Consider the following 54277-nt stretch of genomic DNA (forward strand, 5'->3'; position numbering starts at 1 on the left):
AAGACCTGGCCAGCGAACCACTGAGGAATCGACACAGAGAAGCCTCCTTACAGGGCGGCGACGGCGGGCTGAGCAAGGGAGACGGCGGCGCCGGCCGCGTGTGCCTTGATCACCGTGTTCAGGGAGCGGGTGGCGGTGACGCGCTGTGGGCTGATGACCTGCCAGTCGTCATAGACCACGGCCGGCGCAACGTTGGTGTTGCCGGAGAACACGCTGGCGGCGAGCCCCACCTGGCCCGTCGCGATCGGGTCGGTCACGACGGTCTCGTCGACGTGCCAGACGTCCGGCTCGGTGGTGGCGTCCGGCCAGACGCGCATCAGGATGCGGTGCCCGACCAGGCGCACCCGGACCTGGAATGCGGCGCCCGCGGCGTAGGTGCCCCGCAGCGTCACGGTGGAGCCGATCTGGGTGGTGTTGCGGGTGACCGAGGCGAACAGCGCGCCGCTGGTGCCGAAGTGCAGCCGGGCCCGGTAGTTGACGCTCGAGCTGGTGTAGCGCAGCAGGATGGACGCCGGCAGGGAGGCCCCGGTGGAGACCTGCGAGGCGGACACCCGCACCCGCACCTCACAGTCTCCGACGCTCCCAGGCTGGGTCTGGAATCGCGTGTTCGTCGGTGTCGCCCCGGACAGGGTGACGACGCCGCCGGTGCCGTTGCAGGAGCGCTCCGAGTTGAAGCCTCCGACCAGCGTCCAGGCGTGGCCGCTGGAACTGGTGTCCCACCCGTTGGCGACGGTGCGGGTGAACTGGTCCCAGGAGAACGGCGCGATGGCCGTCGCCCGCAGCGTCTCGCCGCCGAGCCGCAAGTCCACCGGGAAGTGGTCGGCGAAGGTCGGCGCCGGGCCGGCCGAGTTCATCCACACGGCCCGGCTGTGCTTCCCGTTCTGCGGGGTGTGGACGATCAGCTCGGTGTCGTCTGCGTCGACCGCGGTCACCAGCTGGCTGCCGGAGGTGTCGAGACGGTTCGGCAGGTTGGGGCCGGCCGTGGACGCGTCACCGGGCGGCAGCTGTGCGACGGCCCATGACGATCCGGGGCTGCCGTTCAGTTCGACGGTCCACTGCTCCAGGCTGAGCGTCTCAGAGCCGCCCTCGGCGATGAGCCGGATGTCGTCCGGGGGCAGCCACGGCGGCGGGTCGGTCACCGAGATGGCGTCGCCCAGATTGAGCCCGCACAGGGTGTCGGCCAGGGCCGGGTTCTTGGCGAGGTTGATGTTCATGACCGGGTACCGGGCCTCGTCTACCGTGCCGAGGTGGACGCGCCATCCGGCCTGAGCACCGAGCTGGGAGTCGCTGGCGACGTTGAGCGTGACTTCCTCGTCGTAGGTCCCCACGCCATCGGGGTCGACGGCCGGATCGTTGACGTTGAGCGGCCCGCGGTCCTTGACGTAGTGCGCCTCGCCGCCGTCCTGGCGCTTCGCGATGATGTCGTTGCGCAGGCCCTGGTCGTCGTCGGTCGGCTCGAACGGCTCGCTGATGTGGCCGGACGGGTAGCTGACGGCGATGGCGGGTGAGCCGACGTGCACGTAGGCGGTGTGCGTCTTCCACTCGGTCCCGTCGATCCAGCCGGTGCCGGTCAGGGCGATGGTGTGCCCGTCGTCGCGCACGCGCATCGTGCCGTACTGGCGGCGGCCCTGAGACTGCCCGACGTCGTAGATCTCCCTGGTGTTCGCGCCGTAGCTGGAGTCGAGCGAGGCGAACATGAACATCGGGAATCGGCCGTAGGGGTTGTACGGGCCGGAGCAGATCGACAGCGCGTGCTCGTCGGCGGTCATGTAGATCATGCGGTTGAGCCAGCCCAGGTCACCGAACATCTGGACCATCGCGTCCCGCTCATGCGTGAACGAGGACCAGGTGTCCGAGCCGCCGATCCACCGGGAGGGGACCTGCCACACCAGTGCCTCGGCGTCCGTGGTGGCGAGCAGGTTCTCCATCCAAGCCTTCTGCGCGGTGCCGAGCATCGTCTTGGCCGGGCCCTCGGGATTGCTGTTCGGATCCCGGAAGGACCGGACGTCCGAGGCGATGTAGAGGACGCGGCCGACCTGCCAGGACTGGTAGATGCCTGATGCGCTCGGGAGCGCGTAGTGTGGCACCCACTCCCGGTAGACCTGCTGAGCGGCCAGCCTGCTCGCACTGGTGCGGTTGGAGTCGTTGGGCCCGTAGTCGTGGTCATCCCAGACGTAGGTGGACGCGACGCTGCGGAAGAACTGGCCTTGCCGCGCGCTCGGGTTGACGAAGTTGCCGTAGTTCATCGTGTCGAAGTACGCCGTCCGGAACAGCGCCGGATCGTTGACGGCGATGTTGCGGTAGTGGATGTCTCCGAGGTGGGAGAACCAGGCCCATTCCTCGGCGAGGCTCTGCGCCTTCATCGTGTCGAAGACCGGGTTATTGGACACCTGCGAGGTGATGTAGGAGGCGTCGCCCACGCCGGTCAGCCCGGCGTCACCGGCCGCCCCGAACGTGTACGACAGCGGCTCGCCGACCGGCCCTGGCTGGGTGCGGAAAGTCGATTTCCAGCTCGTGTTCAGGGCGCCGTCGTCGATCAGGCACCAGTACCGGGTGTTCGGCTCGAGGCCCGTCACGAGCCAGGACACGACCCCGTCGGCGCCCGGCGCTACGGGGCCGAGCAGGACCGGCCCGACCATCGCTTCGTTGTCCGCGACTTGCAGCGTCGCCGAGGTGGCTGGCGTTGTGCGGGCGCGGACCCATGCGGACGAGACGGTCGTCGCACCGGTCCATACGGACGAGACGGACAGGGCCACGGCTCACACTCCCTGGTTGTAGCGGGACCGGTTGGTTCGGTACGCCAGGCCGAGCTCGGTGCGGGACTCGTAGATCACTCCGCCGTCCACCTTGGCGGCGGTGTCCAGCAGCTCCAGCAGCGCGCCGGAGCGTTGTGGGCCCATCTGCGGGGTGGTGTCGAGGCTGCCGGTGACGGCCAGCGGTACGCCGTGCTCGGCGCACAGTCGCTCGATACGGCGCCCTGCCAGCTCGCGCTCGTACCCGCGCATGGCCCGGTAGGTATCCGCCGCCTCGGGTGTGGTGGCGCCCCAGTAGGCGATGTGGCCCAGGGCGATGGCCTTGGTCGGGGTGCCGCCGCCCTCCACAGTGCCCCAGCGGTACGACAGTTTCCCGACCGGGCGGTAGCTCGATGCGTGGTTTCCCGATGCCTTCAAGAGCCCGTCGACGTGCATCTCCCAGTTGGTGCCGCCGGCGCCGTCGTCGGCCACCGACAGCCGGATGTGGTGCGGGTGGTCGTCGAAGATCCCGGATCCGGTGATCGTGGCGGGGAAGCTGTTGATGACGCCGGTGTCGCCCCACTCTGTGATGTGCAGCCGCAGTCGGTCGTTGAGGGGGTCCGTGGTGACGCTCCGCTGGACCAGGCGTGCGGAGTCGAGGCGTGGCCCGTTGTCCCAGATTTCGAAGGTGTTGGCGTATCCCTCGCCGCCGCCGGCAATGCAGTGGTCGACCGACCACCGGCTGAAGGAGTGCGGTTGTACCGCTGTGGCGAGGTGACCGATCGTCTCGTCCGGGAGATCCACCACCGGGTCCAGCCACGGCGCCAGGTTCCCACGCCCCCAGTCCGGTTGCCCCTGGTAGAAGGATCCGGACTCGCCGACGGCGCGCATCGGCGTCCCGCTGGCGACGACCTCGGTGCCGTGGCGGGCGTCCTCGCCGTCGGTGAGGGGCCAGTACGCCAGCGGGCCGTGCCCTTCGATGTGGCGGCGGAGCGGGTCTTTCAGCGGCTTGGTGCCCTGGTCCAGGCGGCGCAGGATGCCCGCGCACTTGATCGTCACGTACACGTCCCGGCCGGACAGATCCCAGCGCTGCGGGAACTCGCTGACCTCCCCGTGGAAGCGGTACGAGACGGCGCCGCTCGGCGTGACGACGGAGATCCGGATCGGCGTGTTCTGCCGCAGGAGTCCGTAGTACGGGCTGTTCGGGTTGCGGTTGCTGTACCAGCCGTCACGGTTGTTGAGCTGTAGGGCGACCTTCGAGTGGGAGACCTTGGAGGCCTCGTCCTTGCGCCCCCAATTGATCTTCAGTGGCTGCCGGTTGAGGACGTGGATGCTGATGTCCACCCACTCACCGGCGATCAGCAGCTCGGTGGTGATCCGTAGGGGGGTGTGGGGCCAGGCCACGTCGGGGCCTCCTCTCGGATCAGGTGAAGGCCTTCGTTACGTCGCCGCCGCCGTCGACGCGCACGATGCGGCTGATGAGCCGCTTCATCTCGTCGTCCGCGCCGGTCACGTCGAAGACCACGCGGGCCTCCTGCCGGCCGTTGCCCGTGGTGCGGACCGCGCCCGCCACTGAGCGGAGCATGCCGTCGAGCTTGGACAGGGGCAGGACCGCCTCGTCCTCCCGGCCCTCGCCGATCATCGCCAGGGTGGGCCCTGTAGTGATGCCACCGTCGGCCAGGTACGGGATGTTCGGGGTGTGCAGGGTCACGGACGGGACGTCCATGCCGAGGACTGATCCGCCACCCAGGGTCAGGCTGAAGTTGTTCCACTTCCAGATCAGGAAGTTGATCACGTTGATGAAGTTCGTCTTGAGGGAGTCCCACATCCCCGAGGCGGCGCGCCCGATGCGCTGCGGCAGGCCGGCGACCCAGTCGACGATGTCCCCGAGCCATCCTGCGATCTTGCCGGGGAGTTTGCCCAGGTCGTCGAAGAAGCCCATGACGGCCAGGACGCCCTCGAGCGTCTTGCGCTCGATCCACGCCCACGCGTCGTCCCAGGCGGACGACAGCCAGGCCACCGCGTCGTCGACCAGGCCGGTGATCCAGTTCAGCGCATCATCGAACTTGCTGACGATCCAGTCCCAGGCGCGGCCGCAGGCGGCTGCGATCTCGTCCCAGTAGACGATGATCAAGATAATGATGGCGATCAGCGCGATGATCCCCATGATCACCCATGTGACGGGCGAGGCCCAGAGGGCCGTGTTCCAGGCCCACTGAGCGATGGCCGCGATGCCGATGGCGACCGCCAGGCCGAGGATGATCGGGACCAAAATTTTGACCAGGCCGGGGTTCTCCTTCAGGAAGGTCCCGAGGATGGTCAGCGCTGGCATCAGGAGCTCGCCCAGCGTCGTGGACAAGGTCCGCATGATGGACTCGAGTTGCTGACCGGGCGAGCTGGCCATCGCGCTGTTGGCGGCCTCGGCGGCGCCCTTGACGTCGGCCATGCCACCGGACGTGGCGGCCGTAGCGGGGTTCATCGCCCACAGTGCGTCGGCGCCTTCACCGGCCATGTCGCCGAACAGCTGCACGGCCAAGGCGCTCTGCTTGGCCGGGTCCTTGATCTCGCGCAGCGCCTCGAGGGTCTTGCCGAGCGCCTGCTTGGCGGGCTCGCCGCCCTTGTGGATGTCGCCCAGCATCTGCTTGGAGTCCAGGCCCAGGCCCGTGAACGCGGCCGCGGCCTTGTCCGACTCCTCGGAGGTGATGCGGGCGAACTCGTGCAGGACGTCGCCGGCCTGGTCGAGGTCCCTGCCGCCGGCGGCCGCGTACTGCGACATCATCCCGAACGCGTCCTGGGCGCTGAGCCCGATCTTTCCGAAGTGAATGCCGTACTCCGCGACGATGTCGGGGATGTCCCCGCGTAGCGCGGCGGGCATCTCCTGGGCAGCCACGGTCAGGACGTCGAACGCTTCCGCGCCGTCCTTCACCAGCCCTTGCTTGATCATCTGTCCGGCTGCCTTGGTGGACTCCCCGACGTCCAGGTCGAAGGTGTCGGCGAGCATGAGAGCGCTGGTCGTCATGGACTTCAGCTCTTTGTCCGAGACCTTGCCCATGCCGCCCATCGAGGAGACGACGGAGCCGATGGCCTCGTTGACGCCCGCGATGGACTCGCCGAACCCGGCCGTGAACACCTCACCTGCGACGCTGCCCGCTCGCGCGGACTCCTCCTGTGTCAGCCCCAGCTGGCGGGTCAGCTTGCTGTTCGCCGCCGATGTGTCCATGGCGCTCGCCAGGCCGACGGCGAACAGACCGCCGATGGCAGCGCCGGCAGCCGCGGCCTGGATTCCGCCCAGGCTGCCCTCCACCTCATCAGCGGCTCCTTGCGCGCCACTTGTCAGCTCCTGCGTGTCGATCCCGATCCCGACCAGCAGCTCCGCCAGAGTCGCCGTCATCGCCGCCTCCTTCCGCTGTGAGGTCGGTGCCGCCCATACGCCGGTTGATGGCCTTGACCGCGGCGAGCATTTCTTCCCAGCTCATGGACTGCTTGGCGCCCTGGTCCCACTTGGGGATGAAGTCCTTGGGCTCGGCCTTGCGGCCCTTGGCGCGCGCCGTGTTGGACACGGTCGCGGCGAGGATGGCCACCAGGACGTCCATGCGCTCCGGACCCAGTGGCCCGGTGACCTGCTCGTAGGCGATCCACCCGGTGAGCTCCTCGGAGGTGTGCGTGCGCAGGAGCTCGGCGACGGACACGCCCTTGGCGAGGGCTAGTCGGAAGTAGAAGCGCCGCTCTGGGCTGCTGCGGATTTTCCCGCCGCAGCCTCCACGTCTTCCTTGCGGAGCCCGGACAGGCGTTGCGCAACGGCGCTCAGGCGCTCGAGTACGGCGCCGTTCTTCTTGCCCAGCTCCTTGACCTCACGGTCGGTGTACAGGCGCTCGAAGTTCTCGTCGACCATCGACTTGGACAGGAGCTTGGCCAGCTGGTCGGTCAGGTTCACGCGCTGCGGGGCGCCGTTGGTGCCCATCACGACGAGGGAGGACTGGTAGGCGTTGCGCTCGGTGCCGGACATGCCGAGGATGCGCACCTCTCCGCCCCACTCCGGGACGTCGACGTCCTCCCACTTGCGGTCGTCAGCAGAGTCGATCTGGGTTTTCGTCAGCAGTGCCATGGTCGTGATCCGTTCTCAGCTGATGGTGGGCTTGCCGGAGACCTTGAGGGTCAGGGAGGCGGCGGCCTTGTCGTCGTAGGGCATCTCCGGCTCGAAGCCGGTCAGGATCGCCTTGATGCCCCAGGTCGTTGAGGCCTCGTCGGGGAAGACCACCTGGTAGTTGCGTGGTGCGTTGTCCTCGAAGTCGTCCACCAGGTCGTCGTGAAAGGCGGGCCGGTAGTTGATGTCCACCGACACCTCGCCGCCGTCCTTGAGCCCGCCGAGGAACTCCATCCACCCGTCGGGGGAGCCGTGACTGGTGACGTCGATGGTCTCCCTCGACAGGCCAGGCCCGGACAGGTTGGTGACGTCGGCAATGGCGGTGAAGACCTCGGGGCCTGCACCGTCGCCGCGCTTGAGCTGTACTCCGAAGCCGTCCATTCCGGCCATGGGGAGCCCCTTTCTGGGCATAAAGAACACCCCGGCCGCCGTGGCTCGGGGCGCGGGTTGGGCTGGGTCAGCTGGGCTGTTCGGTGACCACGCGGTAGCGCAGCACCACGTGCCGGATGTCGCCCGGCGGCTCGGGGTCGGTCAGGGTCTGGGAGAACTCGAACCGAGTGACGATGTGATCCATGGCGGGGATGGTCAGCGGCTGGTGGTCGAGGAGCCCTGTGATCTTCGCAGCGATGGCCAGGCCCTTGCTGTGGCCGCGGTGCTGCGTCCACACGTGCAAGGTCACCACGGTCTGCCGGCCGAACCCGCCGTGCCGGTTGTCCGGCGTCTCCACCGCTTCTCCGATCACAACGAACGGGTAGACGTCGGCCTCGGGTACGTAGTCGTACACGCCGGTGATCGTGTCCATCAGCGCGGCATCACCGGTGAGACGGGCATAGAGGGCCTGCTGAACCGGCAGCATCAGGGCGGGCGCGGTCACGGCAGCACCTTCCGCACCTCGGCCTTGAGCCGGTCTTCGAACTTGGCCCGCTCGGCCTCCAGCGCCGGGCCGAGGGCGGGGTTGGCAGGAATACGGCGGGTGCCGTGCTCGTGCAGGCTGACGTACCAGTCCTCACGGTCTTTCCAGCCCACCTCGGCCCGCAGCCCGTCCTCCTGGTAGTCGATGTCGACGCTCTCGCGGGTGTTCGTGGTGTCCACCCGGACGGCCCGCTTGGTGTCCTCCCGTACCGCCTCCGCGGACTCCTTCACCGTCTTCTTCGCGGCGGCGATGATGTCCGGGGCCAGCCGCTCGAGCGCCTCGCGCAGCTTGTCCATGCCGTCGATGGTCACCCGGTTACCGCGTCCAGCCATGACGCCCTCCTGATTCAGCGCTTGCCCAGGCTGCGGCGGATCGTGGCGAGCTCGGCCGCGATGGCCAGGAGCGCCCACCCGATGGCCTTGGGGGCATCTACGTCCACGTCGCCCAGGCCAAGGAAGTCCTCGGCGCGGCGGCGGCATTCGTGCGGCTCGGTCTGCGGCAGGCGCGGCCGCTCCTCGCCGCTCACTGGCCGAGCTGGAATGCGGCGACGGTCACGGCGGTGGCCGCGCTGTATGTGATCGAGGCGCGGCCCGACGCACCGCGGAAGACGGCGGCCAGTGGCAGCACGGCGGACTTCCCGGCCGCGACGACGACCGCGACGTCCGGGATGGCCAGCCCGGACACGGTGCCCGGTGTTGCCACCGTCACCGTCTTCGAGGAGGCGTCGGCGTTCTTCACGTAGAGGAACCGGCCGGGCCCCGTCGGGGCGGTGTCTCCGAGGGCAGTGGCCGCGACGGCGCTGTCCTCCAGAACGACACCGCCGTTGATGGGCGCCTGGATCAGGGCAAGGGCAGCCATGGTCAACCTCCTGTTTGGATCAGCTCGCAGAGAGCTTTCGAGTAGATGGGGCGGGATGGCTGTACGACGGACAGCACCCGGAACTTCTGCGCCTGGCCCAGCCCGTCCGTGCCGCGCAGTTCGTCGCCTCGCAGGACGTCGGCGGTGGGCAGCATGAAGGCGTCGTGCGAGTGCTTGGAGTCCGCCTGCTGGGCGACGAGGCGTTCCGTCGGGGATGGCTGGTCGACCTTGGCCCGGATGGTGCCTTGCAGGAGGAGCGTGGTGTCCTGCCCGCCGGCCCCGTCGTCGACGGTTGTTGTCCGCCAGACCTCGAGCCGCCGGTTCAGGTGCCGGCCGATGCCGCTCACCGCGACCTCAACAGGCCCAGGCCGCCGCCGAACCGTGCGGCCAGGCGGTCGCGCAGATACTGCGGCAGTTCCATCTCGGTGATCCGGCCGTCGCTGCCGTAGGTGACGGCGTAGTCGCCGATCCGCTCGGAGGTGATGTTCCCTGCAGCCAGGCCTGCGCCGCCGTCCTCGGACCGGTACGAGACCAGGGCTGCGGCCGTGATCCGGCAGACGAGGTCGACGATGTCCGCCGGCACCGTCGCCAGGCCGTGCGTGTAGGTGACCTCCACCTCCGACGGGCCGTCACCCGCTGTCCAGCCAGCGGCCCGCCACAGAGTCTGAGTGCGCAGCCGCCAGTCGGTGACCGCGGCGCCGTCGAGTTCGACGGAGGCGACGGCCGAGATGGGCAGGCCAGGCAGCCTCAGCCGCTGGTCCTCCTCGCCCTCCACCGTGATGGTCGAGGTCGTCTGGGAGATCGGCGTACCGGCCGCCTCGCGCACGGCTGTTGAGGCGACGTCGAGGTAGACGCCGACGATGGCCGTCTCTGATGGGTCCACGGTGAGGCCGCGGGCGGCCAGGTCGGCCACCGTTGCCAGTGGTGTCAGTGCCACGGTGACCTCCCTGTCAGCTGACCAGTTCGATCAGGTCGTCCTTGGTGTAGGCGCCCGCGTCCTCGGCGGACATGTGCCCCTGGGCGACGACGTGGGCGATCCACTCGGACTTGGGCGCGTCTGCCGCCGGGCGGGGGGACCGGCTGGGGCTCGGGCTGGCGTCCGGATCCTCGGCGACCGGCTGCTCGGGCAGGTCCGCAAGGTCAGCCTTGGTCATGCCCTCGGCCACATCGGGCTCCAGGCCGTGGACGGCAGCGGCCCACCCAACCCACTCGCCCTTGGGCGCGTTCTTGCCCGGCCGCGCCGGGCTGCCGCCGGCCTCGGCGCTTGCCGTGCTGGGATCCGCTTCCACGTAGGGAGAACCGTCGGCGTTGACGCGCCGCAGGTACCCCTTGGTGAGCCGGTCGGCGACGGACTCGGCAAGCGGCAGGTCCATCTTGATGACCTGCCCGCCCTCCCCGCGCACGTGCATGCTCTCCGTCTTCGCCATCACGTGTTCCTCGGGATCTTGAAGGCGGTGATGGTCCCGGCGACGAACCCGGTGGCGATGTCCACCAGCAGGCTGCCGTCGGCCTGGAGGAAACGGCCCGACTCGAACGGGCCGATCCACTGGGTGGCGGAGTTGGCGACGGCGACGACGAGGTCACCCTGGCCAGAGGCGAGGGCGGGCGGGTTGCCGCCGGCCTTGATGGTGACGTTGCCACCGGTGGCGCCCGCGACGACGCGCAGGAGCGTGAGTTCCGGTACCGCCTTTGCGTTCGGGCCGGCGGCGGGCAGGACGTGCCCGTTGCCTACGCCCGCGTTGGTGGCGACGGCGGTCAGCGCGGTCTCGGCGACGTTGCCGTTGGGGATGAGGTTGCTGTACGCGACAGCGGTGCGTGCCACGGTCGCCTCCTTAGGTGTTCTTGGGCAGGAAGAAGGCGGTGATGCCACCCTGCGGACTGGCGCCGGTGAAGTCGATTTCCATCGACCCGTCGCTCTGGATGAACCGGCCGGAGTCGAACGGCCCGAACCAGCGCGTGCCCTGCGCGGGGACGGACACGGTTAGATCGCCCTGGCCAGAGGCGCTGGCGGCGGGCTTGTCGCCCGCGCGGATGATGATGTTGAACGCGTTGGTGGCGTGGTCGTTGGTGTAGCGGATGACCATGCGCTCCGGCTCGGCGCGGCCAATCGTCATGCCGTTGACGGCGTCGATGGCCGAGCCGAAGTCCTCGGCGTGGGTCCCGTTCGGGACGAAGTTCTTGACGGTGATCGCGGTGCGTGCCATCAGGTCGCCGCCTTACGCCGGGTCGATGTACGCGGCGGCCAGGAAGTCGGGCCGGATCAGCTTCGCGCCGTACAGGGCAAGGCCCTTGACCGCGTCGCTGAACCCGCTCTCCGGGCGGTAGGCCTCGGTCTTGTTGATCTGCTCGGCGAAGCTGATCGCGGCGTTGGTGCCCGCGATGATGACCTGGATGTCGCCGGTCGGGACCGGGACGTTGTTCGACTCGAGGATGTCGAACCCGGCCGCGCGCCCGACCATGCCGTTGCGCAGGCCCTGGTCGGAACCGGACTCGTTGATCTTGATGAACCGGCCGTCGAGGAGGAGCGACGCGTGGAACTCCGGGGAGACGACGACGAACCGGCCCTCCTTGGGCACGTTCGCCTTGGACAGGCGAGTGCGCAGGGGGACGAGGACCTTGTCGTAGGCGTCGGTGGCCGCGGTGAAGGTGTTCACCGGGGCGCCGGTCGTGCCGATGACGTTCGCGGCCTGGATGCCGGTGTACAGCCCGGCGACGTACTGGTCCTGGACGTCGGCCAGCTTGTACGCGGCGCGGCTCATCGCCTCGGGCATCACGTTGCCCTTGGCCTGCCGCTTGTCCACGTCGTCGACCTTGAACGCGAAATACTTCGCCTGGTCCACGGTGAGGGTCCGCTGGGCGTCGGTCAGTTCCTCGGGCGTGATGACCGTGACGTTCGGGGTGTAGGTACCGATCGTCGGGTCGGAGACGGAGGTGATGCGGACGGTGTCCCCAGCCTCCTGGATGTCGCCCTCGTAGTCCCGGTTGACCATGTTGGGGCCGGCGTAGACGAGGGCCTTGCGGGTGGCGACGAGGAGCCTGGCCGACCAGACTTCCGGCCGGAAACGGGTGATTGCCATGGTGGTGGTGCCCTTCTGGTCAGCCCGCACCAAGCAGATCGTCGAGCTGGCCCGCGTCTTGGGCCTTGACGATCGCTTCGGGGGACATCTTCTTGAGGTCGGTTTCTGTGAGCTGCTTCGGCCGGCCCGCCTTGCGCGCTGCGCCGCCGTCGCCTGTGCCCTGGAACCTCTTCGCCGTTGCGGCTGCCAGGTAGGGCTTGGACTTGATGAGGTCCTCGATCGCTTCCGCGACTTCTTCTGCGTCGACGTTGCCGTCGTCGTCGACCTCGAACTGGTCGAGGTCGAGGAACTTGTAGGCGTCGGCCGGGTCCGCGAGCTTGCCTGCGGCGGCGGCCTTCACCTCGGCCCGCAGGATGCGGGCGTTCGCCTTGGCGAGGGCCTCGGACTCCACCTTGCGGCGGGTCGTCTCGGCCTCGTCGGCGCCGTCCTTGTCCGCCAGGCGCTGCTCGAGCTCCTTGGCCCGGTCCCGCTCGGCGCGCCACTTGCCCTTCATGGACGCCAGCGCACGCTTGCCCTTGTCGCCGAGGTCCTCTGCTCCCTCCGGGTCGGCGTCCGGGTCCGCGTCGTCCGGCTTGGCCTCGCCCTCAGGGTCGCCCTCCTCCTCGTCCTCGTCGTCCGCGTCCGGGTCGCCGTCGGGGTCCGGGTCGCCGTCCGCGTAGAAGACGGCGGAGAACGGGCCGCCGCTGTACGGGTGGGACCAGCCGGGCTCTTCCGTGCGTGCATGGCGAGGCAGGGTGCTGCGGTTCATGAAGGACTCCCATTGCGGGGTGGAGGCCGGCGCAGTGTGCGCGGGCGGGAAGGTCAGACGATGAAGGCGTGCTGCCGCAGCAGACGCATGGCGTGCTCTCGGTCATCAGCGAGACGGAAGATCTCCTCGGGCATCAGCCTCGGGGTGCGAGCTTCCGCGTACCGCTGGCCGGGCACCTTCTTGAAGTCGCCCGAGCGGCGGCCGGCGATACCGCGGCGGGTGACGCCCTCGGTGGTGGACTGCACCTTGCGGCCGAACACGGTTGCCGTGGTCATGCCGCGCCGGGCGTTGACGACCTGGCCGATATCGGCGCCGGCGTCGATGGCCTTCACCGCGGCTTCGCCGAACGCCTTCTTCTTCTCGGTGTCGGACATCGACTTGAAGACGGTTTCCACGCTGGTCGGCTTCGGCCGGTGCTCGCGGGTGACCGGCTCCATCCCGCAGTGGCAGCGAGGATGGCGGGCAAAGCCTGAGCTGACGCCGTACTCGCGGCCCGCCAGGAGCAGGCAGCGGGAGCACGCCCCGGCTTCCACGACGCGCACATAGGACGTCACGGACGGGCGGGAAATCATCCCGACCGAGTCCGCGGCGCGGCCGGTGTCGGCGATGGCCGTGCGCACGATGATGTCCAGCAGCGCCTGCCCGCGCGCCATGGACTGCACGACGGGGGCGCCCTTGGTAACCATGCGCAGCGCCGCCCACATGGGGGCCATCAGCATCTCGGACAAGGGGTTGCCGCCACCGTCCACGCCCACCAGGGCGTTGGGATCAAGGCGGTCGGATTCCGGCTGGTCGGGGTCGGCGCCCAGGAGCTCGAGGAGCCAGGGCTCCGTCGTCTGCGCGGCGGCCAGCTGCCCGCCCATCAACAGCGTCAGCACCCTGCCGAGGATGCCGAGCCACGACGTGTAGATGTTCTCCCGGTCGACCTCCAGCCACGCCGCCCGCACCGCGCGGGAGGTGGCGGCCGCCAGCCGCAACCGCTCTTCCGCATGGGCGACTGCCGCAGGGGAGGGGCTCATGCCGCGAGCTCCGGGCCAGGATCCGGCTCGCCCTCCGGCTGAGGCTGCTCCTCGGCCGGCGGCGGGCCTGCGCCCTGGGTCATCATGCGGGTGATCTCCGAGACCGGGTCGGCCTCCAGCTCTTGCGTCCGCATCGCCATCACGTCGGCCACCTCCGTTGGCGTCAGCCCGTAGCGCAGGGCCAGCCACTCGAAGGGGAAGCCCAGCGACTTCAGCTTCAGCAGGGCGTCCGCCATCTGCGCATGTGAGCGCGATTCGGAGTCGGCCCACAGCACCCGGCCGGAGCGGAGCGCGTCCGCCTTGGCGTCTTCACCGCGGGCCAGCGCGATCAGCCGCGCCACTTCCCGCAGGCCTTGGCCGAACCAGAGTTTCTTCTCGTCGACCCGTTGCACGAGACCCGTCTCGGCGGCGAGCAGGGCGTCGGCGGACAGGTTCGCCATCTTGCCGATCAGGTAATGCTGGGGTGTCCTCGTCTGCGCGGCCAGGTGGCCGACCGCAACTTCGATGATCCCGGTGTACATGGCCAGGTTCGCGGCTTGCCACTCGCCGATCCGGGCGTCCTTGCTGTTGAACATCATCACGCGGTCAACCGCGAACTTCTCGATGTCCACGGGCGTTGTGCCGACGATCTCCCCGGCACTGTTCAGCTTGGGAATCACGGGCCGGTCGGCGCCCATGATGACGCGCTGCGGGAAGCTGGCGTAGTCGGAGGCGGTGAACAGCTGCGCCCACAGCAAGTTGATGGCGTCCTGCATCGCGATCACACCAGCGACGTCGCTGATCGGCTCGTCCACCAGCATCGGCTTGTTCGGCAGCTCCACCATGGGCACCACGCCCATGGGGTTGGGCTGCGGGTTCGGCTCGTCGCCCAGCTCGCGGGGCGTCCAGCGCTTGAGCTCCTCATCGACGTCGGCCATCTGCGGAGACTTGTCCTGCTTGGCCAGCGGCCGGCAGAACTTCCACACCTCGCGCTTGAGGTAGAGCGTGGCGTAGTCCTGATTGCCGTCCTGCCACCGCTTCAGCGCCGCCCGCCGGAACCGGCGTGAGCCGGGCTCGTAGGCGACGATGCACTGCGACGCGTCCTCGAACGTGACGACCGGCATGTCCTCGTCGTCGGGGTCGCCCCACACCAGCACCATGCACCGGGCGGCGGTGACCGCACCGAGAAAGCCCAGTTGGGAATCGGCGTCCAGACCGTTGACCTGCCACACCTTCCACAGGTCCCGATCGGCGGAGATGTCTCCGTCCGCCTGGAAGCCAGTGACGGTCAGCCGCTCCACCGGGGAGTCGGCCACCACCTGGACCCAGTTGTCACTGAAGTCCCTGTACCGGTCGCCGTGGAACTTGGCGAACTCCGCCGACGCGAACTTCAGCTTGTGAACCCCGCGGTAGTAGCGGTTGTGCGTGTCGATGCTGCTGCACCGCCGGATCAGTTCGTTCTCCAGCAGCGCGACCAGCTGGAGGGCCTGCCCCTCTGTAGCCATCGGGCCCTCCCTATCCGCCGTAGTAGTAGGACACTTGCCGCTCGGCCAGGCCCGCCGCGATGACGTCACCCAACGCCTCGTGAGCGAGGATGCTCGGGATCGTGGCGTCGATCTTCTGGGGCGGGCTCGCCTTGCGCAGGACGTAGCGGTCCATTGGCCGGGCCGCCATGCGGGTGTTGGCGATGTGCGACTCGGTGATCGGGCAGCCGTCGTGCGTGAAGGCGGCCCCGTCCGAGTTGCGTTTCGTCACGTCGACCCGCAGCCGTTCCGCTGCCGAGTGCATCTGCACGATGCGGCGGGTGTGCCAGCGGATGATGCGCTCCTCCCCGTACAGGTCGACCCACTCGTCGACCTCGGTGTCCCAGTACGGCGGGTCTGCGTACAGCCGGACGACGTCGTACCGGCGCATCAGCTGGTCCATCGCCGCCCGGACTTCGGCGCGCGGGACCTGCCCGTCGTGATCGGCCGGGTTCCAGATCGTCGGCTCGTCGTTGTCCCCATACACCGGGGTGAACTGGTAGCCGTCCATCGTCTCGGCGCGGATCGCCGTCCAGTCGTCGGAGTCCGAGCCGTCGAACCCCAGGACGATGCGGGTCATCGGCCGGATACGCCGCGGCTTCGCCTTCGCCGCCCACTTCGCCAGGTCCAGCCACGACGCCGTGCCGGCCACGCACCGGTTACCGAAGAAGCGTTCGGCCTGTGCCGGGTCGAGCTCCATAATTTCGGCGGCCTCTGCCTCGATCGCGTCCAGGTCGACGTGCGATGACCCGGCGTAGACGATCGTGTGGATCTTCCTGCGCTGCCGCTTGTCGCCGTAGCTCAACGTCTTCGGCGCCTGCGGGTGGTAGCGGAAAATGTCTCCGGCCTTGGCCTCGCTGGTGGTCTGCGCCACCGATTTCTCCGAGGGGTCCCAGCCGTTCGTCGTCTCCATCGACCGGCCGCCCATGCCAGCCACGCCGCGACGCTGGGTGTCCGCGACCCGCCGCAGCTTGTTCGCCGTGGTGTACAGGCCCGTCTCGTCCTGCATCGCGAAGACGATCGGGTTGCCCAGCCGGGACAGCGCCGAGGACGTCACGACGTCGATGCGGCCCTGGTCCCCGATACGCGTGAACTCCTCGCCCACGCGCAGCTGATCAGAAAGCGGTCCGCGCTTCACCATCGACTGGAGCGGCCGGTACACGTTGGCGACCTGGTCCTCGGACGTAGCGAGCAGCTGCATCTCCGGCGTTGGCCACGGTGTACCCATCGGCTCGCCCGCCTGGTACTCGTACCACCAGCCGCAGCCACAGCCGTGATCCGAACACCGGTAGCGTTCGCCGCCCTTGGCCCATCCGGCGAACACTGCCGGGCCGCACGCCTCGTTAAGGACGATCGTCGCTGACCAAGGGCCCTTGCCCGTCTTCTGAGGGGCAACGATCTGGCTGCGCCGGTACCGGAACGCGGGGGCGAGCTGCCCGACCCTCGCGCCCGGACGCACCTGATAGTGGTTGACCGTGCACCACAGCTGCCAGGGGTAGAGCTCCATGTCCTCGCCCGCACGGAAACCGTCCGGGATCGGACAGTGAGCCTCGATCCAGTCCGGCACTACCCACAGGGTGGGGAAGTCGACGACGAACTCGGCCGCGGCGTCAGGCCCCTTCGCCATTGGGCACGACCTTCAGCCGGTCACGCGCCGACGGACGGCGCACCGCCGGGGCTGCGGGCTCGGCCGGCTCATCAGCAAGCCGCGCGATCTTCCACCGGTTCCGCAGCATGCCCTGCACCGACAGGCCGAGGCTGTCCAGGTAGGGGCGGACCATCTTCTTCACGTCCACACGGGCGTCTGCCTGCTCCGCCTCGGCGAGCGTTCGCACGAACAGGGCCGCCTCGAGCTCCTGGCCGAGCTCCTCCCACATCAACGACTGCGGCTTCACCCACAGGTCCTCCCACAGGTCCGCCTCACGATCGGACGGTGTCGTCAGCGGCCACTCGGGCAGGGGACCCGTGCGGCCCTCGGCCGGCAACGTCCGCCACCCAGCCTGATCGGTCTTGCGTTCACGCCGCAGTGCGTTCGGATCCGGGGCCGGCCCGGATGCCGCGTGCCCACCTCGGGCCATAGTCGATCACTCCTCACCGGCTGCATTGCGCAGCACAGAGGGCCACCACGTTGCGTGACAGCCGGGCGGGGTCGGGGACCCCTTTGACCTGACGGACCACCGAGCGCCCTCCCCCGCGTCGTCCGTCCCCTACGGCGCCGGGGTCACCCCCCTGGGTGGGGGCGGGTCTGATCACGGATCGTTACGACGATCCCCATGTCTCCTGGGCGGTCTTGCGGCTGTGATGCCTCTTCGACATGGCTTGCCAGTTGGTCGGGTCGAAGCCTCTTGGTCCGAGCGGTCCGAGTCCGTCGATGTGGTCGACCTCGGTCGCGAGGTCCCTCTGTAGGGGCAGCAGGGGCGAGCACTCGGGGCATTCGCAGTACGGGTGATCACGTAGGTACATGGCGCTGGCGTCGCGCCATCGTCGGCCTCGGCCTGCGTCCTTGTGCCGGGGGCGGTCGGCTGCGGCCTGGGCTTGGCATGGGGGGCATCGACCCTGGGGGGTCAGGGTCGGACAGCCTGGCGTCGGGCACACCTGCATGGCCTTGCGCGGCATGGTCATCCCTGGGTACGACAAAGGCCCCGACCGGGTGATGTGGTCGGGGCCTTCATGAGTCACGGTCGGGCGGGTATGGGCACGCCGGACATGCCCTGAGTGTTACACCCTGTGGATCAGCTGGTCAAGCAGCCTTGACCAGGGGTTCGTTCTGGAGTTCGTTGAGGTCGACGAGGGCTCGGCCGGCTTGGTCGTAGCCGTGGTGCGTCAGCTTGCCGCGGCGCAGCCACTGGCGGATCGTGCCCGGCTTGATGCCGGTGGCGGCCTGAGCGGCGTATGCGTCGACGAGGACGGGTTGCATGTCCCCATGGTGCGGTACGGCCGATCACGGCGCTTTGACGAAGTCAGCCGCACTCGATGAGCTCACGTTTTTGTCGCTTCGACACCCAGCGCCCTTCAGTCATGCGGAACCGCCCCCTACGCCATCGCACGCTGTACCAATGCCATCGCCAGTCTTCCCAATAGAGCTCCTCGCCCCTCAGGGTCAGCTTCGCCCCATAGGTGCGCTGCTCGCGTGGCGTAGTCCATGTCACTTTGATGTGTGACTCGTCAGGCTCATCGTTGGGATTCCCCGTCGTGAACTCGATCGAGTCGTGGCCTGGCATCATCCTGGGCTGTCTAAGCTTTCCTGCTGATACGTGCCCAAGTCCGCACGTGTGCACTCGAACGTCGAACACCACCCCAGTTCCCATCGGAGTGACTCGCACGGATTGCCTGCGCCAAGTCCCGTCCTGTTTGTACTGGGGTGCGGTTTGGACTCGCCACCAGTACCGCGGACGGTCCACCCAAACCCAGAACGCCACCAGAGCGCTCACGAACGCACCAACACCGGTAAGCACGCCAGGAAGCCAGTCCATGCGGCCTGACCGTAGCCGCCGACCAGTTGGCGGCAGAGGCTCGCGGGCGGTGTTGGCTGCTCATTCATTCACGCGGTCGTATGAGGGGCGCGGTGGGTGGACCGGGCAGAGTCGGTCACTGGCAGAAGTGGCCGATGGGGTAGTGGCCGCCGCAGGAGGCGCAGTAGTAGAGCGGTTGCTGTTCGTACCCGAGGGCGCGGATCAGGGCGTGGATGTGGCGTCGCATTGGGTCTCCTGGGTGGTCTACGGGCGGGTCTACAGCCGGTCTACGGGCGGTCTACAGCCCCTTCTGGGACGGGCTGACCTGCGTCTACATCCTCGGAAGGGGTGGGCGTCTCAGCAGGGGAGAGGAGCGCTTCGACTTCCTTGCGCTTGACCCCTGAGAGGCCGGTCTCTTTGCCGATGCGGATGCCCTTGTGGACGGTGAGCCCGCACCACGTGAGGACGGCCCGGAGGTGGGCGTCGTCGAGGTGGGCGGCGGCGGGCCGGGAGCGGAGCGCGGGGTAGAGCTCGCGGAGGAAGATGCCGGGGCGGTCGCCGATGAGGTGCAGGACCCCTTCGAGGATCCGGCGGCGGTGGTCCTCGGGGGTGGGCTTGCCGGAGCGCCAGGCGGTCCAGCACCAGGCGAGGGTGAGGGCCCAGAGGATGGCGGGGCTGCGGTCGATGGTCTGCCAGAGGACCCAGGCCGCGGCGGCGAGGATGGCGGCACGGGAGGCGCGGGACTTGATGTCGCTCTTCTCGGTGACCCAGCCGGTGAGCTTGGCGACGTTGAGGCGGTGGCCGATGACGAGGCGGCGGCCGGCGAGCTGCATGCGGGTCATCAGATGACTCCGATGATGGTGTCGCCTGCGTTGTTGACGAGGGGGACCAGGGCGAGGGCGACGCTGCCGACGACGCCGGAGGACATGCCGAGGGTGCAGCCGCAGACGGAGCCGAGGGCGAGCGGCTTACGCGACGTGTCCTTGATCTTCTTCCAGAGGGCGAAGAGGGCGACGAACGCGATCACGGTGAGGAGGGCGCCGCCGCCGGTGAGGGCGGGTACGCCGGCCGTGCCGAGGGCTTGTGTGCCGCTGCCGGTGGCGCCGCCGACGACCTTGTCCCCTGCGGTGTTGCTGAGGGAGCGGATCCATCCGGCGATGGTGCCGAGGATGCCTCCGGCGCAGGAGGCGGCGAGGATGCCGAGGCCGACGCCGGAGCCGAACGGGGAGAGCGCCCGCCAGTCCTTGGAGCCCTTGGACGCCTTCTGGCTGTGCCACCAGCGCAGGAGGTACCAGACGAGTACGGCGAGGCCTACGGCGAGCCCGCCGACGGTGAGGGAGACGTTCATGTGCGGACTCCGGTCATGAGGTAGAGGAGCGCTTCGAGCCAGGGGAGGGCGAGGAGCGTGCCGAGGCCGGCGGTGATGAGCAGGACGCGGGAGGTCCAGCCGGGGCGGGTGCGGTCGAGGTAGAGGGTGATTCCGAGGGCGCATCCGGCGATGACCCAGGCGCCGGCGGTGGACTGCTGGGTGCGGCAGTCGTGCAGGGCGAGGCCGACGGCGGAGGCGAGGGAGTAGCCGCCGAAGACGGGGGCCAGGGCCGTGGCGGTGGCGGTCAGGTTGTAGACCGGCCGCAGGGAGGCCAGGAGGCTCGGCTTGTCGTCCTTGGTGACCTCGGGGGTGACCACGATGACGCGCGGCTCGGGGGCGGGCTTGTACGCCCCTGCGGACGGAGGGTAGTTGGGCGGCGGCGGGATCAGTCGGGGCTCGGTCATGAGGGGCTCCCGTCGGCGTCGAGGAGTGCGCGCATCCGCTGGGCGCGCGGCTGTCCGATGCGCAGCTGCTTCTGGAGTACGCGCAGGGATGCGGGGCGGTCGTGCTGGGCCCGGTGGACCTGCTCGACGCGCTGCGCATCCGGCAGGAGCGCGAGATCTGCAGCCGCATCTGGCAGGTCCGCATCCTGTGCATCCGGGGCGCCCTCGGGTGCATCCGGGGCGGGCTCGTCGTCGATGCGGGCGTGGACCTTGAACAAGGTCTGACCTGCGGCGGATGCGCTGGCGAGTGCACGCGGATGCACGGATGCACTGGACCGGAGTGCGAAGGTGACGGCGGTCTCGGAGACGATCACGCCGTGGTCCATGAGGATGGCCCGCACTCCGGCGGCGTCCAGGTCGGGGTGCGCACTCGCGACGGCGAGTGTGGCGTCGATGGGCTGCATCTCGCGCAGCTGCTCGTAGGCGACGACCGTGGCCGGCCGGGGCGGCGTGACTGGCTCGCGGAACTCCCACGGCGAGGGCAGGTCGAGTGTGGAGAGTGCACCCGAGTGCAGCCGCGCGGAGAGCAGTTGCAGGAGTGCGCGCCGCTGCTGGGGGTGGGCGCCGACCTGTGCGCGGCCGACGGCGACGGACAGCTGGCGGCGCATCCGCCGTGTCCGCCATCCGTCGCTCCGGTCGGCGAGGCGGGCGGCCAGGTCGACGGCGCGGGCGGTCCACCGGTCGCGGGTGATCTGCTCGGCGCTGCGGTCCCGGACGGCCAGGCCGAGGCGGGACAGCAGGCGCTCGCGCAGTTCCCTGCCCACCATGGCGGCCAGGCCGTTGGAGGTGGCTTCGGGTTTGGCGTGCCGCAGGTCGACGTCCAGGGCCAGGTGCCACAGCAGTGCGGCGAGCACGGGGCCGAGGACGGCCCGCACCGTGCCGCCCCAGAATCCGGACTCCGAGTAGGCGGGGATGATCTGCACGCTGGTGATGCCCCAGACGAGCAGGCCGGGGGCGCCGGGGGCGCCTTTGTCGCCGCGCAGGTTGGCGCGGGCCATGAGTACGCAGGCGAACAGCGCCAGCTCGGCCGCAGCGAACATCGCGGCGCGTTCGGTCGTGTCGACCATCCCGAGGCGGTTGCCGGCGTACCGCCAGCTGGTGTCACCGCTGTACGCGGTGCACGCGGCGGCGGCGAGGCCAGCGACCAGGGCGGCGGCGGGCGGGCGTTCGGTGGATCGGAAGGCGCGGACCGCGGCCCACACCACCGCGCCCGCGAGGAGCGCGGCGGTGCAGGCGATGGCCGTGGCGGGCCACGGGTGGTCAACCACCCACCGGGGAGGCTGGATCACTTGCCCTCCTGCGCGAGGAGGGTCGTCAGGCGGCGTGCTGCGGCTCTGAGGATCGCGGCGTTCTCGACGAGGGCGTCCGCCATGGCGTCGAGGCCGTGCGGGCCGGTGGGGTGATGCTGGCCGTCGATCTCGACGTCGACGAACACGCCGCGGCCGGTGGGGCCCTTGGTGAAGGGCCGCTGTTCGAGGACGGTAGCCATGTGGCGGACGGGGCCGACGCTGGTGGGCAGCGTGAGCTCGGTCTCGGGCCCGGTGTGGGTGATGTCGACCCGCGCGCCGCCCTCCTGGTGGTAGAGGCCTGTGCACCAGAGCGGGCAGGGGATGGTGACGGGCCCGTGGTCGCTGGTCTGCACCGTGACGGTGCGAGGCGCGGTCATCGGCCGACCCCCTTGTCGAGGGCGGCGAGCAGGCGGCGGACGCGGATGTTGAGGGCGACGGCTGCCTGCAGCATGGCGTCGGTGGAGTGGATGTTCAGGGCGGCGGTCTCGTCGAGAACCTGCCGGGTGACGGCGAGCTCGATGTCGAGGGTCGCGGGCTCCGGGGTCTCGTCGTCGGGGCCGTGCAGCGGGTCGTAGGCGCTCATCCGGCGGTCACCCCCTGGGCGGTGAGGCGCAGGAGGGCGGCGTACTCGCCGCGGGTCTGGCCGTCGCGGACGAGTGGGGCGGCGGCGAGGAGGGCCTGCTCGGCTTCGTAGGCGGCTGCGGTGGGGCCGTGGAGCTTCTCGGCGAACACGAGGGCCTGGGCGAGCCGGGTGGCCTCGCGCATCGGGTCGTCGGGCCGGTAGCTGCTGAACTTGTCGGCGAGCTGCCCGAGGAGCGTGATCGTGTCGTCGCTGAGGACGAGGGGCGTCGTCATCGGGCGCCGCCGGTGCAGGTGCAGTCCTCGAAGGTGCGCCGGCAGACGGGGCAGCGGCTGGTGATGCTGCCGGTGACGCCGGTCTCCGTGGCGCGGACGGTGGTGGTGCGTCCGTCGCGGCGAGTGATGGTACCGACGGCGATCAGACGCCGCTCGGGCTGGTCGCTGCGCGTGGCAGCGGGCATGGCAAACTCAGCCATAGCCGTTCCTCCTGGTCTCTTCAGGTGGTTCGGTTAGGCCCTTGGCTCGGTGTTACCAGCACCGGCCTTGGGCCGTCTTCTGTTGTGGGGTGTAGCTACGCCCGCTTCTTCTTGAAGGCGTTGATGGCCCGGCTGATGCCGGCCCGGGTAACTCCGAGCTCTCTTGCTACCGCTGACTGGCTTCCGAGTTCTTCTTCGCCGTCGATCAGGGCTTGTGCCCGCTCGTCGCTGGCTTCTCGGAACGCCTGCTGTGCGGCTTCTTGCTTCCGGACGGCTGCGTCATGGCGCTCTCTCCACGTAGTCACGTCCCTCCTAGTACCGGAAGCGGCCCGTGTCCCACAACTGTAAACGGGGGTGTTGACAGTTGTCAATGGGGGTGGCGACATCATGTCGCGGTCCTGGCGGCACGGGCCTGCGCCTCGCGCACGGTGCGCCCTGCGGCGGCGTAGTGCCGTATGCAGATCAGCACTTCACCGTTCGGGTCGATGGCCTCAGCGGTGCAGCGGTCGCCGTACCGGTTCGTCATCCGGCAAGTCACGATGCGATCGGGCATGCCCCCTCCGTCTCCTCGTCAGGGGTCCGCACTGAGTGCGTACCCTTCTCGTCCTCGTCGATGAGGGTCTTCAGGTCGGCCCAGGTGGCGGGCGGGAAGGCGCACTGGCACCAGGGGCAGGTCACGCTGGTGGTGCCCGGGTAGTGGCGCAGGATGGCGCCGCAGATCACCCCGCTGGGGTCTATGGCCGGGCACTTGCCCAGGCGCTTGCCGAGCTCGGCCGGGTCGCGCGGGTCGATGATGGAGCGGATCGAGTCGGCCAGCTGCTTGATGTCCGTGGCGAACGGCCCGGCGTCCGGCCAGCTGACCGCGATCCACGGCATGTGGCCGAGCAGCTCAGCCACGCCCGCCCGCAGCCGGCCCTCGACGCCGAGCTCGGCGGCGGGCGGCGGTGCCATCCGCCGGTCGGCGCGGATGACCGACGTCCACCCCTCGACGGCGCCGACGATGCCGCCAGGCCCGCGCAGGTCCAGAATCTCCTCCACCACCGGCAGGCCCGGGGGGCCGCCCTTCCCCGCACGCCCCTCGCGGGCACCGCCCGCGGGGGTGAGGAAGGGCAGCAGCCCGTCGTACAGGGCCGGCAAGGACTCCAGGTGCGCCCGCGTGCAGCTCACGCATCCGACGCAGAGGTAACCGCCGTCCTCGACCGGCGCCTGGCACAGCCCGCACTGGTTCACGTCCGCTCCCGCACGGCGAGGGCGTCACGCCAGTCCTCGGTGGCCTTGCGCTTCGCCTGGCGGGCGAGGACGGCTTCCGCGGCGCGCAGGTCCCGGCGGGCGTCGACGTACTGGCCGAGGAAGTGGCCGATCAGCATGAGGGAGACGCCCAGGTTGGTGCCCAGCACGAGCATGAGGAGTTCGTTCTCGGTCATGACCGCCTCCTAGAAGGGGGGCTCGTCGGAGTAGCCAGCGGCGGCCGCAGCCGGGGCGGCGGGGGGAGGCGCGGCGGCGGTACTGCTTGCGGGCCGGGCGTCGCCCCAGCCGCCGCTGGCGGGCGGCGCGGCCTGGCGGCCACCGGCCGGGTTCTTCGTGACCTTGGCGGAGGCGCGGGCGAGGCTGACGCCCACCTCCTCGACGTCGATCTCGTACACGGTGCGCTTGACCTGCTCGCGGTCCTCGTAGGTCCGCTGCTTCAGCCGGCCTTGGACGATGACGCGCATGCCGCGGGTGAGGGTCTCGGCGGCGTTCTCGGCGGCCTGGCGCCACACGGAGCAGGTGAGGAACAGGCCGTCGCCGTCCTTCCACTCGTTAGTGGTCTTGTCGAAGATCCGGGGGGTGGAGGCGATGCGGAACTTGGCGACGGCGGCGCCGGCCGGGGTGAAGCGGAGCTCGGGGTCGTCGACCAGGTTCCCGACGATCGTGATGATGGTCTCGCCTGACATGGCGGTCTCCTTCTGTGATGTGCTGGGTGGGAGGCCGGGCCCGATATCCGCGGGCCCGGCCGGTTGCGTGCGGGTCAGGCGTGGTCCTCGTACATCGCGCCGGTGAGGATGTCGTTCGCCATCGACTCGATCGTGTTCCGGCGACCGGTGACTCCGTCCTTGGGCATGGCGTAGCCGGGGGGCAGGTCCCGTTCGACGGCGTCGACGACATCTGTGACCTTGAAGGTGATGCCGGTCTCCGACGCGAGGCCGGCCACTTGCTGCACCGCCGTCTCGGTGCGTGCGATCAAGTCTTTGGCGAGGGCCTGGTAGTCCATAGGTCAGTGCTCCTTCGTGGGGTCAGCCGGTGATACCGGCGGCGGGCTGAGGGATCCGTCGGGCTGGCCGACGGATCCCTCATCAGTAGTGAGGGTTTCGAGGGTCTCCACACTGTGGAGAGAGGGGGGCTGGGGTCCTTCGGGGACCTCTGTTGTCGGGCTGGCGATGGGGTCGGTGTCTGCGTCCGTCGGCTTGACGGACGCAAGGTTGCGGAGCTTGGCGGCGTGCCGGAGGGCGAGGCCGCGCTGGCGAGCGGCGGCTAGTGCGGCGCGGCGCCGCTTGGCCGCCTCGATGCGGGCCCGGGCAGCGGCTATCCGCTCGGCCACCACGTCGTCGACGTTCATGACGCAGGCCCGCGGGGTGGAACGAGCCGGGCGGCGGGCTCTGTGGGCTCGGCGTAGTACGGATCACCGTGCCCGCCGTGCTGGGGGAGGATCGGCAGCGCGCGCCCGTTGGCTTGGACGGCGAAGCCCATGACCTTCTCGGTTTCCCCGTCGGCCCACTGGATCGTCCATCCGTTTCCGGGGAGCACGCCGATGAAGGACGGGTCGGCCGGTTCGAGGTTGCAGAATTCGTGGTCTTCCAGGTCGTAGGCCGAGATCTGCTTGCCGTTGGCGGCGTTGACGATCAGGGGCCAGCCGAGGTCGTCCCACCCGCAGACGGGCTCAACTCGCCAGGGCTTGAAGACTGCGTTCCATCCGGTGGGGCTCACGGGCTCTCCTTGTGGGTGGACGTTCAGGTGGAGTGTGGACATGTGGACGTGGACACGTGGACGGATGTCCACACCCCCCCGTCGCGTGTGACGCGAGTGAACTAACATGTCTTATTTGTTGTTATATAGAGGGCTCTTGAGAGCCTTCGCTTTATCGCGACGGGGGTATGTGGACGCGCGTCCACGTGTCCACATGCGGGACCGTGTCCACGTCCTGTGCACGTCCCTTCAGTCCGTCTTCACGCACAGCCGGTCGCCCTCCTCGAACACCCAGCCGCGAGCCTCTGCCAGATCGATCGACTTCCGTGCGACCTTCCGGTCCCGGCTCGCCAGCCGCCGGTTGAGTTCGCCGAAGGTGATGCCGCCGACCTGCGAGGCGTGCTTCTGAACGAGCCGGGCCACGCGCTCCAGCGCCAGGTCCGCATCCGCCTTCGCTTCGTGCTCGCGCACCACTTGGTGAACCTTGGCGTCCTCCTCGCGCTGCCGCTCGGCTGCGGCTTCCCGCTGCGCCCGGACGACGAGCGCGTCCCGGACGGCGCAGGAGGAGGCCCAGACGACCTCGGCAAGCTGCCAGTCCTCGTCGGTCACTCCGGCGCGCCCGTCGAGCAGGGCCAGCATCGCGGCCACCTTGACCTTGATGAGGCCGGCGTGCCCGTCGAGCTCCGGCACTTCAAGCTCACCGCGGGCGCGGGCTACACGCTCCTGCCAGAGCGCTGTCCTGACGCGCAGGGGGAACGTGATGTCGACCGGACCATCGGGCTTGAGGTGCCCGGGGTGGCGCTCGAATTCGCCGGGCCAGGCCGGGGGCATGTCGGGGATCGACGGGTCGTCGGCCCAGGACCAGAGGAACCGCTGTGGCGTGCCGGTGCTTGCGTCTGCCAGGACTGGCACGGCAGTGCTGGGCTGGAACCCGACGAGGAGCCCGAGGTTGTACGAGCCGGCGGGGACGTAACGGGTGCGCTCCTCGGAGGCGTTGGTCTGGCCGAGCGTCTCGCCGACTGCGGCCCGGCGCAGCGTCTCGCCGAGGACGGATCCGTTGCGCTCACCCAGCTTGGCGATCGTCTGGCCTTCGTCGACGTAGAAGAACGCGTTGTGCCGCACCTGCTTGCGCACTCGGCGCATGACCGGGTCGCCGACGTTCTTGCCGCGCTGGATGACCTCGCCGGTGGGCTCCTCGACCGTGCCCATGAACGCCTCGGCGATACCTTCCCCGGACCCCACGGGCAGGCCGTCGCGGAAGTCCTCGTCGGGTGAGGGCATGAGTCCCCGAGTGAGGGAGGAACCGGTGGACTTGCCCGCGCCGGAGTTGCCGACGACCGCGGCGAAGATGTTGAGAGAGGCCCGGCCGCCGATCCCGGTCTCTGCCCGGGTGTGGTGGGAGATCATGCCGGACAGCCGGGCGAGCGAGCTGTAGAACAGCACGTCGCCCGAGCAGGCTTTCGAGTGCGCGGCCTGCCGGATCTTCTGCAGCTCCGGCCGCGCTTCGTAGAACTCGTCCGGCAGGAGACCGGGGATGGCCTCGCGGACGTCCGGCGCCCACTTGGGTGCGGTGCTCACGCAGCCACCGCCGGGTCCCCAGGGTGCGGGACCGGAGCCCACACCTGGATGAACTCTGCGTCGCTGTGCCCAGCCGCGAAGTGGTCGGCGGCGTCTTTGCCAGTCTTGGCCTGGACGACGTACACGGAGCGGGCGATACCCCGGAGTGTTTCGACGACGGCCTCGGCGTGCTCGCGGCCCTTCCCGTCCCGGTCGGCGACGATCGTGACGTCCACGCCTTCAAGGTGCTGGGCGTGCTCGGCCGTCCACTTGCCGGAACCGCCCGCGTTGCAGGTGGCGACGAGGCCGTGGTCGACGAGCGCGTGCACGTCCTTCTCGCCCTCGGCGATGAACACGACGCGGTCGGCGGCCTTGGCCTTCAGGATTTCGGGGAGCCGGTAGGGCACGGTGCGGACGAGCCGGTTGCCCTGCTTGTCGTTGAGGCTCCAGCGGCGGCCGGAGCGGGTGGTGTCGTCGGGCCGCCACTGGGCGAAGCACTTGGCGTTGCAGCGGGTGACGCCGTGGACGGTGATGCCGTTCTCGTCACGGTAGAGGTACTGGGCGACTCGCTTGTGGTCGCGCTCCTTGCAGGGGATCCACGTGTCGTCGGCCGGCCGGTCCCGCTGGTGGTCGGCGAGGGGCTCGTCGTACAGGTCGGCTTCGGTCCAGCCGATCGCGGCGAGGAAGTCGGCGTTGCCCTGGCACTTGTGGCAGAAGACGACGACGCCGCCGTTGTTTCCGCGACGGATGGCGACTGTGCCGGGGGCGTCGCCGTCGTGGCACAGGCCGGGCACGCGGAGCGCACCGCCCTGGTATCGGCCGTGCACGCCCATGCCCGCCAGGTGGTCGGCGAGCCTGTTGAAGGCGATGGTGTCGTTCACGAACGGGGCTCATCTCTCGAGCTGGGGCAGGGACGTTCGTGTGAGGCGCGGCGTCGCCCCCAGCGGCGCCGCGCCGTCTGTCACCCGGTGTCCCGCGGCTGTTGGGTGATCTCGTTTGCCATGGCGGTGATCTCGTCGCACCACCGGCGTGCAGCGGTGCGGACACACATCGGGCTGGGCTGCTCCTCGAGGTCCCCGCGGATCGCGCCGAGGGTGACGTGGAAGCGGGCCTGTACGGCGGTGAGCCCGAGGTGCTGGGCGCCCTGCACGTCGGACGGCTCGACCGCGTTGAGCTCGGTGGGCTCATCTACCGGCCACCGGCCGGGCTTGCGCTCGCTCATGCCGCCTGCTCCTTGCGGTCGCCGGGCTGGTGGAAGACCGCGCAGACAGGTGCGCTGGTCTCGGGCCGGGCGGCCGGGGGTGGTGGCGCCCCCGGCCGTCGCGGTGATGCGCTGACTAGTCACTGGCTGGCCGCCCAGCCAGTGCGGGCCTGGACGAGCTGCGCGTGGACCTGGTCGAGGTGGTCGAGCTGTCCGCGGAGCTTGGCGATGACGTCGGCGAGCCCGTCGGGGTCGAGGTCCTGGATCCAGTGGTCTTCGATGATTTCGAGGTTGACGCAGGGCAGCTGCCGCCCGGCGGTCTCGGAGTACGGGTGTACGTCGATGACGCTGCGGAGGACATCGCCGCCGGTGCTCTTGTCGTCCGCGAAGAACACCGGGAGCTCGACGCCGTCGTAGTACCGGTAGCAGGTGACGTCCACCTTGTACTCGCCGCTGGTCAGGTCGTTCTCGTGGTCGCTCTCGCAGAGGGGGAAGCGGTTGTGCGGGTCGAGGATCTCGGCGCGGGTGGCTCGCTGCGGGCCGTCGTCCTTCATGGGGTGCTCGATGGCGTAGGCGAGGGCCCTGCGCAGGAACGCCTCGGTGTAATCGCCGCTCTGGCCGCGCGGGGCCAGGTACTGCAGGCCACCGTTGTCGCGCTGGACGAGGGCGGCGCTGTCGCAGACGTCGATGTCGACGGTGGTGACGCGGATGCCGAGCTGGTCGGCCCGGGACAGCAGCGGCTGCCCGTCGGCGAGGGCGGCGGTGAGCGCCGCAGGGGTGGCCGGAGTGGGCTGGCCGAGGTTCGACTGCCGGTTGGCGCTGGCTTCTGAGATACTCATGGTGAGTGCTCGCTTTCTCTGCTGCTACGCGGTCGGAGTGACGTGCTCGCTCGAGGCCGTCGCAGTTACAGCTGCGGCGGCCTCGCTGGTTTCCGGGCTGATCTGAAGCACCCGGAGGAGATCTGCGGTGATCACGCGGTAGGTCTTGCCTGCCCTGATCAGGGCAGAAGGGAATTGGCCGTTGCGTGCAAGGTCGTAGGCCGTGGTGCGGCCGAGGCCGAACGCCCGGGCTCCGGTGACAAGGTCAACGGTCGCCGGCAGGGCGAGCAGCTCGTCTCGCGTCAGGGTCCGTGCCATGGTTCCTCCACGTGCGGACGAACCAGCATGAGCCGGTACGGTCCGGTAGCGTTCATGTCTGCCAAGTAGTACGTTTGCCGTGTGCCACGTACTACGTTGAATCAGACGCTACCAGAGAATCCGGGGAGTGAGTGATACGTGGGGAAGAATTTCGGTACCACGTTGGTGCCCGAGGGGGCGCAGCGGCTACAGGTGCCCAGGGTCGCGCAGCTCGTCGAAGTTCAGGTGGTCGATGACGAGTGGATCGCCTTCGTCAGCGAGGGCGAACTGGCTGACCTGCCTGACGAGTTCTACCTGCGCGAACTTCGGCACTACGACGGCGACAGCACGATCCAAGAGATCGCTGACCTGATCGAGGAGTACGGGCAGCTATGCCTGGACGACTTTGCCGAATGGAGCGGCGACGTCTTCGGTAACTGGGAACAACGGTCGATCGCCATCGAAAAGCGGATCGAGTACAAGAAGCAATACAACGTAGACATGCTGGTGCCCGACTCGCTTCTCCACCTATGGGAAGGGCGCCCCCACCTGGACTACCTGCGGTTTCTTCGCGATGGCTGGATTGTTGCGGCCGCCACGGGCGACCTGGCTGACTACGCTCAGCTCTTCGTCGACGTACCGAATGGGCAGCCAATCGAATCAACGGTGCGTCACTGGCTACATGCCCTGAATGCCGGCCTGCGCGTCTCACATGCTCGGATCGACCACCCACTCGTGCAGGAAGAAGGGGCGACCCTGTTCGGAGCCTCCTGCATCCAGCTCTACAACCACATCCAGGAGGGCGCCCGGTACAAGGTGTGCATGAACGAGTCCTGTGGGCGGATCTTTGTACGGCAACAGGGCAGAGCGGCAAAAGACCAGCGCAAAAGCGAGGGCGTCAAGTATTGCTCCAGTAAGTGCGCCAGGGCTCAGGCGCAGAGAGAGCTACGCCGACGCCGCAGCGTGGCGGCTCAAGCGCCAGACGACGTGATCCTTGAGGCGCAGCGCGAAGAGAGCCGCGTCATGGCGATGGTGGCGCTGGCAAAGGCGAGGCGTGAGCAAGGGGTTCCAAGCCTTGGGGCCACACTCAGGGTGAAGAGACTGGAGCTCGCCTTGGACGACCGAAGCGTCAGGCGACGAGCCGGCGTTGACGCCCCCATTCTCATTGCGATTGAAGCGGATGACTTCGAGCGCTACGAGGGGCAGCATGTGCACATGGAGCGGTGGCTCACGGCGCTTGCCGAGCTATACGGAATGGACAGCAAGGAAGTCGTGGCCCGGTACCGAGCGGACCGACTACTGGAACTGTCTCGCTAATAAAGGACCTACGCCATGCCAACTTCCCGCCGTGCAGGTGGCATCAGTAAGCGCTGCGAGTGCCGCGGCACCGATGGCAAGCTACTCGGCAAGGCGTGCCAGCAGTTGGCGAAGAAGAGCCACGGCGCGCTTATGGTCCGGCAGGAGTTGCCGCCTGACGCCGACGGGCGGCGTCGGCCGTTCCGTCGCACCGGATACGGCAACGTCAAGGACGCCCAGGCCGACCTCGACCGCATCCGCGCGATCCTCGACCTGGCCGGCGATGACGAGGATGCGCAGCGACGCGTGGGCGACCTCTTGCAGGCTGCCATGAAGGAGCGCAAGGACATCCCCGAGGCTGCCGAAGTCTCCCGGCGCCTCGGCGTGGGCGTCCCCCTGGACGGCGCTACGACGGTCGGCGAGTGGCTCGACACGTGGGTGGCCGCGAAGAAGACCCGCAAGAAGACCACCACCGGGTACGAGTCCCACATCCGCGTCCACCTCAAGCCGGGCCTGGGTCACCACCGGCTCGACCGCCTGAACGTCGGGCACTGCCAGGAGTTCTTCGACTCCATCGACGAGCAGAACGAGATCATCGCTGCGGAGAACGCGGCCCGCCGCGAGCAAGAGGCCCGCTGTACCCGCGGCCGCCCCGGTGCGCCGAAGGAGTCGGAGCGCGCCCAGTTGGAGGCGGAGCGGGCGAAGCTGGCGGAGATGAAGCCGTACCGGCGCATCACCGGGCCGGCGACCAAGCAGCGGATCCGGGCCACGCTGCGCACCGCGCTGAACGGTGCGATCCGGCGGCAGCTCCGTACTTTCAACCCGGCGTCCTGGGTGGAGCTCGACAGTGGGAAGCGCCCCAAGGCGATTCTGTGGACAGAGCAGCACGTCGAGCACTGGCGGGAGACGGGGGAGAAGCCGTCGGGCGTGATGGTGTGGACGCCCGCCCAGCTCGGCGCGTTCCTCGACGCTGCGGAGGGCGACCGGCTGTACGCCTTCTTTCACCTGATCGCGTTCCGCGGCCTGCGTCGCGGCGAGGGTGTCGGCCAGGACTGGGTGAACGTGAACCTGGACGGCCAGTCCATCACGGTGGCCAACGAGATCGTCGTCGACGGGTGGACGCCGATCGAGACGGCGCCGAAGACGGACGGCAGCGCGGCGACGATCGGCCTGGACAAGGCCACGGTGCAGGTCCTGCGCGACCACCGCGCCCGCCAGCTGCAGGAGAAGGAGAAGGCCGGCGGCAAGTGGGTGGAGACAGGGAAGGTGTTCACCACCGAGACAGGGGAGTGGCTGCACCCCGATGTCCTCAGCAAGGCGTTCCGCCGCCTGTACGAGGCGGCCGACCTGCCGCCCATCAACCTGCGGGACCTCCGCCACTGCGCGGCCACCCTGATTCACGCGGGCGGCGGCGACCTTCACGCGATCAAGGAGACGTTGCGGCACGCCACGATCAAGCTGGCGTCGGACACGTACACCTCGCTGCTGAAGGAGGTGGACCTGGAGATCGCGGAGAAGGCGTCGGCCGTGGTGCCGCGGGCGAGAAAGGTCACGGATGGAGCAGTGCCGCAGGGCGACCCGGCGGTATGATGGCAGTGGAACGAACGAGGCTCCGTCACCCCAGGTGGCGGGGCCTTTCTGCTGGCCCGCTGCTGGCCCGAACGCCCCGGAAGTCTTCGATACGGGGCGACACGAAACGGCATGACGGTACCGTGTCGATACGGCGCCAGTGGGCCCTGACCAGCCACTTACGGCAGAGCGCGACACGGGGCGATACTCGCCACTACAGGGCGGTCTGGGTACTCCACCGACTTTTAATCCGTTGGTTGTGGGTTCGAGTCCCACACGGCCTACCGCTCAGCCCCAGGTCAGAGTGCGTCTGATCTGGGGCTGATCTTGTTTTCGGAGCGTTGAAGATCCACAGCTCAGCCAATGCTCAGCCGAAGTGTTAACGATCACGACATGAAGAAGCCCCGGCCGTCCGCCTCGGGGGAAGCGGACGGCCGGGGCCGACTGGGGCGCGGGCGGTCTATCCGCGCGCGCGAACGAGGAGAGTGCCGATCTTCCGTCGTCCGGGCGGGGCAGGCAGTACGCGGGCGGTCGCTGCGGTGAAGTCGTGCTCGTGCAGGATGTCCACCCAGCGGTCTGGCTCGTAGTCCCAGCGCTTCACGACGAGCGGGTCTTCGTCCTCGGAGCGGTTGATGTACGAGGCCTGGCAGCCGTAGCAGCCCTCGATGGCGGGGCGCTGGGAGAAGGCGAGCACGCCGCCGGGACGCAGCCGCTTACGGATGGCGGGCAGCAGCTCGTCCGGGTCGGTGAACCACGCCGCCCCGAACACGGAGAACACGGCATCGAAATGCTCGCCGCTCTCGGCGAGGAACCGCCTCGCGTCCCCGCGGTGGAGGACCAGGCCGATGTCAGCCCAGCGCGCCTCGGCGGCCTTCAGCTGGGCCAGGGACACGTCGACGCCGACCGCCCGGGCCCCCTGTGTGGCGACGTGCGCGAGGTTGCCGCCCTTGCCGCAGCCGAGTTCCAGGACGGAAGCGCCGGGGCCGATCCCGAGGACCTCGACGCCGGGCCCGTGGTCGGGGTACTGAGTCCAGTTGAACCACGTGGTCTCGCCGGCCGCGTTCGTGGGGCGCCGCTCGGGCTTCTGCTTCGAGTAGGTGTCCCACGCCTTGGCGTCCGTCACTGCTGCTCCGTTCGTGGGGGCCGGCCGCCCGGCGACTTGAACCGGGCGGCCAGCGTGGGTCTGCTACTTCTTGCCGCCGTTGGGGCTATCCGTGCACCCCGCGTGGCACTGGCTGCAGTCGCCCATCTTGGCGGCGGGCGGCCACAGTTCGTGGTCGAATGCGTATCCCGCCGCGTTGATGGCGTCGAGGGTGCGCCGGCGTGCGGCCGCCGGTCCGCCAGTTACTGCCTCGCCCTCGGCGGTGGGCATGTGGTGGATGAACCGTCCCGCGATCCGCTCGCAGAACACGGCGTAGTCGACGGTGTGGAGGATCCAGGTGTGCCAGCCGATGTCGACTGCCTTGCTGGGGGACAGGTCCGCTCCGGGGTACTGGGCTCCAGCGGCCAGGAACGCGGCGGTCTGCGCGATGATCCGGCGTGCGGTGGGCGCGTCGGTTTCGGGGTGGTCCTTGGTGATGCGGGCGGCGAGCCGCTCCATCACCTCGGGATGTACGAGCGTTGCCGGGTCGGTGGTGCCCACGGGGTGCTCTAACGCGATGGTCATGCTTCCTCCTGTGTGGACGCGGCCCTCGGGTGGGGGCCTGCCTTCGGCCTTACCGGGTCATGTGGGACCGGTAGAGCCGGAAGTCGGTGGGTGTGGCCGCAGCGGGCCGACAGTCGGCGGGATCTGCGTGGGTGACGATTCGGATGTCCGGGAAGGAGGCGCGAGGTACCCAGCGGACTGTCCCGTTGTTCGTGTGCTGGTCGCAGGCGGCGCAGGTTCCGCTGCCGCGTTCGGGCTCCTCGTCCCACATGGGGCTCATGCGATGCCTGCCTTCGTGCGGCAGCGGGGACAGCGACAAGGCGGGAAGGCCAGGGTGGACACGGACTCCGGCCCCTCCAGCGGGGGAAGGGTGCACTCCTTGATCGGAGTGCGGGCGTGAGTTTCCCCGTCGACCCGGTAGATGCTGATACTCAGACCCTTGTGCGTGCTGCCGTTGCCTGCAGTCGTCACGCAATCAAAGATGGCGCGGACACTCTGTGTTGCGCGGCGTCAAGCGGGGCGACAGAGCGGCGACATGCGGGGCGTCAATTCGGTGTCATTAAAGGGAGTTGAGGTCTACCGTGAATCTCATGACCACACCGAACGCCGCACTCAGGGCGGTGCGCATGGGAATGCTTATGTCTCAGGACGACTTCGCACGCGCCGTCCGGGACGCCGGCGCCAGGGCAGGACAACCCAACGACGCAAACAAGAGGCTCGTCCAGCGGTGGGAATCCGGCACCACCGCTTCCCCGCGCCCCGTCTACGCCCGCGCCCTCGAGTCGGCGACGGGCCTGCCGATCGAGGCGCTCGGCTTCGGCATGTCCGTACCGCAGGTCCGCGTCTCCGCTGACGGGCACGGCGGCCACGACATGGAGCCTTCACCGTCCGGCGTCGCCCCGCCGGCCGCTCGCCCCCAGGCGGAGCCGCGCGCAGCCCACGGCAACTACTCGGGCGTGTGGCTGTCCCGCTACGAATACTTCTCCAGCGGACGCGACTCGGCCTTCGTCGGCTCCCACTACGTGGTGGTGCTGCAGCACGGGAACCGCTTGTCGGTGCGGAGCATGCCCGGCTCCTCCGATTCGCCGCTCACCATGGATTTGCAGATCGACAGCCACGTAGCGACGGGTACATGGACGGAGCAGACGGCGTCCGAGGGGTACTACCGGGGAGCCCGGTACCACGGTGCGATCCAGCTGCTTGTCGAGCCGACCGGGCGTCGTATGACCGGCAAGTGGGTCGGCTTCGGTAAGGAGTTCGACATCAACACCGGGCCGTGGGAATTGGTCTTCATGGACTCGTCGACGAACAAGGCAACGCTTGAGAGGTACAACCGGCGGCCGGAAGCCTGACCCCGAACGCAGGAATGCGCCCCCTCCCACCCGAAGGTGAGAGGGGGCGCGTCGTTCAGGGGTACTGGCGGCGGAACGGATCCAGCCCGGCCGACTGGGAGTTGCCCGGCGGCGGGTCCGGGTCCGCACTCGTGCAACAGCGGTAGTTACCAGAAGTGGACCGTCGCCCGGGTGAGCGGCGGCTACACCGTGAAGAACATGGCCACCGGGAGGTGCCTCGACAGCAACGCCAATCAGGCCGTCTACACAAGGGCCTGCAACGGCGGCAGCTACCAAAAGTGGGCGATATCCACCGGCTACAAGCTGAAGAACGTGGCCACCGGCTTCTACCTCGACAGCAACCACGACAAGAAGCTCTACACCGGCGCCGGAAACTCGGGCAACTACTATCCGCCACGATCCAGTCGACTCCCACACGGCCTACCACGTGGGGGTGCGCAGGCACCCTTGCTGACCTGCGCGTTAGCGCCTCATCTGACTTCTTCGGGTGGGGCGCTTCGCTGTTTTCGGGCCTGTGCTCGGGCTGATGTGAGCCCGGCGGTACGGGCAGCCTGCCGCGGGACGAGCCTTGCGGCGTCCTCGGCGGCCTTTCGTGCGACGTCCGCGTGTGCGTCCAGTAGGAGGGCAGCCGGGCTGGGGATTCCTCCCAGTGGGCGGCGAGTTCTGGAGGCCTCTCCGTCTGATCACCAGCAGCGTCGGGCGAGGTTTGCCCTGGTGGCGACCTGGCGCGGTCTAACCGGTGCTCCACTCCGCCGAAGCGTTGGTGGCTCGTCGTCGCCGCGTTTGTGATCGCTGCACGCTCGTGGGCGTAATCGAGTCAATCCAACGAGGGGCGAGGGCGGCAACGAAGGGCATCGGGCTGCTTGCATCAACAGGGAAGTGACCCTTCAACCGGCCTCTTCCGTTTGACTCGAAGTAAACTCTCTCGCCTGTAGTAGCGATCACCCATGGCCAGTCGGCTTGTCGGGCACCCCGGTCGCGACGACGGACAATCCTCGGCCGGGCGCCGGGGGTCCCTTCCCAGCCATGAAAGCAGAAGGCGCCCCTGGGAAGCATGTGAAGCATGTGAACTGCATTCAGCGGCGCCGCCACGCGTTCGGTGGCCGTGATTACGCCCCTGCCTCACATCGTCACCCAGGGCCCGGGTAGCGGTGCGTGCGGCGCGGATCGCGCGCCGCCCGGTGGTGGTCGCTTGCTTGGTAAATAAGAGCCCCGAACGAGGGGTAACGGAGGGGAAGAGAATCATGAGCATGACCAGAGCCAAGAGAGTCATAGTTGCGGCAGTCACAGGAGCTGCCATGCTGGGCGCGGCTGCGCCGGCGTTCGGCGTGACCCTGGAGAGAAGTCGAACTGGCGTGTCCTCCTGGAGCAAGGGCACCAACGGCGCGATCGCTGTGAAGGACACCGATGGCGACAGCAAAGAGGTGTACGCCAACTACGAGCGTCGGTACAACAACGGCCTCGAACTGAGGAACAGCAGCGGCAACGGCACTACCGCTTACAGCAGCTCGGACACGACGAACTATGTAAAGGCGCTGCAGGCGTGCGTGGCCGTCAACTTCCAGCCGGATGACTGCACCAGCTGGGCGCGACGCTGACCAGCGTCTGACCCGTTCTGACGGGTGACGGGGGCGGCGCCGAAGGCGCCGCCCCCGTGTCGTTGGCGAGGTGCAAGGCGGGTGAGGGGAAAGGGAGACGGTGGAGGCCGGAAGTTCGGGTGGCGTTCGCGGAACAGTGCTGCGCATCAAGGGGCTCAGTTACGACGTCGGGGGCCGCGAGCTGTTCACGACCTTGGACTTGGATGTGCGGGCCGGGGAATCGGTGGCGATCACCGGGCCGAGTGGTTCGGGGAAAAGCACGCTGCTCTCGTGCGTGCTCGGCTTGGTACGCCCGGCGGGCGGCACGGTAGAAGTGGCTGGAACGGATGTGACCCGCTTGCGAGGGGCGGCGCTTGCCCGGCACCGCAGCAGCAAGATTGGCATGGTCTTCCAGTTCGGAGAGTTGTTGCCCGAGTTGTCTCCGGTCGACAACGTGGCACTGGCCGCACTGCTGGCCGGTGTCCCCAAGGACACGGCCTACCGCAGGGCACACGAACTGCTGGAGGAACTGGGTGTCCCTCTGACCGGGGCCAGTGAGCAACTGTCGGGTGGGGAACGCCAGCGGACGGCCGTAGCAAGGGCGTTGATCAACTCACCGGCGCTTTTGCTGGCGGACGAACCAACGGGCGCCTTGGACGCTGTTGCCCGGGAACGAGTAGCCGATGTGCTGTTCGCGATGCCCGGTCGACACGATTGCGGGTTGCTCCTGGTCACGCACGACCCGGCGGTGGCAGCGCGAGCGGACAGAGTCCTGGCTCTGGGCGACGGAACGTTGTCCAAGGCCGACGATGCCGGGACAGGGGCTCGATGAAGCAGCACGGGATCGGCCGGCACTTGATGCGCATCGGCCAAGCGGCCGGGATGCGCGCCGAAGCCGGCCGCGTTCGATTCGTGGCTCTGATGGCCGCGACAGCCGTCCTGGCACTGGGGGTAGCTGCCCTGGTCGCCGCGCACGCCACGTATGACGGACAAGCCAGCCGCGGACTTGCGCGCGGTCCGGTAATGCAGGAGGAACGGCCCGATCTGACCGCCCGCGCCTTGTGGTCTACCGCCAACGACTCCGTGCGCGGCAGTGGCCCCTTCTCAGTGATTTTCATTGCTCCCCTGGCCGAGGACGCACCGCTGCCCCCTGGGCTGAAGCGATGGCCGGCGCCGGGCGAGGCGGTACTCTCGCCGCGCCTGGTGGAAATGGGCGCCGCCGAAGGCATTCGCGAACGCTATGGCCGCGCGGTCGGGGAGATCACCACCGACGGTCTGCAGACCCCCGACGAACTCCTGGCCTATATCCACCCCCGCTCCGGTCTCACGTCTGAGGATGCCAAGCCGATCGTGGGCTACGGCCCCGGCCAGGGCTACGTGTCCTACACCGTGGGGCAGCTGGATTACGCCAAGCCCGAGTGGACCTTCCAGATCATGCCGGCAATCCTCGGCCTCCTGCCTGCTGGGGTCCTGCTGGTGGTTGCCGCGCGGGCCGGGGCTCATGGTCGCGACCGGCGCACCGCACTGGTGGAGGTTCTGGGCGGCACTCCACGGTCCCGGGCATTGATCGTGCTGGGCGAGGCGTGGCTGCCCGTCCTCGCCGGTGCCATAGTGGCGTTGGCTGCCGTCGCCGGTTCATGGACGGCCGACTTCCGTCTGCCGTGGACCGGCCACGTCCTGGCTGCCACCGACATGAGGGCATCGTGGTGGGCTCTACTGCTGGGTGTCCTGGTTGCTGTGTCCGTCGTACTGATCGGCACGGTCGCCACTGATCGCCTGGTCAAGGCCCGCGGCGGCGGTAACCGGCCTACGGGTGCCCGGCGTGCACCGACCCGCTGGGCGCTGCTGTGCCCGGTGCTGCTGCTCGTGGCCGTACGCGGACCGGACTTCTTCGAGCCAGGATCCACCTCGTATGTCATGGTCAACTGGGTGGCGGCCGCAGGCACCCTGGCCACCCTGCCGGCGGCTGTCGCCGTCGTCACCGCCAATTTGGGCCGGCAGCTCAGCCGTGTCGGTCGGCGGCTGGGCAGCCCCGGCCTCCTGGTGGCAGGGCAGCGTACGGCAGCCCATCCCGGCCCGGTGGCCCGTATGACCGCCGGCGTGGTGGTGGCTCTTGGGCTGCTCATCCAGGTGGTGGCCTGGCAAGGGCAGTTCGGCCAGTCGGTCCGTGAAGCGCAGGCCACCGTCGACCGCATCGGCAACAGTGCACTCGTCCTTCAGCCGGGCGGGACTGCCACAGCCCGGCAGATGAAGGCCTTCATGCAAACGCTGCCCACCGGGGTCGAGGCCGTCACACTCGTTGATTCCCCGGAGAAGAACACCTTGACCGTGCAAGGCCTGTGCCCGCCGCTCACCACACTGGGCTTGTCCTGCACCTCGAGCCCCTACGAGCTTCCCGGCATCCCCAAGGACCCGCGCCTGCGGGAACTCGTCGGCTGGTACGCGGGCGAGAGCACGACGGTAGCCGTGCAGCAGTCAGACCCCGTCAGCAGAGCAAAGAACGCCGACGCCATCGCCCGTACGGTGCTGGTATCCCTGAATGGGGATGACCTTTCCGTCTCCGAAACGAAAAGGCTTGCCTACCGCGCGTTTCCGACAGGGGCCGACGTCGACACCGTCGGCGGGGAGTGGCTCGTCACCAGCCAGGTGAACAAGAACCAGGGACGATGGATTGCCTTCTTCGGCTTCCTGGGCATCCTCGTGCTGGCTGGCGCCTCAGCCATCACGGGCACGGCAGAGTTCTTGCGCAATGGGCGGGCGCTGGCACCCCTGACCATGCTGTCGGGGAACCGGCGCGTCTACTGGACCACGTCCGCCTGGAGCGTCCTCGCCCCGCTGGCGCTGGCAGGTCTTGCCGGCTGCGTCGTCGGAACATGGCTCGCTTTCCCAAAGACCACGGGGGGCGCCTCCTTCATCTCCGGAACGTTCCTCGCCGCCTGCGCCATGGCAGTCGCTGCAATGGGGCTTCTGGCATGGGGATGGAGCGCAACTGTCGCAGCGCGCCAAGCCACTGCCTGGCGGCCCCGCGGAGAATGACGCGGCGGCAACGGACTGCCATCGTGCCCTCCCCAATGTGATCGCATGCCGCTGGCTTGAGCGGGCGAGGCCGGAATCATGCGCCCGTACCGTTCTGCGCCTGCTGCGCGGTCTGGGCTGGGCGTCTGTCCGGGCTCGAAGGGGACGGGCACGGTGGGTCCGGCCAGCAGTCGGGCACTTTGCCAAAGTTCACCTCCCCGCACGGACGCACGTAGGACGAGACGAGAACTCGCAGATCGAGTAGGGCGTGCTGCTGCCGGGGGCGCTGGCCGATGGGAGCGCATAGAGGCCGTGCTGAGCGCCTACGACGCGGCTGGCCGGTCCGGTCCGGAGAGGTTGCGGCTGCACGGCTACGGCGCCGGCCAGCACCTGCGGCACCCGCAGATGCCGCGCCTCCCGCTACCGAGGCCCGATCACGGCATGAAGAAGCCCGGCCGTCGGGGGGAAGCGGACGGACGGGGCTGACAAGGGGGGCTAGGTACAGAGCGCGAGTTCGGCGGCGCCACGGGCTCGGTCGGGCAGCACGCCGCGGGCCTGGCTCATCAGATCCGCGTGCGGCAGCCTGGGGTCCGGAGTGGTCAGTGTGAAGCGGCCGGTGCGCAGGTGCCTGTGTCCGTACATCGTGGCTTCCAACTCGCTGCTCTCCTCCACTTCCAGCGACCAGGGGGTGTCGCGCAGTTCGATCGTCCCCGGCTTGGGCACCACGCGGGAACTCCAGCCCGTGCACAGCACCCATTCGGTGTGTGCTCGACGGGACTGGCCGGCGGCGTGACGGGCGGCCACGTCCATCAGGTGCGCGTCCGGGACGCCTTGGGCCGGGATGTAGCCGACGATCGCGGTGTCCCCGAAGTGGCCCGTGGTGGTGTATGCGACGACGCCCCAGGTGTCCGGCCACGTGTGCAGTAGCGGGAACACGGTCACGCGGCCGGCCCCGTCGATCGTCTTCGCCATCGTTGTCTCCTTCGGGAGGGGGCGGCCCCGCCCGAGTCTTCCGGAGCGGGGCCGCCGAGTTGGGCGGTTACGCGGCTGGGGCGCAGTCGTCGCCGCAGCCGGTGGGCGGGTTGGATCCGCTGCCGTCGCCGTCCTCGATGTCGGTGTTGTCCTCGTCGCCCTGGACGATCGCCCAGCGCTGCGGGTGGCGCATGGACCCGCCCCGGTCGGAGTTCCTGGCCAGGCGCATGCGGCCGGGGCGGGGGCTTGGTGGAGGTGCCGGTCGGGCGTGATGGGCGGCTCGTGCCACAGCAGGGTCACGCCGTGCTCCTCGCAGTAGGCGCCCGTCGCGTCCTCGACCGGGAAGGCGTGGTCGCCCATGACGCAGTCCGTCATCGCCGCGTCTGCCGTTGGATTTCCCGCAGTCGCGCGCCCACCCGGCAGCGCGACTCGTGGCAGTTGGGGCATGCTGCTGCGTGGTTGAGGACGGCCATATATGCCGCCAGGTCAGGCGGCGGAGCCGCGTCTTCCGTTCGGTTGGCCGGCTATGTCACTGCTCTGCCTCTCTGTCGAGCTCGGCCCACACGATGTCGCCGTTCGCGGTTCTGCTGTGTCCGAAGCGGGCTGCTATCGCGAGGGCGGTGAGGACTGCTATGCGAGTGACCGGCGCGAGATCCTCGGGGAGGTCCGTTTCGACGCGGATGCGGTCAGGCGTCTCGTCGAGCCGGGGCTCCTCGCCAGTCGCCGCGGTGAGCATCGCGGCGACAGCAGCGGCTTTGGTCTCAGCGGAACGCACGGGTACCCCTCGTGAGTACTCAATCACTCTTCGTGATGCCGAGCGCCCAGCTTCGAGACCTGATGGGTTAGCTTTGTCAATGTCGACGCACAACCTCGGAGTCGCTCAAATGCCCCGTGACACGCCGTACTTGCAGGTCGCCGACGCGCTGCGCGCCCGCATCAAGGCGGGCGAATGGGCCGTGGGCGACAAGTTGCCGTCCCGCGCCCGGTTTGCTGAGGAGTACGGGGTCGGGCAGAGCGTTGCCCAGCGCGCGATGGAGCGGCTCATCATCGAGGGCCTCCTCGAAGGCCGCTCAGGGTCCGGCACCTACGTCCGCCGGCCGCGCGAGCGCCTGCGCATGGTCCGCTCGCGCCACCGTGAACGCCGGGGCGGCTCGCCGTTCCGTGCGGACATGAAGGAGCAGGGCCGGGCCGGTACCTGGGAGTCGCGGAGCGAGGCTCGCACGCCGGCCCCGGATCACATCGCGGAGCGCCTGGCGATTGAGCCCGGTTCCCTCTGTGTCGTCACGCGCTACGAGTTCCTTGCCGACGGCCTGCCGGTCCAGCTGTCCGAATCGTGGGAGCCGATGGCCATCACTGATGGAACACCGATCGTGCTGCCCGAGATGGGACCGCACGCAGGCGCCGGTGTCGTCGAGCGGATGTGGTCCATCGGCGTCGACATCGACACCGCTGTGGAGATCCCGCGCCCTGCGCGCGCGAGCCAGGAGCAAGCGAACCTCCTGGGTATCAGTGCCGGCGACCTGATCACGGAGATCGAGCGGACGTACTACGACGTCGACGGGCGACCGGTGGAGACGGCGGACATCGTAGTCGCGGACGTCCGCTGGGAGATCGCTTATGAGATCGGCATACAGCGCGACTGAAGGGGTGCGCTCGACGTGCGCGTGGGGCCGGGGGGTGGCAAGACTGAGGTTATGACTGAAAAGGCGCTTCTTGAGGGCGGGCCGGACGATCTGCCGGAGCGGATTGTTCCGATCACGCCCCCCGGGCAGGAACTGAAGATTCCGCACCGCGGCGGGTACGAACACTTCAAGGTCACGACGCGGCACCAGGACAGTGACCAGGGGCGTGTGACCGTCTACCAGTGGTGGGAGCGGACGGAAATCGCCGAATAACGCCCTTCGCCGGGGAGGCGGTTGGCCGCGTCTGCAGCGGCGCCGTGGCTGTCCAGCTGATCGGTCGGATCGGGTTACGGGGCTGGTCGCGGCGCAGGCTGAGCTCGTACACCGCGATGTCGTGTACGACGTGCAGGTGTGAGTGGTCTGGGGCCGTCCCCTGATGGCGTACAGTTGTGTTTAACGACGCGGGGTGGAGCAGCTCGGTAGCTCGCTGGGCTCATAACCCAGAGGTCGCAGGTTCAAATCCTGTCCCCGCTACTGAAGAAGAAAACGAAGGCCCGGATCTCGGAAGAGATCCGGGCCTTCGTCGTCCGTCCGGGCGGGCCTTGGACCGTCGTCACTCGGTTGGCCGACCCCCGATGGCCGTGCGGCGCGGCTACGGCCAGCCTGGGTGGGGCGCGGTACCGTCCGCAGCCGGGTGCGCGGCGAGCAGGAGACCACAGGTGGGGAAGCAAGGCGGTGCGGGCAAGGCTTCGCGGTTCGTCCGGGCGCTGCCGGCGCTGCTGATCGTCGGCGGGTGCGCCTTCGATCTCGCTACGCCGCCGAACTTCACCGCGTCGCCGCTCTTCGCCGCCGCCCCGCTGATCGCCGCGCCGCTCTTCTCGTTCCTGGGCACCCTGGTGACCGGCGGCGTCGCGACCGCCGCCGTCGTCGGGCTGCACCTCTACAACGGCACCTCGACGCACGTCGAGTCCGTGACCGAGCTGATCACCATGATCACCGTCGCCGTCCTCGCGCTCGTCATCAACCGCGTCGTACGCCGCAGCGGCCGGCAGCTCGCCTCCGCCCGCACCGTCGCCGAGGCGGCCCAGCGCGCCGTGCTCCCCGTACCCGCCGACCGGATCGCCGGGATGCACATCGCCGCGCGGTACGAGGCCGCGCAGGCGGACGCCTTCATCGGCGGGGACCTCTTCGCCGTACAGGACACCCCGCGTGGGGTGCGGCTGGTGGTCGGCGACGTACGCGGCAAGGGGCTCGAGGCGGTGGAGGCGGTGGCGGTCGTCATCGGGGCGTTCCGGGAGGCCGCCGAGCAGGAGAGCTCGCTCGAGGGCGTCGCGCAGCGGCTGGAGCGGGCGCTCACGCGGGAGGGCGCGCGGCGCGCCGGGCTGGACGCCTTCGAGGGGTTCACGACCGCCGTACTCGCCGAGATCCCGCGCGGTGAGGCAATGGTGCGGGTGGTCAACCGCGGGCACCCTGAGCCGCTGCTGCTGTACGCCGACGGGGATGTCGCGGAGATCGTGCCGGCCGCGGCCGCGCTGCCGCTGGGGATGGGCGAGCTGGGCGCCTGGCCGGACCGGGCGCAGGAGTACGCGTTCCCGGCGGGCGCCACGCTGCTGCTCTACACGGACGGCCTGTCCGAGGCGCGCAATGCCGCGGGTGTCTTCTACGATCCCGCCGCGCGGCTGCGCGGGCGGATCTTCCCGGGGCCCGAGGAACTGCTGGACGCGCTCACCGACGACGTACGGCGGCACACGGCCGGAGCCGCCACGGACGACATGGCCCTGCTCGCGGTCGGGCGGCCCGCCGAGGGGCAGCAGGACCGCCGCAGGACCGTGAGCCTGGTCAGGCGGGCCCATGCCCACCGTCTGCCGGACGGCCGAACCAGTGCAGGCTCTGGCCGTGCGGGGCCGTGAAGGCGACCGCGCGCTCGTCGATGGCGAGGGTGAGCAGGTGCTCGTCGTCGGGGGCGGGCGCGTCGAGCCAAGGGAGCACGGTGTGGTGCTCGTTGGAGATCCAGTGGCCCGGCAGTGCGCGCACGAGCGCGGCGAACTCCTCGCGGCGGGCGAGCGGCAGGTACGTCAGTACGGCGGTGTGGAAGACGACCAGAGTCGCGTCCGCCGGGGCCTCGGCGGCCAGCGCCGGGAGTTGGTCGACGAGGTCGCCGCGGACGATGCGCGGGCGGGGCGCCGTACGTACGGCCTCGATGGCGGCGAGCTGCTGCCGGGGGCGGTCCACCTGGCCGGGCCAGATCAGTGACTGGAGCCAGCGGACGTCGTCCTCGTCGGTGGTGTCGAGCGGGTTGAGATCGATGCCTGCCCGCCATGCGATGTCGGGGAGCGCGGTGGGGAGGGGCGCGGGGCCCTCCGTACGGCAGTCGAAGGTGACGGGGGAGGTGCCCAGGGTGGCGCCGCCGTTGTAGCGGTAGGCGTAGCGGTCGGGGTGGAGGCACAGACCGGCGGAGGCTCCGACCTCGATGAGGGCGAGCGGCTGGGGGAGCGCGGCGAGGAGGGGCAGGAGGGTGGCGCAGCGGGCGGGCTCGTTGGTCTGGGTGAAGCGGGCCAGCATGACTTCGCGTACGTCGTCCCAGTGGGCCAGGGTCCAGGCGCGGAAGGGCGCCCACCGGTCGTACGGGCCACCGAGGAAACGGACGGCGGCGAGGAGGAGATTGGGCTGCTGCTTGTTGCCGGGCGGCAGGGCGGCGATGAGGGCGCAGAGGTCCTGGTCCTCGCTGATGCGGGCGGTGAGTTCGGCGTAGGCGGGAGAAACGCCGCGCGCCTGCTGCTGGGAGAACTCGCGGTAGCGATCGGCGACCGACTGCGTGCTGTTGAAAACCATGTGCCGAAGCTAGCGCCCCATCCGGCGCCGCGACCGTGCGTAATCGCGATATGCCCCTCCGCATAACAATTGACGAACCGTCATGGTGGAGATGTTTCCTGAGGGGCGGTCAACTCGTCCGGCTGTGGGCGTTTGTGTCCTGGTTGGTTCAGGCCAATGCCCTTAACGATCAACAGGAACAGCTTGGAAAGCATGCCCGGTGTCTATTAACGTTCGATAACGCAGCGCGGTCGTCCCAGTCGTCGCAAGAGACGGCACCGTGCGCACGCGCCGAATTCCGCAAGGGAACCGGGGAACCATGTTCCTTGGGGTGAATCGGGTCATTTCGTACCAACGAAGCGGCCCGTAGGAGACCTTCCTGCTCCGAACCCGTCAGCTAACCCGGTAGGCGAGAAGGAAGGAAAGGAGCACGCCTCCGTGGCGTCCAACAGTCCTGCCCCCCAGGCGACCCTGCCCCCTTACGGGGTACCCCGCGACAGTGAGAATCACGTCGGCGGGGAAGAAACTTGGGAAGAGTGGAATCCCACTGAGGAATCCGTCCGGCCCGTACGCGGCCGCCACCGCGTCGCCAAGCAGCGCGGCGGACTCGGTCGCAGCTCCACGGTTCTCGGCGTCGGCGTCATAGCCGCGGTCGGCGCGGGCGGCATCGCCACCGCGCAGGACAAGCCGGCCATCTCGATCTCCCTCCCCGACCTTCCCGACTCGTTTACGGACTCGCTGCCCGACGCCAAGTCCCTTCCCGGCGTCGGGTCTTTCATGTCCGACGACTCCGGATCGGGTTCGCGGGCGGGCACCCCGGGCGAAGCGGTCCTGGCCGCCGCCCCCCTCACCACCGCGGGCGTCACCACCGCCGACGCGCAGCAGGGCACCACCGACGCGGGCGAGGCGCTGCGCGCCCGCATCCTCCAGCAGGCCGAGCAGCAGCAGGCCGCCGCCGACGCCGAGGTGAAGCTGGCCGCCGAGAAGGAGGCCGCCGAGAAGGCCGCGGCCGAGGCGAAGCAGCAGCAGAGCGCGGCGGAGGCCAAGGCAGCCGAGGAGAAGCGCGAGGCCGAGGAGAAGAAGCGGCAGGCGGAGGAAGAGGCCGCGCGCAAGGCGGAGGAGGAGCGGCTGGCCAAGCTCGCCGCCAGCTACTCGCTGCCCACCTCGTCGTACACGCTCACCTCCACCTACGGCCAGTCCGGCTCGATGTGGTCCTCCGGCCAGCACACCGGCCTCGACTTCGCCGCCCCGACGGGCACGCCGGTCAAGGCCGTGCACGGCGGCACGATCAAGTCCGCGGGCTGGTCGGGCTCGTACGGCTACCGCATCGTCCTGGAGCTCCCGGACGGTACGGAGGTCTGGTACTGCCACCTCTCCTCGATGACCGTCACGTCCGGCGATGTCGGTACGGGCGAGGTCATCGGCCGCGTGGGCGCCACCGGCAATGTGACGGGGCCGCACCTGCACCTCGAGGTGCACACGCCCGGCGGCGCGGGCGTCGACCCGGCGGCGTGGCTGCGCGGCAAGGGTCTTTCCGTCTGACGGCAACCTCCGCAGTCCCCGGCAGTCCTGGCGCACGCCCCCCGAGCCAGGGCTGCCGGTCTGTGTGTACGGCGCAAGTCCCCAGCCCCAGTTCGGGAAGGGGCGGGTAGGGAAAAGCGCCGCAGGCACCGACCAACGGCCGCCTCCGTCTGAGACCCGCTACTGCTGCCGGTACGGGTTGTACGCGGCGTAGTTCCGGTGCGGTGCGGGGTGCTGGGAGGGCGGCGGCCCGTACCCGTACGGCTGCCACGGTGGCTGCCACGGCGGCGGTGTCCGCAACCGCCCCGTCGCCCGCGCCGCGTACTCCAGGGCCGGTCCCGCCACCTCCCTGCGCTGCCACAGGTGGTGCAGCAGCTCCTGTTCGCGCGCCGTGAAGTCCGGGCCCACCGTGCCGCGGTGTGCCCGGTGGCGCAGGAAGGCGAGGGATGTGGCGAAGGCCTCGTACTCGGCGACGGCCCGGGCGGCGGCGCGGCCTCCGGGGGCACCTGCTCCGTGCGCATGTGCTCCGTGCGTACGGGCCGCCGCGTCCCGCGCCAGCGAGCGGGCCCGCATGGAGGAGAGCGCGAGCGGCTCGCCGGGCAGCAGCCAGCCGGCGGCGGCATAGGCGGGCAGCTCGGCGGCTATCGTGCCCAGCTCGCGCTGGCGCGTCCAGACCACCAGCCAGGTCAGCAGCGCGAAGGCGGGGACCATGAAGCAGGCGTACACGAGGTAGAAGCCGTACCCCCCGAAGACCGCCGAACCGTTCCACAGGGCGTGCATGCCCATGGCGAACACCAGGCCGAGCAGCGGCAGCGCGATGCGCCGCCACCGCCCCCGGCGGCGCGGCGGCGCGAGCGCGGCGAGCCCGAAGCCGATGCCTGTCAGCACCGTGAACAGCGGGTGCGCGAACGGCGACATCACTATGCGTACGAAGAAGGTCGCCGCGGTCACCGACGCGAGGCCGGAGGCGCCTGCTTCCTGGTCCTCGCCGAAGGCGTTGCCGAGATAGAGGATGTTCTCGGTGAAGGCGAAGCCGGTCGCCGTGAACCCGGCGACGACCACTCCGTCCACGATCCCCGTGAAGTCCCGTCTGCGGAAGAGGAAGATCAGCAGCACGGCCGCCGCCTTCGCGCTCTCCTCGACGACCGGGGCTATCACCGTCGCGCCGAGGGATTCGGCCCCCGCCGGGTCGGCGGTGGCCGTGGCTATCCAGCGGGTCGCGAAACTGTTCGCGATGATCGCGACGAGGGCGGCGGCGAACGCGCCCCAGGCGAAGGCGAAGACGAGGTTCCGCCAGGGCTCGGGCTCCACCCGGTCCAGCCAGCGGAACGCCGCGAGCAGGAGCGGCACCGGCAGCACCGCGAGCCCCAGCCCGACCAGGAAGCCATGCGTGCCGGTCTGGTCGCGGACGATCGCCAGGATCACCAGGGCGCAGAGCGCGAGGACCGTGAACACCGAGCCCGCGCGCACCGCCCTGATGCGCCACCAGGCGCGGCGCGGCTTGTAGCGCCAGCGCGCAGGCGGCGGTCCGGCGGCGAACTGCGGCTGCTGCTCACAGTCCGGGACCGCCGGGTGCTGCCGGGGATGCGGAGGCGACTCGTACACCCGTCGACCCTAACGAGGGTCACTGACAACTGGCGATGGCGCCTCTACCGGCTTACCGCCTTACCGGCTCACCGGCGGCGGAAGAGAAGGTCGTGCACGACATGGCCCTTGTCGAGGCCCTGCCCCTCGAAGCGGGTGAGTGGCCGGAAGGCGGGCCTCGGCGCGTAGCCGCCGTCCGGCACGGTGTTCTCGAAATCGGGGTGCGCGGTGAGCACTTCCAGCATCTGCTCGGCGTACGGCTCCCAGTCGGTCGCACAGTGCACGATCGCGCCGGGCACGAGGCGGGGCGCGACGAGGTCGAGGAACTCGGGCTGGATCAGGCGCCGCTTGTGGTGGCGCTTCTTCGGCCACGGGTCGGGGAAGTAGACGCGCAGGCCGGCGAGGGAGGCGGGCGGGAGCATCTCGCGGAGCAGGATGATCGCGTCGCCGTTCGCGACCCGGACGTTGGTGAGGCCGGCGCGGTCGGCGAGACCGAGGAGATTGCCCTGGCCGGGCGTGTGTACGTCGACGGCGAGGATGCCGGTGGTGGGGTCCTCGGCGGCCATCTGGGCGGTGGCCTCGCCCATCCCGAACCCGATCTCCAGGACGACCGGCAGGCCGCGGCCGCCGAAGAGCTCATCGAGGTCGAGGACGCGGTGGCCGTCGATGTCGAGACCCCACTGCGGCCACAGCCGCTCCAGCGCCTCGGCCTGCCCCGTGGTCACGCGGCTGCGCCGCGGCTGGAAGCTGCGGATCCGCCGCTCGTGGTGCGACCCGGCGGGGTCGGGCGCGGGGCCGCCGGGGAAGCGGGGCTCGCCCTTGGCACGGTGGAAGGGGGAGACGTGGGGGGCGACGGCGTCGGGGTGGACGCTGGAGAACTCAGACACAGTGCTCCCGATTCTACGGCGCGGTCGGGAGGACCGGGGCGGGCTGCTCCTGCGGAGCCTTTTCCCCTCCGCGCCCCTTCCCGCGGTGACACTTTGCGGCTCCGCCGCGTGTGTGGAGGCGAGCCCCCAGCCCCCCCCGGACGCCCTCCGGGCGTGTCCTCAAGCGCCGGACGGGCTGCCCCGGGAAGGGGCGGCCAGGGGAAAGCGCGCAGCACACCTCCCGGCACGCCCCATTGCACCTAACGTTCCCGCGCACCCGGTACCCGTGCCGCACCGGAACGCGCCCACCCCCGCCCGGCAGTCCACGGTGGCAGGAGGGGATGTGCCGGGGTGCTCCCCGCACCGCACCGGAACGCGCCCACCCCGTCCGGCAACCCACGTGCCAGGAGGGGACGTGCCGGGGCGCTCCCCGCAGGGGCCGGGGTGCGACCCCCCCCCCCCCCGCCCGGCAGTCCACGGTGGCAGGAGGGGACGTGCCGGGGCGCTCCCCGCAGGGTGTTGAACGCAACCACCCAAATGAATCCGACGTACCCGAACGTTCGACGCCCGAGGAGACGCCCCGGCGCGGCACCGACCCCAACGCCCCCGAAACCGCCCCGCCCCGCCCCCGGCACTCCTAAGTCGCAGCCCCCGAGGCCCCCGCCCCGCCCTCCTAAGCCGCCGCCCCCAAAACCCCCAGCGCCCGCCGAGCCACCCGCCTCCCGATCGGGAGTGACGCCGTCGCGGCCGGGGAAGGGGCGTTCAGAACGTGGATGATCCGCGGCGTCTCGCGGATCAGGAAGTCGTCGACCAGCGTCCCGTCCCGCAGCACCGCCTGCGCCCGCACCCCCGCCGGCGCCGCCCGCAGATCCGCCGCCGTGACGTCCGGCAGCAGCCGCCGCACGGCGTCGGTGAACGCGCGCTTCGACATCGAGCGGTGCAGCTCACCCGCCCCGTAACGCCAGTGCCGGCGGGCGATCCGCCAGGACCCCGGCCAGCCGAGCGTCCCGGCCAGCTCGCGCGGCCGGATCGCCGACCACGCGTACCCCTCCCGCGCGAGCGCCGGCACCGCGTTCGGCCCGACGTGCACGCCGCCGTCGATGCCCCGGGTGAGGTGTACGCCCAGGAAGGGGAACGCCGGATCCGGCACCGGATAGACCAGCCCGCGCACCAGCTCAGGACGCGCAAGCTCGAAGTACTCCCCCCGGAAGGGGACGATCCGCATCCCGGGGTCGTCGCCCGCCAGCCGCGCCACCCGGTCACAGTGCAGGCCGGCGCAGTTCACCAGGACCCGCGCCCGCACCACCGCCCCGTCCGCCGTACGCACCGCCACACCCCACGGCCGCCGGTCCACCACGGTCACCTCCGCGCCGTACCGGATCTCCGCGCCCGACGCGCCCAGGCTCTCCGCTAGCTGCCCCGCGACCGCCCCGAAGTCGCACACGCCGGTCGTCGCGACCTGGATCGCGGCCAGCCCCCGCACATTCGGCTCGTACTCCTCGATCTGGGCCGGCCCCAGCTCCCGCACCGGAATGCCGTTCTCCCGCCCGCGCTGCACCAGCGCGTGCAGCCGCGGCAGCTCCTCCCGCTCGGTCGCGACGATCAGCTTGCCGGTGACTTCGTGCGCGATGCCGTGCTCCGCGCAGAACTTGATCATCTCGGCCGCGCCCCGCACCGCGTACCGCGCCTTGAGCGAACCCGGCCGGTAGTAGATGCCGCTGTGGATCACGCCGCTGTTGCGCCCGGTCTGGTGCAGCGCGGGGCCCCGCTCCTTCTCCAGCACCGTCACACGCGTGCCGGGCGCGGCGCGCGTGATGGCGTACGCCGCCGAGAGCCCGACGATCCCCGCACCGATCACCAGCACATCGCAGTCGTACGTCATCGATCGCTTCACCTCCCGCCGCGGCCGTCTCGTCCGGGGAGAGCGCGCCCCGGACTCCCGATGATGCACCGACCCACTGACAACGCCTTCATACCCGGGGGAGAACGACCCTCACGAAACGCCTCACGAAACGCCTCACGAAGCGCCTCACGCCGGCGCCACCAGCAGCGGCCGCGCCCGCTCCCGCAGCTCCGCGACCCGCGGCTCGTCGCCGTACGGCTCCAGCCGGTGCAGCAGATCCCGTACGTACTCCGTGGTCCGCGCCGACGAGATCCGCCCGGCGACCTCCACCGCCCGGGTGCCCGCCGCGCACGCCGCGTCCAGATTGCCCGATTCCAGCTCCGCGACCGCCGACACCACCAGCCGCAGCCCGTGCGAGCGTACGAACTCCTCCGTCGGCCGCGACAGCGCCTGCTCCGTGAACCGCCGCACCTGCCGTGGCGCCTTCAGATCGCGGTAGCACTCCGCCGCATCCGCCGCGAAACGGTCGTACGAGTAGAAACCCAGCCAAGTCGGATCCGGGTCGCCCTCCCGCGCCCGCTCCAGCCACCCCTCCGCCGCCTTCAGCGCGCCCCCCGCTGCCTGCGCGTCGCCCGCCTTCGCGTGCGCCCGCGCCTCCACCAGCCGGAAGAAACTCATGGTGCGGGCGGTGGCCAGCCCCCTGTTCCGCTCCAGCGCGGCCTGTGCGAGGTCGACCCCCTCGTCGGCGAAGCCCCGGTAGGTCGCCTGGAGCGACATCGAGGCCAGGACGTACCCGCCCAGCGGCACATCCGCCGCCGCACGCGCGAGCCGCAGCGCCTGGATGTAGTAGCGCTGAGCGGCCTCCTGCTGCCCGGTGTCAAACGCCATCCACCCCGCCAGCCGCGTCAGTTCGGACGTGGCGCCGAAGAGCGAGCGGCCGACGTCGTCGCTGTACGAGCCGAGCAGCAGCGGGGCCGCGTCAACCCGTAAGCACTCGGGGACCATCGACGAACGCCAGTCCCCGCCGCCGTACTTGGAGTCCCAGCGCCGCGCGTCCTCCGCCGCCTCCCGCAGCTTGGCCACGTCCGCGTGCCCCACCCGCAACGGCGTCGCGTCCGACGCCGACTCGTCGGAGGACGCCGTCGCCGCGGAGTCCCGCGCGACCGACGAATCGGCGGGCGTTATCAGCCACCGCGACGCGGGCGTGGCGTACGCGCTGACCGCGAACGAACCGGCCAGGGACTGCCAAATGCCGCCGCTGCCCGCCCGTCGGCCCGCCAGATCCAGCCGGTACAGCTCGGTCGCCGACCGTACGGCCGCCGATACGTCGCGCGGGAAGGCGAGGCCCACCTCCGGCGCGGGGTCGGCGTCCGCCAGGCCGATCTCGTGCAGCGGCACGGGACGGCCGAGCTTGGCGCCGATGGCGGCGGCGATCAGATGGGGCGCGGCGCCTTGCGGCACCATGCCCTTCGACACCCACCTGGCCACCGACGTCTTGTCGTAACGAAGTGTCAGGCCGCGTTGCGACCCGAGATCATTGACCCGCCTCGCCAGGCCGGCATTGCTGATTCCCGCGAGGGCGAGAACCGTGCCGAGCTTTTCGTTCGGCCCGCGTTGCTCCCTGGACATGCGCCACCCCTCGACACAGACGGCCGTCCGGCGGGGACATTCCCAGCCTTACCGCCCGCACAACCATGCGGCCAGCCCAGCCGGAATATGCGGACCGCGCAGGACATCAGTTGAACCCAGCGTAGTTCTCCGCCTCCCGACCGTTAAGGGGCGGTGGTCCGTATGGCGAGATTCGTGTAGTTACACGAACGCCCGTGCTCCGCCCCGTGCTCCGTGTGTGTGGCCGTGCGCCCGCCCTGCGCTCTCGTCGGGCCGGCCCGGGAGCCGCTTCCATGGGGCTTGCGTGGGTCGGCCCGCTGCACTGGATCCAGTGGGCTGGGGGACACCGCCGCCTTCATCCCCGCGGGCGGCGGCCCGGTCCGGGAGGCGAACAGCGCCTCCCGGACTGTGCGTTCCCCGTCGGTTCCCCGCGGTACCGCCGCGCTCGCAGAATGGCTGAATGGCGTCTGTCGCCCAAACCGGCCGAAGTCCTGCGCGCTGCGGGCGCATTGACTTGCCCGTACGCCCTCCGTAGGCCCTCCTGCGTGCCGTTGTCGTGGCAGCATGGTCCCGAAGCTACTTCGGTACGTGCGTTTGGTTGCCCACAGCCTGTGGAGGCGGCGATGCGGTGGTTGGTGGGGTGGAGCAGTGTCGCCGCGAGCTTCGGGACGGTCGGAGCGGTCGGCCCAGCCGGCACCACCATCCCTTCCTCTGCCCATTCCGATTCCGATTCCGAATCTCTCACCGTGCATCCCGTCGGCTCCCAGCTGCTGTGGGGCGACCCCGACCCCCTGTGGGCCGTCGGCGACTGGCGCCCCGACGAGGTACGTACCCTCAGCGTCGACCCCTTTACCCGGATCGCCGTCCTCGGATGCTGCGGCGCGTCCGACGAAGAACTGCGCGTCGGCCTCTTCGCGGCGCGCGGCGGCGCACTGCGGCACCTGACCGCATGGTCCGGCAGTTATACGGCCGTCGTCCAGGTCGGCCGCCGCGTCACCGTGGTCGGTGACCTGGCAGGTGCGCGCCCCGTGTTCTATACGCCCTGGGCCAATGGCACCGCGTACGCCACCGCCGCGCTCCCGCTCGCCGACCTCATCGAGGCACAGCTCGACATCGGCCATCTCGCGGCGCTGCTCGCCTGCCCCGACGTGCCCGAGGCGTTGCGTGACGGCACGCCGTACGCCGGCGTGCGGCGCATTCCGCCGGGGCACGCGCTGGTCCTGCGCGAGGGTTCGCGCGAGATCACCGGGTACGAGCCGGTGGCGTCCCTCGCCGTAGCGGCAGCCCAACTCGACCCGGAGCGAGCCGTGGACGGCGTCCGGGAGGCCCTCGTCGAAGCGGTACGGGCGAGACTCACCGCACCGCGCCACGCCCCCGAGACCGCGCCCCCCGACCCGGGGCCCGTCCCCGGCATGGGCCCCGCCGATCGCCGGGCCGCCCGCGGCGCGCCCGTCCCAGGCATCGGCGCCGACCTCTCGGGCGGCAGCGCCTCCGCCACCCTCGCCCTCCTCGCCGCGGGCCTGCCGGGCCTGCCCGGCACGGTCCTGGGCCACGGCACGGGAGCGGGGGAGCGGCTGCT

The 54277-nt window shown here is 69.7% G+C and carries 68 protein-coding genes, 1 tRNA gene and 1 riboswitch (2 of these 70 cut by a window edge); of the genes, 14 read left to right on the forward strand and 55 right to left on the reverse strand.

Going from position 1 to position 54277, the window contains the following annotated elements; all coding sequences use genetic code 11:
* The 44 genes from ABZX79_RS14905 to ABZX79_RS15120 all read right to left on the reverse strand — a co-directional run.
* On the reverse strand, positions 1-35 hold the start of the coding sequence (locus ABZX79_RS14905; RefSeq protein ID WP_355256258.1) for a hypothetical protein. 490 nt of this gene lie to the left of the window's left edge; 35 of the gene's 525 nt are visible here — the first part of the coding sequence; it begins with the start codon at positions 33-35; its stop codon lies off the left edge, out of view.
* A 12-nt stretch (positions 36-47) separates the two neighbouring features.
* The gene (locus ABZX79_RS14910; protein ID WP_355256261.1) at positions 48-2756 is read right to left on the reverse strand and encodes an alkaline phosphatase D family protein; all 2709 of its coding nucleotides are present in this window, start codon (positions 2754-2756) and stop codon (positions 48-50) included.
* A 3-nt stretch (positions 2757-2759) separates the two neighbouring features.
* Complete coding sequence (locus tag ABZX79_RS14915; RefSeq protein WP_355256264.1) at positions 2760-4136, reverse strand: hypothetical protein; 1377 nt, start codon at positions 4134-4136, stop codon at positions 2760-2762.
* A 19-nt stretch (positions 4137-4155) separates the two neighbouring features.
* Complete coding sequence (locus ABZX79_RS14920; RefSeq protein ID WP_355256266.1) at positions 4156-6123, reverse strand: phage tail tape measure protein; 1968 nt, start codon at positions 6121-6123, stop codon at positions 4156-4158.
* Positions 6041-6421, reverse strand: coding sequence for a hypothetical protein (locus ABZX79_RS14925; protein WP_355256269.1), 381 nt, complete (start codon positions 6419-6421; stop codon positions 6041-6043). The genes ABZX79_RS14920 and ABZX79_RS14925 overlap by 83 nt, the downstream gene beginning before the upstream one ends.
* 14 nt (positions 6422-6435) lie before the next feature.
* Positions 6436-6837, reverse strand: coding sequence for a hypothetical protein (locus ABZX79_RS14930; protein ID WP_355256272.1), 402 nt, complete (start codon positions 6835-6837; stop codon positions 6436-6438).
* Between the two features lie 15 nt (positions 6838-6852).
* Entirely contained in the window at positions 6853-7266 is a 414-nt protein-coding gene (locus tag ABZX79_RS14935) for a phage tail tube protein (RefSeq protein WP_355256274.1), read from the reverse strand.
* Between the two features lie 67 nt (positions 7267-7333).
* Positions 7334-7750, reverse strand: a complete 417-nt coding sequence (locus ABZX79_RS14940; RefSeq protein ID WP_355256277.1) for a DUF3168 domain-containing protein — start codon at positions 7748-7750, stop codon at positions 7334-7336.
* Positions 7747-8121 carry an HK97-gp10 family putative phage morphogenesis protein gene (locus ABZX79_RS14945; RefSeq protein WP_355256280.1) on the reverse strand — a complete coding sequence of 125 codons (375 nt, stop codon included), beginning with the start codon at positions 8119-8121 and terminating at the stop codon, positions 7747-7749. The genes ABZX79_RS14940 and ABZX79_RS14945 overlap by 4 nt, the downstream gene beginning before the upstream one ends.
* 14 nt (positions 8122-8135) lie before the next feature.
* The gene (locus tag ABZX79_RS14950) at positions 8136-8315 is read right to left on the reverse strand and encodes a hypothetical protein (protein ID WP_355256283.1); all 180 of its coding nucleotides are present in this window, start codon (positions 8313-8315) and stop codon (positions 8136-8138) included.
* Complete coding sequence (locus ABZX79_RS14955; RefSeq protein ID WP_355256286.1) at positions 8312-8647, reverse strand: hypothetical protein; 336 nt, start codon at positions 8645-8647, stop codon at positions 8312-8314. Before ABZX79_RS14955 ends, ABZX79_RS14950 begins: the two co-directional genes overlap by 4 nt.
* A 2-nt stretch (positions 8648-8649) precedes the next feature.
* Positions 8650-8994 (reverse strand): head-tail adaptor protein, encoded by a 345-nt coding sequence (locus tag ABZX79_RS14960; protein WP_355256289.1) that lies wholly within the window; start codon positions 8992-8994, stop codon positions 8650-8652.
* Positions 8991-9584 carry a hypothetical protein gene (locus ABZX79_RS14965; RefSeq protein WP_355256292.1) on the reverse strand — a complete coding sequence of 198 codons (594 nt, stop codon included), beginning with the start codon at positions 9582-9584 and terminating at the stop codon, positions 8991-8993. The genes ABZX79_RS14960 and ABZX79_RS14965 overlap by 4 nt, the downstream gene beginning before the upstream one ends.
* A gap of 13 nt (positions 9585-9597) precedes the next feature.
* Positions 9598-10074 carry a hypothetical protein gene (locus tag ABZX79_RS14970; RefSeq protein ID WP_355256295.1) on the reverse strand — a complete coding sequence of 159 codons (477 nt, stop codon included), beginning with the start codon at positions 10072-10074 and terminating at the stop codon, positions 9598-9600.
* Positions 10074-10469 carry a hypothetical protein gene (locus tag ABZX79_RS14975; RefSeq protein ID WP_355256298.1) on the reverse strand — a complete coding sequence of 132 codons (396 nt, stop codon included), beginning with the start codon at positions 10467-10469 and terminating at the stop codon, positions 10074-10076. The genes ABZX79_RS14970 and ABZX79_RS14975 overlap by 1 nt, the downstream gene beginning before the upstream one ends.
* A gap of 10 nt (positions 10470-10479) precedes the next feature.
* A complete protein-coding gene (locus ABZX79_RS14980; protein WP_355256300.1) occupies positions 10480-10851 on the reverse strand; it encodes a hypothetical protein in 372 nt (123 codons plus the stop codon).
* A 12-nt stretch (positions 10852-10863) separates the two neighbouring features.
* Entirely contained in the window at positions 10864-11754 is an 891-nt protein-coding gene (locus ABZX79_RS14985) for a P22 coat protein - protein 5 domain protein (protein WP_355256303.1), read from the reverse strand.
* Positions 11744-12472 carry a hypothetical protein gene (locus ABZX79_RS14990; protein WP_355256306.1) on the reverse strand — a complete coding sequence of 243 codons (729 nt, stop codon included), beginning with the start codon at positions 12470-12472 and terminating at the stop codon, positions 11744-11746. The genes ABZX79_RS14985 and ABZX79_RS14990 overlap by 11 nt, the downstream gene beginning before the upstream one ends.
* 53 nt (positions 12473-12525) lie before the next feature.
* The gene (locus ABZX79_RS14995) at positions 12526-13491 is read right to left on the reverse strand and encodes a hypothetical protein (protein ID WP_355256309.1); all 966 of its coding nucleotides are present in this window, start codon (positions 13489-13491) and stop codon (positions 12526-12528) included.
* A complete protein-coding gene (locus ABZX79_RS15000; protein ID WP_355256312.1) occupies positions 13488-14975 on the reverse strand; it encodes a phage portal protein in 1488 nt (495 codons plus the stop codon). The genes ABZX79_RS14995 and ABZX79_RS15000 overlap by 4 nt, the downstream gene beginning before the upstream one ends.
* A gap of 10 nt (positions 14976-14985) precedes the next feature.
* Complete coding sequence (locus ABZX79_RS15005; protein ID WP_355256315.1) at positions 14986-16620, reverse strand: hypothetical protein; 1635 nt, start codon at positions 16618-16620, stop codon at positions 14986-14988.
* The gene (locus ABZX79_RS15010) at positions 16604-17071 is read right to left on the reverse strand and encodes a hypothetical protein (protein ID WP_355256318.1); all 468 of its coding nucleotides are present in this window, start codon (positions 17069-17071) and stop codon (positions 16604-16606) included. Before ABZX79_RS15010 ends, ABZX79_RS15005 begins: the two co-directional genes overlap by 17 nt.
* Positions 17072-17733: 662 nt before the next feature.
* Positions 17734-17910 (reverse strand): hypothetical protein, encoded by a 177-nt coding sequence (locus tag ABZX79_RS15015; RefSeq protein WP_355256321.1) that lies wholly within the window; start codon positions 17908-17910, stop codon positions 17734-17736.
* Between the two features lie 822 nt (positions 17911-18732).
* Positions 18733-19287: a hypothetical protein gene (locus ABZX79_RS15020; RefSeq protein ID WP_355256324.1), complete on the reverse strand. Its 555-nt coding sequence runs from the start codon at positions 19285-19287 to the stop codon at positions 18733-18735.
* Positions 19287-19793 (reverse strand): hypothetical protein, encoded by a 507-nt coding sequence (locus ABZX79_RS15025; protein WP_355256327.1) that lies wholly within the window; start codon positions 19791-19793, stop codon positions 19287-19289. The genes ABZX79_RS15020 and ABZX79_RS15025 overlap by 1 nt, the downstream gene beginning before the upstream one ends.
* Entirely contained in the window at positions 19790-20218 is a 429-nt protein-coding gene (locus ABZX79_RS15030) for a hypothetical protein (RefSeq protein WP_355256330.1), read from the reverse strand. The genes ABZX79_RS15025 and ABZX79_RS15030 overlap by 4 nt, the downstream gene beginning before the upstream one ends.
* Positions 20215-21459 (reverse strand): hypothetical protein, encoded by a 1245-nt coding sequence (locus ABZX79_RS15035; RefSeq protein WP_355256489.1) that lies wholly within the window; start codon positions 21457-21459, stop codon positions 20215-20217. The genes ABZX79_RS15030 and ABZX79_RS15035 overlap by 4 nt, the downstream gene beginning before the upstream one ends.
* Before the next feature lie 83 nt (positions 21460-21542).
* A complete protein-coding gene (locus ABZX79_RS15040; protein ID WP_355256333.1) occupies positions 21543-21923 on the reverse strand; it encodes a hypothetical protein in 381 nt (126 codons plus the stop codon).
* The gene (locus ABZX79_RS15045) at positions 21920-22129 is read right to left on the reverse strand and encodes a hypothetical protein (RefSeq protein ID WP_355256336.1); all 210 of its coding nucleotides are present in this window, start codon (positions 22127-22129) and stop codon (positions 21920-21922) included. The genes ABZX79_RS15040 and ABZX79_RS15045 overlap by 4 nt, the downstream gene beginning before the upstream one ends.
* Positions 22126-22401: a hypothetical protein gene (locus ABZX79_RS15050; protein WP_355256339.1), complete on the reverse strand. Its 276-nt coding sequence runs from the start codon at positions 22399-22401 to the stop codon at positions 22126-22128. The genes ABZX79_RS15045 and ABZX79_RS15050 overlap by 4 nt, the downstream gene beginning before the upstream one ends.
* Positions 22398-22601, reverse strand: coding sequence for a hypothetical protein (locus tag ABZX79_RS15055; RefSeq protein ID WP_355256342.1), 204 nt, complete (start codon positions 22599-22601; stop codon positions 22398-22400). The genes ABZX79_RS15050 and ABZX79_RS15055 overlap by 4 nt, the downstream gene beginning before the upstream one ends.
* Before the next feature lie 95 nt (positions 22602-22696).
* On the reverse strand, positions 22697-22906 hold the full coding sequence (locus ABZX79_RS15060; protein ID WP_355256345.1) for a hypothetical protein: 210 nt from the start codon (positions 22904-22906) through the stop codon (positions 22697-22699).
* A gap of 80 nt (positions 22907-22986) precedes the next feature.
* Positions 22987-23154 carry a hypothetical protein gene (locus ABZX79_RS15065; RefSeq protein WP_355256348.1) on the reverse strand — a complete coding sequence of 56 codons (168 nt, stop codon included), beginning with the start codon at positions 23152-23154 and terminating at the stop codon, positions 22987-22989.
* Positions 23136-23831: a hypothetical protein gene (locus tag ABZX79_RS15070; protein ID WP_355256351.1), complete on the reverse strand. Its 696-nt coding sequence runs from the start codon at positions 23829-23831 to the stop codon at positions 23136-23138. Before ABZX79_RS15070 ends, ABZX79_RS15065 begins: the two co-directional genes overlap by 19 nt.
* On the reverse strand, positions 23828-24025 hold the full coding sequence (locus ABZX79_RS15075; protein ID WP_355256354.1) for a hypothetical protein: 198 nt from the start codon (positions 24023-24025) through the stop codon (positions 23828-23830). The genes ABZX79_RS15070 and ABZX79_RS15075 overlap by 4 nt, the downstream gene beginning before the upstream one ends.
* A 9-nt stretch (positions 24026-24034) precedes the next feature.
* On the reverse strand, positions 24035-24535 hold the full coding sequence (locus ABZX79_RS15080; protein WP_355256356.1) for a single-stranded DNA-binding protein: 501 nt from the start codon (positions 24533-24535) through the stop codon (positions 24035-24037).
* Between the two features lie 74 nt (positions 24536-24609).
* Positions 24610-24852 (reverse strand): hypothetical protein, encoded by a 243-nt coding sequence (locus ABZX79_RS15085; protein WP_355256359.1) that lies wholly within the window; start codon positions 24850-24852, stop codon positions 24610-24612.
* A gap of 3 nt (positions 24853-24855) precedes the next feature.
* On the reverse strand, positions 24856-25197 hold the full coding sequence (locus tag ABZX79_RS15090; RefSeq protein ID WP_355256362.1) for a hypothetical protein: 342 nt from the start codon (positions 25195-25197) through the stop codon (positions 24856-24858).
* Positions 25194-25565, reverse strand: a complete 372-nt coding sequence (locus ABZX79_RS15095; RefSeq protein ID WP_355256364.1) for a hypothetical protein — start codon at positions 25563-25565, stop codon at positions 25194-25196. The genes ABZX79_RS15090 and ABZX79_RS15095 overlap by 4 nt, the downstream gene beginning before the upstream one ends.
* Before the next feature lie 228 nt (positions 25566-25793).
* A complete protein-coding gene (locus tag ABZX79_RS15100) occupies positions 25794-27122 on the reverse strand; it encodes a hypothetical protein (protein ID WP_355256366.1) in 1329 nt (442 codons plus the stop codon).
* On the reverse strand, positions 27119-27982 hold the full coding sequence (locus ABZX79_RS15105) for a toprim domain-containing protein (RefSeq protein ID WP_355256369.1): 864 nt from the start codon (positions 27980-27982) through the stop codon (positions 27119-27121). The genes ABZX79_RS15100 and ABZX79_RS15105 overlap by 4 nt, the downstream gene beginning before the upstream one ends.
* A gap of 80 nt (positions 27983-28062) precedes the next feature.
* On the reverse strand, positions 28063-28323 hold the full coding sequence (locus ABZX79_RS15110; RefSeq protein WP_355256371.1) for a hypothetical protein: 261 nt from the start codon (positions 28321-28323) through the stop codon (positions 28063-28065).
* Between the two features lie 119 nt (positions 28324-28442).
* Positions 28443-29141, reverse strand: coding sequence for a hypothetical protein (locus ABZX79_RS15115; protein WP_355256374.1), 699 nt, complete (start codon positions 29139-29141; stop codon positions 28443-28445).
* Positions 29142-29165: 24 nt separating this feature from the next.
* Positions 29166-29438 (reverse strand): DNA-binding protein, encoded by a 273-nt coding sequence (locus ABZX79_RS15120; protein WP_355256377.1) that lies wholly within the window; start codon positions 29436-29438, stop codon positions 29166-29168.
* 138 nt (positions 29439-29576) lie between these two features.
* Between ABZX79_RS15120 and ABZX79_RS15125 the strand changes: the two genes are divergently transcribed.
* On the forward strand, positions 29577-30734 hold the full coding sequence (locus ABZX79_RS15125; protein ID WP_355256380.1) for a hypothetical protein: 1158 nt from the start codon (positions 29577-29579) through the stop codon (positions 30732-30734).
* Positions 30735-30749: 15 nt separating this feature from the next.
* Positions 30750-32303, forward strand: a complete 1554-nt coding sequence (locus ABZX79_RS15130) for a site-specific integrase (RefSeq protein WP_355256383.1) — start codon at positions 30750-30752, stop codon at positions 32301-32303.
* Between the two features lie 439 nt (positions 32304-32742).
* Here ABZX79_RS15130 and ABZX79_RS15135 read toward each other — a convergent pair whose 3' ends face one another.
* From ABZX79_RS15135 to ABZX79_RS15145, 3 genes are all read right to left on the reverse strand, one after another.
* A complete protein-coding gene (locus tag ABZX79_RS15135; protein ID WP_355256386.1) occupies positions 32743-33405 on the reverse strand; it encodes a methyltransferase domain-containing protein in 663 nt (220 codons plus the stop codon).
* Between the two features lie 63 nt (positions 33406-33468).
* Positions 33469-33948, reverse strand: a complete 480-nt coding sequence (locus ABZX79_RS15140) for a hypothetical protein (RefSeq protein ID WP_355256389.1) — start codon at positions 33946-33948, stop codon at positions 33469-33471.
* A gap of 49 nt (positions 33949-33997) precedes the next feature.
* Complete coding sequence (locus ABZX79_RS15145) at positions 33998-34207, reverse strand: hypothetical protein (RefSeq protein ID WP_355256391.1); 210 nt, start codon at positions 34205-34207, stop codon at positions 33998-34000.
* Positions 34208-34517: 310 nt separating this feature from the next.
* Here ABZX79_RS15145 and ABZX79_RS15150 point away from each other — a divergent pair, with 310 nt between their 5' ends.
* The 5 genes from ABZX79_RS15150 (at position 34518) to ABZX79_RS15170 (ending at position 39892) form a co-directional block, all read left to right on the forward strand.
* Complete coding sequence (locus ABZX79_RS15150) at positions 34518-35279, forward strand: XRE family transcriptional regulator (protein WP_355256393.1); 762 nt, start codon at positions 34518-34520, stop codon at positions 35277-35279.
* Between the two features lie 36 nt (positions 35280-35315).
* Positions 35316-36068, forward strand: a complete 753-nt coding sequence (locus ABZX79_RS15155) for an RICIN domain-containing protein (protein WP_355256396.1) — start codon at positions 35316-35318, stop codon at positions 36066-36068.
* Positions 36069-36577: 509 nt separating this feature from the next.
* Positions 36578-36877, forward strand: a complete 300-nt coding sequence (locus ABZX79_RS15160) for a hypothetical protein (protein ID WP_355256399.1) — start codon at positions 36578-36580, stop codon at positions 36875-36877.
* Positions 36878-37013: 136 nt separating this feature from the next.
* The gene (locus tag ABZX79_RS15165) at positions 37014-37688 is read left to right on the forward strand and encodes an ABC transporter ATP-binding protein (protein WP_355256402.1); all 675 of its coding nucleotides are present in this window, start codon (positions 37014-37016) and stop codon (positions 37686-37688) included.
* Positions 37685-39892, forward strand: coding sequence for an ABC transporter permease (locus ABZX79_RS15170; protein WP_355256405.1), 2208 nt, complete (start codon positions 37685-37687; stop codon positions 39890-39892). The genes ABZX79_RS15165 and ABZX79_RS15170 overlap by 4 nt, the downstream gene beginning before the upstream one ends.
* A 474-nt stretch (positions 39893-40366) precedes the next feature.
* Here the strand turns inward: ABZX79_RS15170 and ABZX79_RS15175 are convergent, their stop codons facing one another.
* From ABZX79_RS15175 to ABZX79_RS15185, 3 genes are all read right to left on the reverse strand, one after another.
* Positions 40367-40843, reverse strand: coding sequence for a hypothetical protein (locus ABZX79_RS15175; RefSeq protein ID WP_355256408.1), 477 nt, complete (start codon positions 40841-40843; stop codon positions 40367-40369).
* A 67-nt stretch (positions 40844-40910) separates the two neighbouring features.
* Positions 40911-41072, reverse strand: coding sequence for a hypothetical protein (locus ABZX79_RS15180; RefSeq protein ID WP_355256411.1), 162 nt, complete (start codon positions 41070-41072; stop codon positions 40911-40913).
* 300 nt (positions 41073-41372) lie between these two features.
* Positions 41373-41618 carry a hypothetical protein gene (locus ABZX79_RS15185; protein WP_355256414.1) on the reverse strand — a complete coding sequence of 82 codons (246 nt, stop codon included), beginning with the start codon at positions 41616-41618 and terminating at the stop codon, positions 41373-41375.
* A gap of 109 nt (positions 41619-41727) precedes the next feature.
* On the opposite strand from ABZX79_RS15185, the gene ABZX79_RS15190 reads away from it, so the two are divergent.
* The 5 genes from ABZX79_RS15190 (at position 41728) to ABZX79_RS15210 (ending at position 44375) form a co-directional block, all read left to right on the forward strand.
* Positions 41728-42486: a GntR family transcriptional regulator gene (locus ABZX79_RS15190; RefSeq protein WP_355256417.1), complete on the forward strand. Its 759-nt coding sequence runs from the start codon at positions 41728-41730 to the stop codon at positions 42484-42486.
* A gap of 51 nt (positions 42487-42537) precedes the next feature.
* Positions 42538-42738 (forward strand): DUF5988 family protein, encoded by a 201-nt coding sequence (locus tag ABZX79_RS15195; RefSeq protein WP_355256420.1) that lies wholly within the window; start codon positions 42538-42540, stop codon positions 42736-42738.
* Positions 42739-42769: 31 nt separating this feature from the next.
* Positions 42770-42880, forward strand: coding sequence for a hypothetical protein (locus ABZX79_RS15200; RefSeq protein WP_355256492.1), 111 nt, complete (start codon positions 42770-42772; stop codon positions 42878-42880).
* 45 nt (positions 42881-42925) lie between these two features.
* Positions 42926-42999 (forward strand) — tRNA-Met (locus tag ABZX79_RS15205).
* Between the two features lie 185 nt (positions 43000-43184).
* Positions 43185-44375 carry a PP2C family protein-serine/threonine phosphatase gene (locus tag ABZX79_RS15210; RefSeq protein WP_355256422.1) on the forward strand — a complete coding sequence of 397 codons (1191 nt, stop codon included), beginning with the start codon at positions 43185-43187 and terminating at the stop codon, positions 44373-44375.
* On the opposite strand, the gene ABZX79_RS15215 is transcribed toward ABZX79_RS15210, so the two are convergent.
* Positions 44305-45297: a DUF2332 domain-containing protein gene (locus ABZX79_RS15215; protein ID WP_355256425.1), complete on the reverse strand. Its 993-nt coding sequence runs from the start codon at positions 45295-45297 to the stop codon at positions 44305-44307. The genes ABZX79_RS15210 and ABZX79_RS15215 overlap by 71 nt on opposite strands.
* Positions 45298-45555: 258 nt before the next feature.
* Positions 45556-45703: riboswitch (cyclic di-AMP (ydaO/yuaA leader) on the forward strand.
* A 44-nt stretch (positions 45704-45747) separates the two neighbouring features.
* Between ABZX79_RS15215 and ABZX79_RS15220 the strand changes: the two genes are divergently transcribed.
* Positions 45748-46818 (forward strand): M23 family metallopeptidase, encoded by a 1071-nt coding sequence (locus ABZX79_RS15220; protein WP_355256495.1) that lies wholly within the window; start codon positions 45748-45750, stop codon positions 46816-46818.
* Positions 46819-46977: 159 nt separating this feature from the next.
* Here the strand turns inward: ABZX79_RS15220 and ABZX79_RS15225 are convergent, their stop codons facing one another.
* The 4 genes from ABZX79_RS15225 to ABZX79_RS15240 form a co-directional block, all read right to left on the reverse strand.
* Complete coding sequence (locus ABZX79_RS15225) at positions 46978-48402, reverse strand: PrsW family intramembrane metalloprotease (protein WP_355256428.1); 1425 nt, start codon at positions 48400-48402, stop codon at positions 46978-46980.
* Between the two features lie 68 nt (positions 48403-48470).
* On the reverse strand, positions 48471-49268 hold the full coding sequence (gene trmB, locus ABZX79_RS15230; RefSeq protein ID WP_355256431.1) for a tRNA (guanosine(46)-N7)-methyltransferase TrmB: 798 nt from the start codon (positions 49266-49268) through the stop codon (positions 48471-48473).
* 652 nt (positions 49269-49920) lie between these two features.
* Complete coding sequence (lhgO, locus tag ABZX79_RS15235; RefSeq protein ID WP_355256434.1) at positions 49921-51129, reverse strand: L-2-hydroxyglutarate oxidase; 1209 nt, start codon at positions 51127-51129, stop codon at positions 49921-49923.
* A 147-nt stretch (positions 51130-51276) separates the two neighbouring features.
* Positions 51277-52719 carry an MFS transporter gene (locus ABZX79_RS15240; RefSeq protein ID WP_355256437.1) on the reverse strand — a complete coding sequence of 481 codons (1443 nt, stop codon included), beginning with the start codon at positions 52717-52719 and terminating at the stop codon, positions 51277-51279.
* Between the two features lie 602 nt (positions 52720-53321).
* Between ABZX79_RS15240 and ABZX79_RS15245 the strand changes: the two genes are divergently transcribed.
* Positions 53322-54277: the beginning of an asparagine synthase-related protein gene (locus ABZX79_RS15245; protein ID WP_355256440.1), read on the forward strand. Its footprint extends 1201 nt past the window's final position; only the first 956 of its 2157 coding nucleotides appear in the window; it begins with the start codon at positions 53322-53324; its stop codon lies beyond the right edge, outside the window.

Origin of the sequence: Streptomyces sp. NPDC002994, assembly GCF_040611155.1 — a bacterium.
Classification (GTDB): Bacteria; Actinomycetota; Actinomycetes; order Streptomycetales; family Streptomycetaceae; genus Streptomyces.

Bases quoted from the DNA above. Each gene is read 5' to 3' on its own strand.
- ABZX79_RS14935 (WP_355256274.1), bottom strand. From the start codon at position 7,266: ATGGCCGGAATGGACGGCTTCGGAGTACAGCTCAAGCGCGGCGACGGT.
- ABZX79_RS14945 (WP_355256280.1), bottom strand. From the start codon at position 8,121: ATGGCTGGACGCGGTAACCGGGTGACCATCGACGGCATGGACAAGCTG.
- ABZX79_RS15145 (WP_355256391.1), bottom strand. From the start codon at position 34,207: ATGAGCCCCATGTGGGACGAGGAGCCCGAACGCGGCAGCGGAACCTGC.
- ABZX79_RS15090 (WP_355256362.1), bottom strand. From the start codon at position 25,197: ATGAACGTCGACGACGTGGTGGCCGAGCGGATAGCCGCTGCCCGGGCC.
- ABZX79_RS15055 (WP_355256342.1), bottom strand. From the start codon at position 22,601: ATGGCTGAGTTTGCCATGCCCGCTGCCACGCGCAGCGACCAGCCCGAG.
- ABZX79_RS15015 (WP_355256321.1), bottom strand. From the start codon at position 17,910: ATGCAACCCGTCCTCGTCGACGCATACGCCGCTCAGGCCGCCACCGGC.
- ABZX79_RS14980 (WP_355256300.1), bottom strand. From the start codon at position 10,851: ATGGCACGCACCGCGATCACCGTCAAGAACTTCGTCCCGAACGGGACC.
- ABZX79_RS15195 (WP_355256420.1), top strand. From the start codon at position 42,538: ATGACTGAAAAGGCGCTTCTTGAGGGCGGGCCGGACGATCTGCCGGAG.
- ABZX79_RS15075 (WP_355256354.1), bottom strand. From the start codon at position 24,025: ATGACCGAGAACGAACTCCTCATGCTCGTGCTGGGCACCAACCTGGGC.
- ABZX79_RS15085 (WP_355256359.1), bottom strand. From the start codon at position 24,852: ATGGACTACCAGGCCCTCGCCAAAGACTTGATCGCACGCACCGAGACG.
- ABZX79_RS14990 (WP_355256306.1), bottom strand. From the start codon at position 12,472: ATGAACCGCAGCACCCTGCCTCGCCATGCACGCACGGAAGAGCCCGGC.
- ABZX79_RS15150 (WP_355256393.1), top strand. From the start codon at position 34,518: ATGACCACACCGAACGCCGCACTCAGGGCGGTGCGCATGGGAATGCTT.
- ABZX79_RS15010 (WP_355256318.1), bottom strand. From the start codon at position 17,071: ATGGCCCGAGGTGGGCACGCGGCATCCGGGCCGGCCCCGGATCCGAAC.
- lhgO (WP_355256434.1), bottom strand. From the start codon at position 51,129: ATGACGTACGACTGCGATGTGCTGGTGATCGGTGCGGGGATCGTCGGG.
- ABZX79_RS14930 (WP_355256272.1), bottom strand. From the start codon at position 6,837: ATGGCACTGCTGACGAAAACCCAGATCGACTCTGCTGACGACCGCAAG.
- ABZX79_RS15240 (WP_355256437.1), bottom strand. From the start codon at position 52,719: ATGTCCAGGGAGCAACGCGGGCCGAACGAAAAGCTCGGCACGGTTCTC.
- ABZX79_RS15000 (WP_355256312.1), bottom strand. From the start codon at position 14,975: ATGGCTACAGAGGGGCAGGCCCTCCAGCTGGTCGCGCTGCTGGAGAAC.
- ABZX79_RS15170 (WP_355256405.1), top strand. From the start codon at position 37,685: ATGAAGCAGCACGGGATCGGCCGGCACTTGATGCGCATCGGCCAAGCG.
- ABZX79_RS15160 (WP_355256399.1), top strand. From the start codon at position 36,578: ATGCTGGGCGCGGCTGCGCCGGCGTTCGGCGTGACCCTGGAGAGAAGT.
- ABZX79_RS15025 (WP_355256327.1), bottom strand. From the start codon at position 19,793: ATGAACGTCTCCCTCACCGTCGGCGGGCTCGCCGTAGGCCTCGCCGTA.
- ABZX79_RS15030 (WP_355256330.1), bottom strand. From the start codon at position 20,218: ATGACCGAGCCCCGACTGATCCCGCCGCCGCCCAACTACCCTCCGTCC.
- ABZX79_RS14970 (WP_355256295.1), bottom strand. From the start codon at position 10,074: ATGGCGAAGACGGAGAGCATGCACGTGCGCGGGGAGGGCGGGCAGGTC.
- ABZX79_RS15110 (WP_355256371.1), bottom strand. From the start codon at position 28,323: ATGAGCGAGCGCAAGCCCGGCCGGTGGCCGGTAGATGAGCCCACCGAG.
- ABZX79_RS15005 (WP_355256315.1), bottom strand. From the start codon at position 16,620: ATGGCGAAGGGGCCTGACGCCGCGGCCGAGTTCGTCGTCGACTTCCCC.
- ABZX79_RS15065 (WP_355256348.1), bottom strand. From the start codon at position 23,154: ATGCCCGATCGCATCGTGACTTGCCGGATGACGAACCGGTACGGCGAC.
- ABZX79_RS15140 (WP_355256389.1), bottom strand. From the start codon at position 33,948: ATGACCATCGCGTTAGAGCACCCCGTGGGCACCACCGACCCGGCAACG.
- ABZX79_RS15040 (WP_355256333.1), bottom strand. From the start codon at position 21,923: ATGACCGCGCCTCGCACCGTCACGGTGCAGACCAGCGACCACGGGCCC.
- ABZX79_RS14995 (WP_355256309.1), bottom strand. From the start codon at position 13,491: ATGAGCCCCTCCCCTGCGGCAGTCGCCCATGCGGAAGAGCGGTTGCGG.
- ABZX79_RS14955 (WP_355256286.1), bottom strand. From the start codon at position 8,647: ATGGCTGCCCTTGCCCTGATCCAGGCGCCCATCAACGGCGGTGTCGTT.
- ABZX79_RS15020 (WP_355256324.1), bottom strand. From the start codon at position 19,287: ATGACCCGCATGCAGCTCGCCGGCCGCCGCCTCGTCATCGGCCACCGC.
- ABZX79_RS15120 (WP_355256377.1), bottom strand. From the start codon at position 29,438: ATGGCACGGACCCTGACGCGAGACGAGCTGCTCGCCCTGCCGGCGACC.
- ABZX79_RS15175 (WP_355256408.1), bottom strand. From the start codon at position 40,843: ATGGCGAAGACGATCGACGGGGCCGGCCGCGTGACCGTGTTCCCGCTA.
- ABZX79_RS15080 (WP_355256356.1), bottom strand. From the start codon at position 24,535: ATGTCAGGCGAGACCATCATCACGATCGTCGGGAACCTGGTCGACGAC.
- ABZX79_RS15050 (WP_355256339.1), bottom strand. From the start codon at position 22,401: ATGACGACGCCCCTCGTCCTCAGCGACGACACGATCACGCTCCTCGGG.
- ABZX79_RS15215 (WP_355256425.1), bottom strand. From the start codon at position 45,297: ATGGTTTTCAACAGCACGCAGTCGGTCGCCGATCGCTACCGCGAGTTC.
- ABZX79_RS15045 (WP_355256336.1), bottom strand. From the start codon at position 22,129: ATGAGCGCCTACGACCCGCTGCACGGCCCCGACGACGAGACCCCGGAG.
- ABZX79_RS15190 (WP_355256417.1), top strand. From the start codon at position 41,728: ATGCCCCGTGACACGCCGTACTTGCAGGTCGCCGACGCGCTGCGCGCC.
- ABZX79_RS15115 (WP_355256374.1), bottom strand. From the start codon at position 29,141: ATGAGTATCTCAGAAGCCAGCGCCAACCGGCAGTCGAACCTCGGCCAG.
- ABZX79_RS15180 (WP_355256411.1), bottom strand. From the start codon at position 41,072: ATGCGCCTGGCCAGGAACTCCGACCGGGGCGGGTCCATGCGCCACCCG.
- ABZX79_RS14920 (WP_355256266.1), bottom strand. From the start codon at position 6,123: ATGACGGCGACTCTGGCGGAGCTGCTGGTCGGGATCGGGATCGACACG.
- ABZX79_RS15130 (WP_355256383.1), top strand. From the start codon at position 30,750: ATGCCAACTTCCCGCCGTGCAGGTGGCATCAGTAAGCGCTGCGAGTGC.